The organism is Pseudoroseomonas ludipueritiae, assembly GCF_014490445.1.
Classification (GTDB): Bacteria; Pseudomonadota; Alphaproteobacteria; order Acetobacterales; family Acetobacteraceae; genus Pseudoroseomonas; species Pseudoroseomonas ludipueritiae.
The window spans coordinates 1-55940 of the sequence record NZ_JACTUZ010000016.1 but is presented as its reverse complement, the minus strand read 5'-3'; the positions used below and the strand labels follow the sequence as shown (position 1 = coordinate 55940).

The following is a 55940-nucleotide window of genomic DNA, read 5'->3' as shown; positions in this document are numbered from 1 at the left end:
TCCGCGCCGCCCTCGCCCCCTCCGACCCCGTTTCCGCAGGCCGAGACGCGCAAGAGGCCATGTGCCGGAAGGTGCAGGCAGAGTGGAAGGAGGGAAACCGGTGAGCAAGATCCCCGAGGCCCGGCGCCGCCTGGCTGAACTCAAGCAGCGTACCCGCAGCCCCGACATGGCCGCCGAGATCGAAGACATCATCGGCCTGATGATCCGCCGGCCCTATGCCCGTGGCCGCGCCCCTGACCGAAGCCGGGCAGTCGATGAGACCCTGGCCGAGCGCATCCGGCGCTACGCCCACGCCCACCCGAAGATGAGCCAGCAGGAGATCGCCGTTCACTTCGGCACCAACGCCGGGCGCGTTTCGGAGGCCCTGCACCATGACCGATGAGCCGAAGCCAGTGAGCAAGTGGATGACGCTGCCCAAGCGGCGGAAGAAAGAGGAGACCGAGTTGGAGCGCATCGCGCGCACTGGCGATCCTCTGGCCGAGTTCTACCGGGAGATGACCGGTAAGTCGGCCCGCATCCACATCCCCCTGCGAGACCCCATCGACCTACGCCGGATCGCCACCATCCTGCGGGTTTTGGCCGGTGCGCTGGAGACGCTGTCCCGCAGCAAAGAGCGGACGTTCACAGTTCTGTTTGAGGCGCGCCAAAAGATAAAGCTTGCGGACGCGCAGATAAGATCGCAACGTGCCTTGGGAACTTATACAGAAAAGCAATAGGATAGAATGCAGGAGCGCTCACTAGGTATAGTGGGCGTTTTGTCTGTTACTATAATCCTTGTTATGCGTTATTCACTCCGCCCTACCTCCAGGGCGTGTGCAGTGACTTCCATTCGGCCTGCGGGCGTGGGGCACGTCCAGCCGGTCCCTTTATCCGGGCACCGGGTTCGGCGCGCTGCTGGACAAGGCGCTGAAAACGGTCGACCCTGTGGCGCGTGAGGAATACCACCGGCAGGCGATGCGCGTTGCGATGTGAGTCCACGCCATCATTCCGCTGCATCACCAGGTGAATATCCGGGCGTCGCGGCGCGACCTGCGGGTGATCGCGCGCAATGGCGAGGAAACCTTCGCGATGTCGATGCCGCCCGCCAGCAACTGAGCCCGAGGACCCTTCGCGTGACACAGCCCCTCCTGCTGCGCAACATCCGCCCCATGGGCGGCGAAGCGACTGACCTGCTGATCAGGGGCGGCGTCATCGCCGAAGCCGGCCGGGGCCTTGATGCCCCCGATGCCGTGGTCGAGGAAGGCGGCGGGGCCCTGGCGCTGCCCGGGCTGGTGGAAGCGCATACGCATCTGGACAAGACGCTCTGGGGCATGGGCTGGCGTCCGCACCAGGCCGGGCCGGCGTTGATGGACAAGATCGAGACGGAGCGGCGGCTCAAGAAGGAATGGAACATCGACCCGGCCCGCCAGTCCGCCCGGCAGGTCGTGCAGTCCCTGCGGCATGGCACCACGCATATCCGCAGCCATGTGGATGTCGACGACGCGGTAGGCCTGGCCGGGATGGAAGGCGTGCTGGCGACACGGCAGGCCTATGCGGGCAGCATGGACATCCAGACCATCGCCTTTCCGCAGTCCGGGTTGCTGATCCGCCCTGGCGTCGCAGCCCTTCTGGAGGATGCCATGCGCATGGGGGCCGACGGCGTCGGCGGTCTGGACCCCTGCCTGATCGATCGTGACCCCAAGGGACACCTCGATGTGGTGTTCGGGCTGGCGGAGAAGTTCGGCAAGCCGGTGGACATCCACTTGCACGAGCCGGGACAGGTTGGCGCCTTCAGCATGGAGTTGATCGCCGAGCGTACCCGCGTGCTGGGCATGCAGGGGAAGGTCACGATCAGCCACGCCTTCTGCCTGGGCGATCCCGATCTGGCCATGGTGGATGGATTGCTGGACCTGCTGGCAGCCAACAACATCGCGGTCATGACCACTGGCCCGGCCAGCCGCCCGGCGCCGCCAGTGGCCAAGCTCCGGGCACGTGGCATCACGGTCTGCGCGGGGTCCGATGGCATCCGCGACACCTGGAATCCCTATGGCAACGGCGACATGTTGCAGCGGGCCATGCTGATCGGCTTGCGCAACAACTTCCGCCGGGATGACGAGGTCGAGATGGCGCTGGATGCCTGCACCTGGGGCGGCGCCGCCGTGATGGGAGCGCGGGGCTACGGTCTTGCCCCCGGCTGCATCGCCGACATCGTTCTCGTTTCCGCGGAATCGCTGGCGGAAGCCGTGGTCAGCCAGCCCCCTCGCGCGCTGGTGGTGAAGCGCGGCAAGGTGGTTGTCCGGGATGGAGAGGTTTCGGTTCGGGCGCCTTGATGATCAGGCCGAGGCCTGCTTGACCGCGCGCGGCATTCGCCTGGGCGACGGGCATCCATGCCGGCCCACAGATGTCTCCACGCCTGCGAGCCGGATACCCCTGCCCTTCACGATCCATGGTGAAGACAGCAGCTCTGTGGTCACGCCCGAACCGAGGATGGGCGTGATCCCGCTCCCTGCCCTTCGGGCGCGCCACTCCGTGCATGCCTGAATATGCGGCGAAGCACCTTGCGTCCGTCGCGGCGGCTTCAATCCGGCGGCACGAACTGCGGAAGAAGCGGGCAGCCGCAACGCCGACCGGCCCGGATCAGGCCTGTGTTCTCGCGACCTGGATCAGCTTGCCGAGCGCGCTCTCCAGGCAGGCGGCCTCGGCGTCTGTCAGCGCCGCGCGGAACGCCGCGTCGCGTTCGCTGGCCGAGCGCATGAGGCCCTGGAAGACGGTTTTGCCCGCGGGGGTCAGACTCAGCGCTAGCTCCCGCGCATCGGAGGCCGTGCCGCGCTTCACCAGGCCACGCTGCACCAGCCCGCTCACCACGCGGCTGGCCAGGCCTTTGTCCAGCCCGCTCTGACGCGCCAGGTCCTTCAGTGTCATGGGAGCGAAGTCGCCCAGCAACGCGATCGTGCGCCACTCCATGAGGCTGACATCGAACTCCCGTCGGTAGCGTGCGGCTGCGCCACGGCTCAGCGCGTTGGCAAGCTGATGGATGCGATAGGACAGCAGGTCCTTGATGGTCAGCGCAGCTTTGGCCTGGGCTGCGGTGCGGGATGCAGGCATGCGCGCATTCTAGGCGGGAAGCCCCGCTTGTCCTAGGCCGCCGCCGGCGCACGCGCAGATAGTTGACACTATCAACAAAATGACGCTAGCTGCCCCGCAACAACGGGAGGAGCCTCGGGCCATGCGGCTGACCGAGATGGACGGGAAGGCGCTGCTACGCCGGCACGGCATCGCGGTGCCGCGGGGCGTTGCGCTGGGTGCCTCGGACCCGGTGCCCATGCATCTCGGCGCGGAGGTCGTGCTGAAGGCGCAGATCCTGGAGGGCGGGCGCGGCAAGCGCGGCCTGGTGCGCCGCGCAGCCGCCGCGGATATCGCAGCCCTGCGCCAGGACATGATGGCCATCGCCGGCGAGGTGTCCTTCCTGCTGGAGGAACCTGTCCGGATCGAGCGCGAGCTTTACCTGGCGTTGCGCGTGAACGGCACCACGCAACGGATTGAATGCCTGTTCTCCGCCCATGGCGGAGTGGAGATCGAGCAGGCGGCCCCGCCATCGCGCTGGGACCTAGACCCGGAAGACCCTTTCGCCGCCGAGAAGGGCTTCGCCGCCATCGGCGCCGCCCTGCCCCCGGACCTCGCCGCGCGTGTCGCCAGGCTGGCCCTGCGCCTGGCCCGCATCCTGCGGGAGGAAGACCTGGCGTTGTTGGAGTTGAACCCGCTGGCCGTGACGCCAGCCGGGCTGGTCGCCTGCGATGCGAAGCTGGTGCGCGACGGCGCGGCCGTGGCGCGCCATGATATTCCCCTTGCCAGTGCCGGGCTGGAGGAAGCCGCCCTGACGCCGCTGGAACGGCGGGCACGCCAGCGCGGCTTCGCGCTGGTGGAGATGCCGGGCGACGTCGCCCTGGTTTCCGCCGGCGCGGGCCTCGGCATGCAGTTGCTGGACCTGCTGGCCGACCATGGCCTGCGGGCCGCCAGCTTCATGGACAACCTGCAGGACGGCCCGGCCGATACCACGGAGGCGCGGCTGGAAGCAGCCTTCGCCATCGCCGCCCGGCCGGAGGTGCGCGCCATCCTGTTCTATACGACCCTCGCGTCGCGCCCGTTGGCGGAACGGGTGGAAACCCTGCTGGCCTTCCTGGCGCGCAACCCGCCGCCCAGGCCCCTCTACCTCGGCTTCGCCGCCGCGCACGCCGCCGCGCGGGGCTTCGACGCCGAGGCGGCGCGCAGCCGGCTGAACGCCGCCGGCATCGCCGCCCTGCGCGACGACCCGCTGGAACTGGTGCGCGCCCTGGCCACGGATCTCGCCGCATGATGCCGCCTTTCCTGCACGCCTTCCCCCGCCGGGTCGTGGTGTTCAACCCCACAGGCCGCTACGCCGCCCGGCAGGTGGCCGGCATGCGGGAGGCGGGTACACCGGTGGTGGCCGGCATCGCTCTGGGCAAGGGCGGCGGCAAGTTGGACGGATTGCCGCTGTTGAACGGCCTGTCGGCCCTGGATGCCCCGGCGGATGCCGCCATCCTCTACACCCCGCCGGAAGGAACGGGCGACGCCATCCGCCAATGCGCCGCCATGGGTATCCGCACGATTGTCGCCGCCGCCGAATATGTGCCGCTGCATGACACGCTGCGCGCGGCGCAGGCGGCCCGCGCCGCCGGGTGCTGGCTGGTGGGGCCGAATACGCTGGGGCTTTGCGTGCCGGGGCAAGGGTTGCTGGGCTCCGTCGCGCCTTCCTTCTGCATGCCCGGGCGGGTGGCGCTGCTGGGCCGCAGCGGCACGCTGACCCTGACCGTGGCGCGGCTGCTGACGGCGGCGGGCATCGGCCAGCGCATCGCCATCCACCTGGGCGGCGACAGCGTCATCGGCCGCAACCCGCATGAATACCTGGCCGGGCTGGCCGAGGACCCGGGCACCGCCGCCGTGCTGTATTGCGGCGAGATCGGCGGCGACAAGGAATATGCCTTGGCCGAGGCGCTGGCGGGCTTCCCGAAGCCGCTGGTCGCGACGGTTGCCGGCCGGCATGCCCCGGCGGAGCGGCAGATGGGCCATGCCGGCGCCCTGATCGGCCATGCGCGGGAAGGCGCCGCCGCCAAGCTGGCCGCCCTGCGCGATGCCGGCGCCCATGTCGCGCTGACGCCCTATGACGCCATCGATCTGCTGAAGGATCTCCTCCCCGCATGACCGAGATGCCCGACGTCATCCTGAACGAATGCTTCGCCCGCGACGGGCTGCAGCACGAGCCCACCGTGCTGCCCGCCGCCGACAAGGCCGCCATGCTGGAGCGCATCGCGGATTGCGGCTTCCGCCGCATCGAGATCACCTCCTTCTCCCACCCGAAATACGTGCCGCAATTCGCCGATGCGGTGGAGGTGCTGGAGGCCGTGCCGCCGCGCCCGGGCGTGCTGTTCAAGGCCACCTGTCCGAACCCCGCCGCCGTGCAGCGCGCCCTGGCCACCCGCGATGCGCGGCCGCCGGAGGAGATCAGCTTTCTGGTCTCGGCCTCCGAGGGCCATACGCAGCGCAACCTCCGCCGCTCCCGCGCCGAGCAGTGGCGCAATGTGGAGGAGATGGCGGCGCTGGCCGGGGATGCCTTCACCACCGTCGGCACCATTTCCGTCGCCTTCGACTGCCCCTTCGATGGGCCGACACCGCCCGCGCGCGTGGTGGAGGATGCGCGGCGCTACCTGGCACTGGGCGTGAAGCGCATCGCGGTGGGCGACACCATCGGCAGCGCCACGCCGCCACGCGTGCGGGAACTGATGCGGCTGCTACAGGCCGAATTGCCGCGGGACGCCGTGGTCATCGCGCATTTCCATGATTCGCGTGGCACCGGCCTGGCCAACTACGTCGCGGCGCTGGAAGCGGGCATCACCTATTTCGACACGGCGCTGGGCGGCACTGGCGGGCATCCGGCCGAGATCGCCTATGGCGAGGGCTTCACCGGCAATGTCTGCACGGAGGATCTGGCGACGCTCTTCGAAGCCATGGGCCTGCGCACCGGCCTGGACATCGCGCGCCTGCGCGACACCGGCCGTGCCGCCGAAGCCCTGCTGGGCCGCCGCCTGCATGCCCGCACCACGCGCCTGGGAGAACACGCATGAGCACCGACGAACAAGCCCCGCTGCTGGTGCGGCGCGACGGCGCCGTGGTCCGCGCCATCCTGAACCGCCCGGCGCGGCGCAATGCCATGAACGCCGAACTGGTCGGGCAACTGGATGCGCTGCTGGCGGAGCTGGCCGAGGATCGCGGGGCGCGCGTGCTGGTCATCTCCGGCGCGGGCGGGCATTTCTGCGCGGGCCTCGACCTCGCGGAAGCCGGCACGCCATTGCCGCCCGAAGAGAAGCTCGCCCGGCAGTTGAGCCGGAACCGCCGCACCGCCACACGGCTGGCGACGATCGCCGCGCTGCCGCAGGTGGTGATCGCCGACGTCGAGGGCTCCGCCTTCGCCGGTGGGCTCGGCCTGGTCTGCGCGGCGGATATCGCGCTGGCCTCGGCGGAGGCGCGCTTCGCGGCACCGGAGGTCCGGCGTGGGCTGGTGCCGGCGCAGATCCTGCCCTGGCTGGCACACCGCATGGGCCGCAGCCAGGCTGGCCGGCTGGTGCTGCAGGGCGCCACCATCGGTGCGCCGCAGGCCCTGGCCACCGGGCTGGTGCATGAGGTGCTGCCGGATGCGGCGGCGCTGGCCGCCCGCACGGCCGCCGTGGTGGCGGATGTGCTGCAAGGCGCCCCTGGCGCGCTGGCGGAAACCAAGGCGCTGCTGGCCGCATTGGGCGATCCGGTCCCTGGCGATTACGCCGAGGCCGGCGCCCAGGCCTTCGCCCGCTGCGCGGCCGGCGGCGAGGCCGAGGAAGGCATCGCCGCCTTCAAGGCTAAGCGCCAGCCGGCCTGGGCATCTATTCCAGCTTGATGCCGGCGGAGGCGACCACCTCCTTCCACAAGGGCACCTCGGCCCGCATGCGGGCTTCCAGCGGCCCGGGCCCATCCAGCAGCAGCCTCGCGCCGGATGCGGCCATGCGCTCGGCCAGCGGCGTGTTCTCGCGCAGCGGCGCCATCTCGCTCGCCAGCCGCTGCACCACGCCTGGCGGCGTGCCATGCGGGCCGAACAGCCCGTACCAGATGTTGAGGCTGTAATCCGGGACTTCCTCCGCAACTGCCGGTATGTCCGGCAGCGCGGGGCTGCGCTGGGGAGAAGTGACGGCCAGCGCGCGCAGCCGCCCATCCCGCACATGCGTCATGGTTTCGATCAGCCCCGTGATCAGCATGTCGGTATCGCCGGCGTAAAGCGCGTTCACCGCCTGCGCCCCACCGCGATAGGGCACGTGCAGGATGTCGATGCCGGCGCGTACCTTCAGCAACTCCCCTGCCAGATGCGTGGTGGAACCGGCGCCGGAGGAGCCGAAGGAAAAGCGCTGCGGGTTCTTTCGCGCCTGTCGCAGGAAATCCTCCAGGCTGCGCGCCGGCCAGTCCGGCCGCACCAGGATGGCCATGGGCACATCCACGATCATGCTGACCGGCACCAGGTCACGAAACGGATCGTAGCCCGGCTCGGCCAGCAACGATGGCAGCACTGCCACGGAGGAGGTGGTGAACAGCAGCACATGCGGGTCCGCCGTCTGCACCACGTACTGGATGCCCAGCGCGCCGCCCGCGCCGGGCCGCGTCTCGACAATGACGCTCTGCCCCAAAGCGGCCGTCAATCGCTCCGCGATGAAGCGCGCCGGAACTTCCACCGGGCCGCCAGGTGCGAAGGGTATGACGAAACGCACGGTGCGGTCCGGCCAGGGCCGCGCCTGTGCCATGGTCTCCAGCGGCAGCGCCAGGGTGCCTGCCGCCGCCAGCAGCCCGCGTCGCGTGGCCACCATATCGATTTCTCCCTTCATTGTTCTGCCTTGTTTCCGGCCGGCAGAAGGCTATGCCTGATGGTTGATATTATCAACAAACAAGCCTAGGTTCTCCGGCGAAGGGGCAGCAAGCCCACGCAAGGAGGACGATGATGCTGAAGCGACGCACCCTGCTGGCGACCACGCTGGCCCTTCCGGCGGTCCGGGCCCGCGCCGCCAGTGGCTGGCTGCCGGAGCGGCCGGTGCGCATGTTCGTTCCCTTCGCGGCAGGCGGCCCAGCCGATATCTTCGGCCGCGTCTTCGCCGATGCGCTCGGCAAGGAGTTGCGCCAGCCCGTGGTGGTGGAGAACCGTGGCGGTGCCGGCGGCCTGCTGGGAACCGACGCCGTGGCCAAGTCCGCGCCGGATGGCTCGACCCTCGGCTTCACCGGCCCCGGCGCGCTATCCATCGCGCCGGCCATGCCGCAGCAGCAGATGCCTTTCGATGTCTACAAGGACCTGGCGCATCTGACGCTGGTGGTGCGCGTGCCGGAAGTGCTGGTGGTGAACGCGAAGTCCGACATCAAGGAGCTCGCCGCGCTGGTGGCGCTGGCGAAGCAGAAGCCGGGCTCGGTGAACTACGGCTCGGCCGGCGTCGGCTCCATCACGCATCTGGCCAGCGCGCTTCTGGCCTCGGAAGCGAAGATGGAGGCGCTGCACATTCCTTACCGCGGCGTCGCCCCGGCGGCCACCGACCTGCTGAGTGGCCGCTTTACCTACCTGATTGCCGACGTGCCGGCGCTGCGGCCGCATATCGAGGCGGGGGCCTTCCGCCCGCTGGCCGTCACCACCGCGCAGCGCGTGCCGAGCCTGCCGGATGTGCCGACCACGGCGGAGCTTGGCCTGCCGCGCGTCATCTCGGACAACTGGTACGGCCTGGCCCTGCCCGCCGCCACGCCGGCCCATATCCGCGAAGGCATGCGCGACGCTGCCACGCGCGCGCTGAACAGCCCGGAGCTGGCGCAGGGCTTCGCGGCGCAGGGTGGCGAGGCATCGCCACTGGCGCCGGAAGCCTATCTTGATTTCCTGCAGGCGGAGGCCGCGAAATGGGGACCGCTGGTGAAGCAGAGCGGTGCGGAATCGCTGTGATGGAATTCGGCTTTGCTTCGCGCCTGCCGGGTCTTCTCGGCATCCGCTATCCTATTGTGCAGGGCGGGATGAGCTGGGCCTCTTCCTCCGCCGCGCTGGCGCTGGCCGTGGCGCGGGCGGGCGGATTGGGAACGATCGCCGCCGGGCCGATGCGGCCTGATGCGTTGCTGGAGTCCATCCGCGCCGTGCGCGCCGGCACCGACGCGCCCTTCGCCGTCAATATCCCGCTCTATAACAAGCGCTCCGGCGAATTCCTCGATATCGCCGAGGCCGAGCGCGTGCCGGTGGTGATCGGCTCCCAGGGCGGGCCAAAGGCGCATCTGCCGCGCTTCCGGGCCTATGGCGCGAAGTGGCTGCATGTTGTCGCCTCGCCCTTGCATGCCATGAAGGCGGAGGCGGCGGGTGTGGATGGTTTGATCGTCGTGGGCGGCGAGGCTGGCGGCCACCCGGCACCGGACGAGGTTTCGGCGATGGTGATGGTGCGGGCGGTGGTGAAGGCGGTGTCGCTGCCGGTGATCGGCGCCGGCGGCGTGGCGGATGGCGAGGGCATCGCCGCCATGTTCGCCCTGGGCGCGGAAGGCGCGCAGCTCGGCACCCGCTTCCTGATGACGGAGGAAGCCACGGTGCACCCGGCCTACAAGGAAATGGTGCGCAAGGCCGCCCTGGCCGATACCACGCTGGTGGGGCGCGGCGGGCTGCCGGTGCGGCAGTTGCGCAACCGCTTCACGGATGAGGTCGATGCCGCCGAGCGTGCCGGGCATGAGAAGGAGGCGCTGGCGCTGCTCTATAACAGCCGCAGCCTGAAGCTCGCCGCGCTGGATGGCGATGTGGAATGGGGCAAGGTCGAGGCCGGGCAGACCGCCGGGCTGATCGACGACATTCCCCCCGCCGCCGTGGTGATGCGGCGGCTGGTCGAGGGTGCCGAGGCCGCCCGCCGCCGCCTCGCCGGTCTGCCCGCGCTGGCGCCGGCATGATCCGGCAGGACACGCGGGACGGCGTGCGGCTGCTGTTCCTGTCCCGGCCGCAGAAGCGCAACGCGCTGGACACGGCCACCGCACAGGGCCTGGTGGAGGCGCTGGCGGAGGCGGCGGCGGAAGAGGTGGTGCGCGCCGTGGTCCTGGCGGCGGATGGACCCGGCTTCTGCGCCGGGGCGGACCTGGGCGAGATCCGCGCCATCGCCGCCGACCCTGATGCGCGCGCCGCAAGGTCGGCGTTGAGCGAGACGGTGCTGCTGGCGCCGGGCCGCATCGGCAAGCCCGTGGTGGCGGCGGTGCATGGCGCCGCGCTGGGGGCCGGCGCCGCCCTGGCGCTGGGCTGCGACGCCATGCTGATGGCGCCGGGCGCGAAGCTGGGTTTCCCTGAGGCGCGGCATGGCATGCTGCCGGCCCTGATGGCCCCGGTGCTGCTGCGGCACCTGCCGCCGCGCGAGGTGTTCCGCCTGCTGGCCACTGGCGATGACCTGCCGGCAGACGAAGCGCAGCGGCTGGGCCTCTGCGCCAACCCGGTGCCGGAGGATGAGCTGCTGGCGGCCGCGGTCAGCCTGGCGGCCTCGCTGGCCACCTTGCCGCCGCCGCGCATGCTGGCGCTGAAGCGGCTCTGCGCCGCCGGCGCGCGCCCCTTGGAAGAAGGCTTCGCGCAGGCACGCGCGCTGCGGGAGGAATTCGCATGAAGCCCCTGGACGGCCTGGTGATCCTGGACCTGTCGCGGGTCCTGGCCTGCCCCTTCGCCACCATGCTGCTGGCCGAGATGGGCGCCGAGGTCATCAAGGTGGAGCAACCCGGCAGCGGCGACGAGACCCGCGGCTTCGAGCCTTTCGCCGAGGCGCAGGGCGGCAGCGTCAGTGGCTATTACATGGCCTGCAACCGCTCCAAATCCTCCATCACCGTCAACCTGCGGCATGAGGAAGGGCGGCGCGTGATCCGCGACCTCGCCGCGCAGGCGGATGTGCTGGTGGAGAATTTCCCTGTCGGCACATTGGGGAGGCGCGGGCTGGACTACGCCGCGCTGTCGGAGGTCAATCCGCGCCTGGTGTACCTGTCCTGCACCGGCTTCGGCCAGACCGGGCCCTATGCGAAGCGGAAGGGCTACGACACCGTCTTCCAGGCCATGGGCGGGCTGATGGGCCTGACCGGGGAGCGCGGCGGCGGGCCAGTGAAGCCGGGGCTGCCGGTGGCCGACCTGTCCTCCGGCCTCTGGGCCGCCATCGCCATCCTGGCGGCCCTGCGCGGGCGCGACCGCACCGGCAAGGGCGGCCATGTGGACCTCTCCATGTTTGACGCGCAGGTGGCGCTGCTGACCATCGCGGCGGCCCGCAACTTCGCCCTGGGCGAGGTGCCGCCGCGCCTGGGCACCGAGCATCCGGGCCGGGTACCCAGCGCCAGCTTCCGCTGCGCCGACGACCGCTACCTGCATATCACGGCCAGCGACCAGCACTGGGCGCCGCTCTGCGCCGCGCTGGGGCTGACGGAGCTGGCGGCCGATGCCGGCCTGTCCACCAATGCCGGGCGCGTGGCGCGGCGGGAGGAGGTGATGCAGGCCCTCAACGCCGCCATGGCCCGCCTGCCACGCGGGGAAGCCTTCGCGAGGCTGGACGGCGCTGGCGTGCCCGCCGGCCCCGTGCTGGCGCTGGACGAGGTATTGGCCGACGAGCACGTGCAGGCGCGCGGCATGGTGTCGCGCTTCGAGCATCCGGTGCTGGGCGAGTTCCCGGCCCTGCCCGTGCCGCTGCGCTTCGAGGGCTGGGCCAACCCGGAGGTGGGCCGCCCGCCGCTGCTGGGCGAGCATACGGAGGAGGTGCTGGCCCGGCGCCTCGGCATGGATGCGGCGCGCGTCGCCGAATTGCGGGAGATGGGAGCGCTATGACCGAAGCTGTGCTGTGGGCGAAGACGGAAGACGGCGTCGTCACCCTGACCCTGAACCGGCCGGAGGCGCGCAACGCCCTGAACACCGCCATGGCCGAGGCGCTGCTGGCCGGTGCCCGCCGCGCCGTGGCGGAGGAGGCGAAGCTGGTCCTGGTGCGCGCCCATGGCCCCGTCTTCTGCGCCGGCGCGGACCTGAAGGAGCGCAAGGGCATGGACGAGGACCAGGTCCGCGCCCGCCGCCTGAAGGGCTTCGTGGCCTATGAGGCGCTGGAGCGGCTGCCCATGCCCTCCATCGCCGTGGTGGAGGGCGCCGCCGTGGGCTCGGGCGGCGAGATCGCGGCGGCCTGCGACTTCGTCATCGCGACCCCTGCCGCCTCCTTCCGCACGCCGGAGGCGCTGTGGGGCACGGTGGGCGCGACGCAGCGCCTGCCGCGCATCATCGGCAAGCGGCTGGCCAAGGACATGATGTTCACCGGCCGCAGCCTCTCCGCCGCCGAGGCGGTGCAGGCCGGGCTGGTGTCCCGCCTGGTTGAGGTGGATGCGCTGGAGGAGACGCTGGCGGAGATCGCGCGCGTCATCGCCGCGGCACCCGCCAGCGCGCTGCGGCAGGCCAAGCGCTGCATCGACGAGGGCGTGGAGCGCGACCCGCGCGGCGCCCTGGCCACGGAACTGATGGCGATCGAGGAGAATCTGGCCGAAGGGGCCTGGCGCCGCACCATGGCCGGCTTCGGGAAGGCGGCGGAATGAGCATGGAACTGGAGGGCATCTGCCCGCTGACCACGGAAGCCGCGCTGCACCGTGCCGTGGTCATCGCGCCGGATGTGGAGGCCATTGTCGCGCCCGCCGGCCGCATCACCTATGCCGCGCTGGCGGAGGACGTGGCGGCCGTCCGCGCCGCCCTGGCCGCTGCCGGCCTGCGGCGGGGCGACCATGTCGGCCTCTGCATGGGCAACGGGCCGCGCTGGGTGGCGATCTTCCTCGCCATTGGCTCCTTGGGCGCTGTGACGGTGCCGGTGAACACGCGCTTCCAGGCGGCCGAGATGGCCTATGCCCTGAGGCAGTCCCGCGTCAGCCTGCTGATCCTGTCCGACAGGTTCCTGCGCGTGGATTTCGTTGGCATGCTGCGCGGCATCTGCCCGGGCCTGGATGCCGCCCTGCCGGATGCGGCGCTGCCGGAGCTGCGCCAGGTGGTGGTGCTGGGCCAGGAGGTCCCCGCCGCCGCGACCGCCTGGGCCGATTTCCTGGCGGCGGGGCAAGGGCGGACGGTGGCGCCGTGCTGCAGGCCGGACGACGTGCTGCTGATCCAGTACACCTCCGGCACCACCTCCTTCCCCAAGGGCGTGCTGCTGACGCATCGGAGCATGTGCGCCGATGCCTTCTTCTCCGGCGGGCGGATGGGGCTGCGCATCGCCGACCGCTTCCACAGCGCGCGCCCCTTCTTCCACGTCGCCGGCACCACCCTGTCCATCCTGTCCTGCCTGCAGCATGTGGCGACGCTGGTGACCATGGACCGCTTCGAGGCCGGCGAGGCCCTGCGGATCATGGAGGAAGAGCGTTGCACGCATTTCTCCGGCAACGACACCATGGCGCTGATGCTGCTGAACCACCCGGACCGGCCACGGCGCCGGCTGGTGCTGCGCGGCGCCTGGGCGGCGGCCTCCCCCACCATCGTGCGCCGGATCATCGACGAGCTGGGCGCGCGGGAATGCGTGGTGGGCTACGGGCTCTCCGAGGCCTCTCCCAACGTGTCGCAATCCTGCTGGTGGGAGCCGGAGGAGATCCGCGTCGAGGGACGCATGCTGCCGGAGCCGGGGGTTGAGCTGCGCATCCGCGCGCTGGATGGTGGCAGGGATTGCCCGCCGGATGCCGAGGGGGAGATCCTCGTGCGCGGCTGGAACGTCATGCAGGGCTATTTCGACAAGCCCGAGGAAACCGCGAGGACCCTGGACCCCGAGGGCTGGCTCGCCACCGGCGACCTGGGCCGCCTGGACCGGGATGGCCGCCTGCGCTTCACCGGCCGTGCCAAGGACATCGTGCGGGTGGGGGGCGAGAATGTCTCGCCCGCCGAGGTCGAGGATATTCTCAACCGTCATCCCGCCGTCCGGCAGGCCGTGGTGGTGGGGGTTCCGGACCAGCGGCTGATGGAAGTGCCCTGCGCCTTCATCATCCTGAACGAGGGCCAGCGATTGGAGGAAGAGGAGCTGATCGGCTGGAGCCGCCAGAACATGGCCGGCTTCAAGGTGCCGCGCTACGTGCGGGTGGTGGATGGGTTCGAGGAGATCGGCATGACCGCCAGTTCCAAGATCCAGAAGCGGCTGCTGGTCGAGCACGCGGTGAAGCTGCTGGGCCTCAGCCCCGCGTGACCGGCGCGACGGACGGCTGGCCGGGGAGCCGAATCGTTGCTGTGCCGCAAAATAACCGCTTGCCGCTCCAAGGAACTCACCAGTAGGTGTTGGCTTGTCGCGCCACCAGGTCAGGCGGCCGATGGGAGAAAACGAACCATGATGCACCGCCGTGTCCTCGGCGCCGCCACGCTCGGCCTGCTGTCCACTCCCCTTGCGCTGCGGGCGCAGGGCTCCGCCCCGAGCTACCCCACCAGCAATGTCACCATCGTTGTCCCCTGGGCCGCAGGCGGTTCCACGGACGCGGTTGCCCGTATCCTGGCGGAGCGTCTGAGCCGGGACACGGGCCGCGGCTTTGTTGTCGACAACCGCGCCGGCGCCAATGGCACAATCGGCTTCTCCTCGGTCGCCCGGGCGCGGCCAGACGGCTACACCGTCCTGGTCGGCACCGTCTCGACCTACGCCATGGCGCCACACCTGCTTCCCCTGCCCTACGACAACGACCGCGCTTTCGCCGGTATCGGTCTGATCGCGTCCCAGCCGATGATTCTCTGCGTGCCGAAGAACTCGCCGCACAAGACCCTGGCCGAATGGGTCGCGGCGGCGAAACGGCCCGACAACCGCATGGTCTATGCCAATTCAGGCACCGGCTCCTCCACCCATCTGGCGACAGAGCTTTTCCTCAGCGCCGCAGGTGTCACCATGACGGATGTCGGCTACCGCGCCGGCGCGCCCGCCGTGCAGGGGACGATGGCCAACGAGGCGCAGATGATCATCCAGGCCGCATCCGGCGTGCTGCCGCTGATCCAGTCCGGTGACCTCCGCGCCCTCGCGATCAGCAGCGCCGACCGCTCTTCCGTCGCGCCTGACATCCCGACCTTCAAGGAGCAGGGCTTCGATGTGGTGGTGGCGGAGCACATCGCCGTGCTCGCCCCTGCCGGCACGCCGGAGCCGATCCTGCGCCGCCTCAACGAACTCTTCGTGGCCGCCGCGACGGCGCCGGACACACGCGAGCGCCTGGCCGCTCTCGCGACCGTGCCCGAGACGATGCGGCCCGAGGAATGGAATGCCTACAACACCGCGGAGAACGCGAAGTGGCGGGAGGTGATCCGCGCCCGCAACATCCGGGTCCAGTAGTGTGAGCGGGGGAAGCGGCATCCGGTATTGAGCGGTCGCGGTGGACCGGCCCTCCGCGTCCCCTGAGTTCCGCAAGGCGCGTCTGCGATACTACCGGGCGGCCTTCGGCTCCGTCGCTTATGCGAAGCCGCCCTGCGCCCAACTGCCTCATCATCCGCCTCGTGACGAGCTTCCGGCGTTGTCACACTAGGCTTGGGCTGGCGCTCCAATACGGTCGGCCACGCGGCGCGCCACCTCTGCCGTGCCGGCGGTGCCGCCGATATCCGGCGTCCGCAGGCCTTCCGCGAAGGCGGCATCCACCGCGGCTTCCAGCTCGGCGGAGGCATCCGCCCAGCTCTGGCCCGCGCCACGCTCCCCAAGCCAGTCCAGCATCATGGCCGCGGAGAGCAGCATGGCCGTCGGATTGGCCAATCCCTTTCCGGCGATGTCGGGCGCCGTGCCGTGGCTGGGCTGGAACACCGCATGGGTGTCCCCGATATCGGCCGAGGGGGCGAAACCCATCCCGCCGATCAGCCCTGCCCCGAGGTCGGAGAGGATGTCGCCGAACATGTTCTCGGTTGGCAGCACGTCGAAATCCCAGGGGCGCCGGACCAGGTCCAGCGCCATGGCATCGATGTAGTGGTGCGCCGCCTCGACATCGGCGTGTTTCGCGGCGGTTTCGTGGAACACCTTGCGCATGAAGGCGAAGCCGGTGAACACATTGGCCTTGTCCACCAGCGTGACCCGCCCCTTGCGCCCGCGCCGCGCGGCCCGCCGGCGCGCGAGGTTGAAGGCGAAGTCCGAGAGGCGCTCCGTGGTGGCGCGGGTGATCACCATCGTGTCGCGCGCCTCGCGGTCGTCGATGATCTCGCCCCGCCCGCGCGCGGCGAAGAGCCCTTCCGTGCTCTCACGCAGGATGACCAGGTCGATCTCCGCGGCACGTGGGTCCGCCAGCGCCGTGGGCACGCCGGGCAGGGCGCGGATCGGCCTTACCCCGGCATAAAGGCCGAGGCGGAAACGGAGGTCGAGCTGCGGCGCGATCTCCGTGCCATCCGGATAGCGGATGCCCGGCCAGCCCATGGCGCCGAGCAGGATGGCATCGGCATCCCTCGCGCGCTCGAAGGTCGCCTCATCCATGGCACTGCCGGTGTCGCGATAGGCCATGGCCCCGGCGCGCAGCCTGTCGAAGCCGAGGCCCAGCCCATGCCGCCGCGCCAGCGGTTCCAGCACGGCGATGCAAGCCTCCGTCACCTCGGTGCCGATGCCGTCGCCGGGCATCAGCGCCACCCGGACCGTGTTGCTGCTCAAAGCCATGTCACGCCACTCCGTTCGATGAGGGAGACGAGTTCCACGCCGCTGCGGTGGCGGTGCCGGCGGTAGAGTTCACGGGCCCGCTCGGCCTCGCCCGCCGCGATGGCCTCCAGCACGCGGCGGTGCTCGGTGGTGCTGCGCACCGGCAGCGGGCGCTGGTTCAGGGTGAAGAGCCGCGCGCGGTGCGACTGATCCCAGACCTGCATCACCATGCCCGCGAGGCGCCGGTTGCCGCAGAGTTCGGCGAGGCCGAGATGGAACGCCTCATCCGCCGCCGCCCAGGCCGTACGGTCCTGCGCCGCCAGCGCCTGCTCCATGGCGGTGCAGGCGGTTTCCAGGCGGTCCAGCCCGCATGCTGGTTCCGGGCGGCGGGCCAGCAGCTCCGCGGCCATGGGTTCCAGGCTGGTCAGAACCTCGTAGATCTCGCGCATATCGCCGGCAGCGATGGGGAGCACCCGCATGCCGTGGCGCGGCGTGATGGCGATCAGCCCTTCCTGCTCCAGCCGCACCAGTGCCTCGCGCACCGGGGTTCGTGACAGGCCGAGCTGCACGGCCAGCTCGCTCTCCAGCCGCTGCGCGCCAGGGGGCAGGTGATTGTCCAGGATAAGGGTCTTGAGCCGGGCATGGGCGAGATCGGCGGCAGTGGGCGTGCGGTGGTCGGGCGGGGTGGCGATGTCACGAAGCAAGTTGATGCCCCCTTGGGCCGAATGGTGGATGCGCTCGAGAATCCATTTGCGTATGCATTGTTGGCGGTGACAGGATGCCGCCGTCAAGCCGGATCAGCCTGCCGGCAAGCAAGCGGCGCCAAGCCGCGGAAGCAGGGAGACGACAGCATGCTCACCAGCACACGGCGGGCGTTCCTGGCCATGGCCTCCGCCACCGTGGCCGCACCCGCGGCCCTCCATGCCCAGGATGCCGCCGCCTTCCCCGAGCGCCCGGTGCGCCTCATCGTGCCCTTCCCGCCCGGACAGGCGGCAGACATCTTCGGGCGGTTGATGGCCGATGAACTCTCAAAACGCTGGCCGCAGCGCGTGGTGGTGGAGAACCGCTCGGGCGGCGCCGGCGCTCTCGGCATGGAGGCAGGCGCCCGTGCCGCGCCGGATGGCTATACGCTCACCGTCGGCACCTCGGGCACGCTTGGCGTCAACCCTTCGCTGATGCCGAACCTGCCCTATGACGCGGAGCGGGATTTCGCCGCGATCACCAATATCTTCACCCTGCCATTGGTGCTGGTCGCTCACCCCGGAGCCGGGCTCGACAGCCTGCGCACCGTGCTGGACCGCGCGCGGGAGAAGCCGGGCGCGGTGAACTACGCCTCCGCCGGGCCCGGCACGGCGCAGCACATGGCGATGGAAATGCTGGCCTACCGGGCAGGCGTGAGGATGACGCACGTGCCTTATCGCGGCAGCGGCCCGGCCATGGCCGACCTGATAGCCGGCAATGTGCCGCTGATGATGGACAGCTTGGCCAGCGCCCTGCCCCAGATCCAGGCCGGCCGCGCCCTCGCGGTCGCCACCACCGGCCGCTCCCGCCCGCCGCAATTGCCAGAGACCCAGACGGTCATTGAAGCCGGCATCGAGAATTACGAGGCGCTGGGCTGGTCCGGCCTGGTGGCCCCGGCGGCGACGCCCCCGGCGATCCTGCGCCGCATCAATGCTGATGCCGTCGCCGTTCTGCGCGACCCCGCCGTGGTGGCACGCATGGTGCAGCTCGGCGGCTTTGCCGATCCAGGCACGCCCGAACAGTTCAGCGCCTTCATCAGCAGCGAGATTTCCAAATGGCGCGGGGTGGCGCGGGAGGCGAATGTGAAGCTGGACGGCTAGCCTGACGGTTCAGCCGGCTAAGCCAGCTTCAGGCGCCAGCCAGCAGCAGCAGCAGGCCAGCCGGGACAGAGCCGACCGCCAGCACCAAGGCCGCGCGCGGGGCGTAAGTGAGCAGCATGGCAAGCGGCATCGCCGTGGCAGTCAGGATGCCGGCCCAGAATGCCAGCCCTGTGCCCCAGCCAAAGGCCTGCACCACCGGCGGTAGGGATGACATCAGGAGCACCCAGCCGAGATAGGCCAGGACGCGCCGCCGCCAGGGCGGGAGGCGGCGGCGACGGAAGACCTGTTCGTGGTGCCGCTCCATGGACAGGCAGAGGGCGCTGAAGCCGGCATAGGCCAGCGCAAAGCCAAGCACGATCATGGCGCGGCTTCCGCCAGGGAACGTGGGGCCGAGGCGGCGCGGTGCGGCTGGGCAGGCGGCCCGTGGCGCGCCACCTTCCAGGCCGCCAGGCCCAGCAGCGCGCCACAGCCCAGCAGCCCCAGGTCGAACCAGACGCGCACCCAGTCCCCGCGCTCCAGCGTGGCGGCAAGGTGCTGCTCGGTAACCAGCGCGTTCAGCACCGGCAGCAGCAGGAAGCCCAGGGCGCCGGCGGCGAGTTGCTCCACCCAGGCGCCACGCCCGCGGCGCAGCAGCGGATGCAGCAGGCAGAGGCCCCAGGCGATGAAGAAGACATGCACCTCCCAGGCGCCACGCTGCGGCATCTGCTGCGGCAGCAGCCGGTTCGCCCAGAAGAAGGCCGCCATGGCCAAGGGGAGGCCGGCGATGGCGGCGACGTTCAGGTGTTCCACCAGCCGCGTGCCGAAGCCCGCCCCCCCCTTACGCGCCGCCTGCTGCCGCTGCTTCACGGCCCAGAGGATGCAGCCGGTGGCAACCATGGCGGTGCCGGCCAGGCCGGAGAGCAGAAAGAGCCCGCGCAGCAAGGGGCCGGCGAAGCGGCCGATATGCAGGCCATACATCACGCCGCGCACCTCGGCCGCCGTGCTGCCCGTGCCGCTGTCATGGATGAGGGCGCCGGTGGTGCCGTCGAAGGTCAGGCTCTGCTGGTTGTAGGACAAGCGCTCGGACTCGGCACGGACGAGCTGGATGGAGGCATTGGCATCCCCCGGGTTCAGCACGACCACACGGCCGACGCGGCCGCCCTGCCAATGCCGCTGCGCCTCCTGCACCAGGGGCGTCATCGCCACCAGCGGCGCGGGGATGCCGGCCCGCGGGCGCGGCGGCGCATTGCCGAAGGCTTCCGTGTTGAAGGCGGCGCGCCCGCCCGGATAAGCGCGGTCGATACCCCAGGGCATGACCATCAGCATGAAGAGCACCAGCCCGGTATAGGTGATCATCAGGTGATAGGGCAGCGCCAGCACGGCGCAGACGTTGTGAGCATCCAGCCAGGAGCGTTGGCCCTTGCCAGGGCGGAAGGTGAAGAAATCCGCGAAGATCCGCCGGTGGGTGATGACGCCACTGACGATGGCCACCAGCATGAACATGGTGCAGATGCTGACGATCCAGCGCCCCCAGAGCACGCCGACATAATGCAGCTGGAAGTGGAAGACATAGAAGAAGTCGCCGCCCAGCGTGTCGCGCGCCGCCAAAGGCTTGCCGGTATCGGCATCCAGCACGGCATCGCGGAAGCGGCGCCCGGGAGCCTTGGGGTCGCGCCAGAAGACCCGGGTGGTTGTTTCCCGCTCATGAGGCAGGGTGATGAACCAACTGGGTGAATCCGGCGCCATCGCCTGCATGGCGGCCACGGCCACCGCCGCATTCCCTGGCCCGGGACGTGAAAGGGCGAGTTCCGGCCGCATCCAGTAGGAAATCTCGGGTCGCAGATAAGCCGCCGTGCCGGTCAGGAAGACCGCGAAGAGCACCCAACCGACCAGCAGGCCAGCCCAGGTGTGCAGCCATGCCATGGATTGGCGGAAGCCCTCCTTCACGGCAGGTGCCCTTCCAGGAGCAACAGAACCAGCGCCAGTACCGCCGCCGTGGCGGCCATGCCGGCCCAGGCGCGCAGCGCGCCACGGACGGCAAAGGCCCAGACGATGGCCGCGGCATAAACCGCGAAGCTGGCCATGGTGGCAGTCAGTACCGCCTCCGCGCGCGGCATGGGCAGGCCGATGGACAGCGCCATGGTGAAGAGCGCCGCCACCGCATAGCCGCCGCCGACGCCCGCCAACAGCCGCAGGACGATGCCGGCCCGGCGCCGCGCCTCAGCGCCAAGCTGGAGCCGGGCGCGAGGCGCGGGGGCGGAAAGGGAACGGGGCCAAGCCATCGTCCGCTCAGAGGGGATAGTTCAGGAAGCGATTGATAATGCGGCCGTTCAGGTCTGCCGAGGCGGAGGCCCAAACCATTTTGCCCACATGCATCGAGAACAAGCCTCCGACCAATCCATAAGAATGATATTCATTCGCATATGGCAAGCCGCTCATGTTGAGAAGAGCAGCCGGCCATATTTATGCTCAGCGGAGGGAATAGGCGGGAAAGCGTGTCTTCGGCAGCACAGGGGCGGTCCCTATCCGTGGGCACGGATCGACGCCGCGACGGAGCATGGCCTCACTGCCACCTTTCAAGGGCATGCGGACCTGGTGCGATGGTTCCTGCCGGTACGCTGCCCCGCCCCGCGAAGGTCTTCGCGAAACCGCAAAGGTGCCGTCAGGCTAGCGCGGTGTGGCACCCTCCGCCTCCGCCAGGCGACGTAGCCAATCGCCGGCCCAGGGCATCACCTGGCCTTTCGCGGAAGAAAGGCGAATGACGCCTGGGTCGGCCACCGGCTCCTCCTCCGGATGCGTCAGGTGCCAGATACCTGTGCGTCCATCGACCAGCAGATCCAGCACCGCATGCGCAAGATCCGGCAGATGCGTCAGCGCCGCCGGGGCGAGACAGGGTGGCGGCGCGGCCTCCGCTTCCACGAGATGGCCCAGGCGGACGATCAGTGCCTCCGGGTGTATGCTGGTGACCCGCTGCTCGACTTCCGCCTTGTACTCCCCGAACAGCGAGGCTGGCGAAACCGCGTCACCCTCAAGGTAGGGGCGCTGCAACTGGCCATCGAAGACCTCGGCCGTCGAGAAGCTCACCAGTGGCACGCCCAACTCAGCGCAGCAACGGGCAAGCGCGACGTGGCCATCCAGATCATCATACCCATCCTGAAAGACATCGTCGCCGGGCCCCTGCCCCGTGCCGTCAATGACAGCCCAGGGCCGATGCCGTGTCAGCGCTTCCTGGACCGCCGCGAAGTCCGCCATGTCGAGCCCCGCGTCAGGCGCCGCGACAGCCCGCAAACCTCGCGCCGCGCAGAACCGTGCCAGCACACGGCAAAGCTTTCCCGCACCGCCGGTGATCAGCAACGGCTGTTGCCGGCCTGGCTCGCTCGGGGCAGCGTCCGGCGCCGGTGCCACATAGTGCCGCCCGGAACGGCGCCACCAGCCAGGAGCCTGAAGGGCGGGATGCTGATAGGCCTCGCCACGCACCATGGCCGCGGTCGCCGCAGCCAGCACCGTGGGCTGCGGTGGTTCACTGCGCGCGTCAAAAGCCCCGGGTTCGTAGAACTTGTCGCGCCGCAGCATCAGAGACCGCCAGTCGTACAGGCCGAAAAGCGCCCAAACGGTGAAGCCGCGGACGTCCACCCCTTCCTCGCGCAGGTCGCGGACGGACCGCCAGGATTCCATCAGCCAACGCAACTGCTCGTCGCGCGTGGAGCCGTGATGCACTTCCGTCACCGCGACAGGAATGTGGTAGCGCTCCCACATCTCCCGCAACCGTGCGGCCGGCCCGAGTGTGCCGGGCGGCATCTCCACCCGCACAGCTTCCACATCCGCGTAGCGGTGCCGGCCGTTGCCGCCGTGGTGAAAGGAAGGATAGAGATCCAGGCGCTCATCCAGATGGCGATCGCTGGTCAGGTAATGGTTCATGCCCAGGATGTCAGGTGGCCTGGCATGATCCTGGAAGAAGCGCACATCCTCCTCATTCATGCCGTTCTGCAGCAAGAAGCCATAGAGCGGGTGAGCATGGTTGATCTTGCCGCACAGGAAGTCATTCGTCAGCCACCGCTGCTCATTGGCGAAATCCGCCTGATAACGCAGCAGCGGGGTGCTGAAGGTGCGCCCGAGATCTTCTGTCTGCACCAGCTTGGCGGAAGGCGTGATTCTCTGGATAGCCCGCATAGACAACACGATTCCGCGGCACTGAATAATCAGCGCGCGTAGGCAGGATGCGTAGTCTGCACGGTGGGGAAACCAGTGCCCGTAAAGGGCGCTGAACCGAGCGGTGGTCAGCGGCTCATTGACCGGAGTGAACTTCTCCAGCCACGGGTAGCGCTCCGCCACGCTGGCAGCATAACGTGCCAGCTTCTGGGGAAAGGCTGGGTCGAGCAGGTTGGTGTAGTGCGGCCCGCTGCCGTGATGCACGAGGCCGGCAACCACATCCATGCCCAGCGCACGCAGCCGCCGTAATCTCGCATCATGCCAGGACCAGCTCATTTCCTCAGGTTCCCTGGGTGCGATGCTTTCCCAAAGAACAGGGTACCGCAGGGTCCGAATCCCGAGGGCGGCGATACGATCGAGATCCTCGGGGCGCCTGTCATGCCCAGTCTCCTGGATCTGGTTCCGCCACGTATCGCCTACGCGAACGATGGTAGGCTCGATCCCGCCCCATATCTCCAGATGCCCAGATTGCGGATTGCTGGCCATGCGGCATATTCCCTACTCGGCGGCGGCACCAAGAATGCCACGTGTGCCGCCCTTGGCGGGAAAGGCCGCCTCGATCCGGCGGAAGGTCGCCAGTGCCTGCCCAACCACCTGATCCATGTTATAGTAGCGGTAGGTGGCGAGACGCCCCACAAACCAGACATTCTCCTCAGCGTCTGCCAGCGCCTCGTACTTCTGGTACAGGATGGCATTCTCGGGGCGGGGCACGGGATAGTAAGGCTCACCGTCAGATGCTGAGTACTCGTAAGTCAGAGTAGTCTTCTGGTGTTCCTGCCCGGTCAGGTGCTTGTACTCCGTGACGCGCGTGTAGTCCTCGGTCTGCGGGTAGTTCACCACCCCGACCGGTTGATGCCAAGGCTTATCGAGTGTGACATGCTTGAAGCGCAGCGAGCGATAAGGCAGGTGGCCGTGCCGGAAGCCAAAGAACTCATCCACTGGCCCGGTGAAGATCAGGCGCCGGAAGGGGATGAAGTTCCTCACCTCCTCGAAACGCGTGTTCAGCATGATCTTGATATTCGCATGGTTCAACATGCGCTCGAACATACGCGTGTAGCCCTGAGCCGGCATGTACTGAAACCGGTCTGTGAAGTAGCGGTCGTCCTCGCTGGTGCGTGTGGGCACGCGGGCCGTCACGGACTTATCCAGCTCTGATGGGTCGACGCCCCACTGCTTGCGCGTATAGCCACGGAAGAATTTTTCATAGAGTTCGCGCCCAACGCGGCTGACGACCACGTCCTCCGATGTGCGGATCTCCTGCACCGGCTCCGCCTGCGTGGCCAGGAAGGCTTCTACCTGCTCGTCTGACGACAGGTGCAGGCCATAGAGCTTGTTGATGGTGGTCCGGTTGATCGGCACCGGCAGAAGCTGCCCATCCACCTGCGCCAGGACCCGGTGCTCGTAGGGTCTCCACTCGGTGAAGGTGGAGAGGTACTCGAAGACTGCCTCCGAGTTGGTGTGGAAGATATGCGGCCCATACTGGTGCATCAGAACGCCCGCGGCATCGTGCCGGTCATAGGCATTGCCGGCGATGTGGTTGCGCTTGTCGATGACCAGCACCTTATCGCCACGCTGTGTTGCCAGGCGCTCCGCCAGGACGCTGCCGGCGAAGCCTGCGCCAACGATCAGCCAGTCAAACATGCGCTGTGGCTCCCCTGGCCGACTGCTCTGAAGCAGGGACGTTGAGCCGGGCGTGCCGCCGCATGAGGTGCTCCATGGCGGCCCAGGTGGATTGCCAGGACATGTCAGCGAGATGCCGGTCCACTGCCTTCCGCCACTCGTCGCGTGGTCCTGACATCACTGTCTCAAGCTGCGCCGCCATCTCTTCTGCGGTGGCGGCGATACCAACCAACCCCAGCTTGCCATAGGGGCGTTGAACGTCTTGGATGGGTGTGGATACCACGGGCAGGCCTGCGGCCAGGAACTCCGGCGTTTTGGTCGGGCTGATGAAGCGCGTTGCCTCGTTGATCGCAAAAGGCATGAAGCCTGCGTCCCAGCCTGCCAGATATGCCGGCAATTCAGCATAAGACTTCATGCCCAACCAATGGATGTTCGGCCGTCGCGGCAGGGAGGCGGGATCGATCTTCACCACAGGCCCGATCATCACCAACTGCCACTCGGGCCGTAGGCCCGCGAGCGCCGCCACCAGATCAATGTCCATCCTTTCGTCCACCACACCGAAGAAGCCGATGCGTGGGCGCGGGATGTGCTTCTGATCCTCAGGATCGGCCGCTTTCCCCTGACGGGCGCGGGAAAAATGCGCCTTATCGATGCTGCTGGGGAAAGCGTGGACGCTGGCGTGTCGAGACTTCTTGGATTCATAGAGGCTCTGCCCGCCAGTGAAGACGAGATCCGCGAGGTCGAACAGACGGCTTTCCAGCAACGTTAGCTCTGGCGGCGCGCCGCGGAAGGCCGATAACTCATCCATGCAATCATACACGCACAGATGCGGCACCTGGTGATCCGAGAAGCGGAGCGCCATCGGGGTATAGTACCAGAAGGTGATGTGGTGATCTGCATATGGCTCCAGCATCTGGTCAAGGAGGCTGCGCTGAGCCTCCACGACATTCTCCTCGCTGATGCTGGAAGGAACGTGAGGAATCGCGACTCGGACACCTGAGGCATCGTTGTGCATCCTCAACTCCGCACCAACGATGTCTTCGCTAAAGATCGGCTCTTCTAAGAAAATTACCCTGCATTTGCGTGCCGCGTAACTCATCAGGTGCTGCGGACGTTGGTGGACAAACTGCCAGCGTAAATGGGATAGACAGACAAGAAGATGTTGCTGTGATGAAGGCAAATTCTGGAGCTGAGGCGGCATGTGGCTGTTCTCCATATCGAAGCGTGCTTCGCAAGCACGCGGCAGAGTCATCGCCTGGATAGATATCGATGCAAACCAGTAACGTCGCTCCGCGGAACAAGTTCCCTGATATGGGCCAGAACATTAGGGTGCCTGTGGATACGATCATGCCTGGGCATGAAGGACGGAGCATGTTCCGTCGACAACCGAGGCTTCTTGTTCGGCCGTGAGGCCAGCGTCGCCTTCGCCGTTCACATGTGCAGCGCCATTGTATCGCACGCCGGATCAGCACGCTGGGTGCACGGCCTTCTGTACTCTGCGCACAGGAACTGCTGCGCCCGGCGCTCCCCAGATAGCCACTCTATTGGTGGATCCATGCAGTGGAGAGTGTGTGCGTCTGCTTAGAGACTGGTGCGCCTTGTGGTCAGCCATGGACACTGAGGGCATTCAGCCATGTTCAGGATGTTCCTTCCGGCCTCAATCTTGTTCTGAATCAGGTAGGCACCGCTGATATAGCTCCTTCGGCTTTCATAATCCCAACAGTCCGAATGACCGATAAGATGAAGATGGATCATCGGCAGCGACGGCCTTTGCTGGCAGGTAGCAATCCTAAGGATTTTCGCTCTGACCTTCTGCCTCATCCTTGAAAGGCAAGTTGGCTTAAGCAGTCCACCGCTTCCGTGAATGAGTTCATGCCAAGTGGTTGGCATTCCTTTGCGAGACGTCGTGCAGTCTGGGCATCTACGTGTAATGCTGCAACCTTCAGGATGAAGGTGAATGCAAAGGATTTTTTTAGATTAAGGCACAAGACACTGATCGTGGAGAATGGCGTACTCGGCGCAGGTCACACGGGAGCGGCAGCGCACGGCGGCAGGCTCCCTCCCGCATGCGACAACCAGATCTTGCGACACAGATAAACCCATTGCGGCTATCCGCGCTCTTGATGCGGCGGCTGTTCCTGTGAGCAGGGCGCTGCGGTCTGGTGACACTGTTCCCGGCAGCGGGATGTAGGAAGAGCATCAGGACTGCAACAGGCTCGCTACTCCATGGCGATGTATGCTGCACGTGGACGTCTACCAAAGACCGGTAAGGGTGTTTGCGCATGTCAGGCTCACCTCCCTGGGTGCAGCAAGCCCTGCAGGTTGTTCGACATCACCGCCCATGGCGCTGGGGGTCGATAGGCGCGCCTTCGCTAGTTGAGGAGAAGGTTCGGGCAGCTCCGCGGTGTCCCGGGGTGATGCGGAGGATACTCCCCGCACAATGGCCTTGCGAGTGTCGCCCTCACGTAGGTGTCACCTCCAGCTCATTGACACCGGCAGCCTGCCCTGAGAACGTTCTCACCAGAAGAAGAACGACGAGATCGGGAACGGATGCGCACCCGCGTAAGCCGCGGGAATCATGCACCCTAAGCGCCCAGCAGCAGTCACCTTGAAGGATCTTGCGCGCGACCTCGGCATGTCAGTGGCGACGGTCGCGCGTGCCTTTCATCCGGAAGCGACTGTGGCCGCAGCCACTCGCGCAGCCGTGCTGAGCCGCGCGGAAGTGCTGGGCTATCGTTCCAACCCGCTGGCACGCGCCATCATCACCCGCCGCACCCGCATCGTCGGCATCCTGCTGGCGGAGATGGACAACCCCTTCTACCCCGAGGCGCTGGCGCGGCTGACGGCGGCGCTGCAGGAGGCGGGTTTCAATGCCATGCTGGTTGTGGCCTCCCCTGGGCAGCCAGTGGAGGCCGCACTGCGGCTGCTGCTTTCTTATCAACCGGAGATCGCTGTTTCTCTCGCCACCAGCCTGGGCAGCGAGGCCGCAGCGGCCTGCCGCGCAGCCGGCACGCCCGTGCTGTTTCTCAACCGTCATCCGGAAGACCTGGCACCTGATGCCATGGCCATCGTCTGTGATAACCATCGCGGCGGGGCCCGCGTGGCCGACCATCTGATCGAGGCAGGGGCGCGGCGCCCGGCCTTCATGGCCGGGCAAGCCGACACTTCCACCAACGCCGAGCGCTTCGCAGGTTTCCGAGACCGTTGCATCAAGCGCGGCCTGCCGCCGCCGCGGCATATCCACGCCGGAACCTTCACGTACAAGGCAGGACACGCCGCCGCGTTGAGCTGCCTGCGCGGCGCAGAGAGGCCAGACGCGCTGTTCTGCTGCAACGACATCCTGGCCGCTGGCGTGCTGGATGCCGCGCGCCGCGACCTGGGTCTCCGCGTACCGGAGGACCTGCTCATCGCCGGCTTCGACGACATCGCGTTGGCCGCCTGGCCATCCTACGACCTGTCTACGCTGCGCCAGCCGCTCGGCCGCATCGTCGCGCTGGCGGTGGAGCAGATCGAGCACTCCGCCCGCGGCGGAACCCTTGCCGGGGGCATCATTCGCATCCCCGGTGAATTCATCCCACGCGGTAGCACTGCACGCCCGCGCGGGGACCCTGCCCCAGAACAGGAGCAAACGTCTTGATTGGTATCCTCGCCATCATCCTCTCGCTCGCGGGGCTGATGTACTTCGCTTATCGCGGCTATAACGTCCTGGTCCTGGCGCCGATCATGGCGGCCTTCGCGGTGATCCTGGCACAGGGCGGGCCAGTGCTCGCGACCTATACGCAGGTCTTCATGACCAGCCTGGGCCGCTACGTCGTGCTGTTCTTCCCAGTCTTCATGCTGGGCGCCATCTTCGGCAAGATGATGGCCGATAGCGGTGCCTCCACCACCATTGCGCATACCATCATCAAGCGGCTCGGTGCACGGCATGCCATCACGGCGGTGACCCTGGCCTGCGGATTGCTGACCTATGGCGGCGTGTCCCTCTTTGTGGTTGCCTTCGCCATCTACCCGATTGCGGCCGCTCTGTTCCGCGAAGCGCAGATCCCGAAGCGGCTGATCGCAGGTTCCATCGCGCTGGGAAGCTTCACCTTCACCATGACGGCGCTGCCGGGCACGCCGGCCATCCAGAACGCCATTCCCACACGCTTCTTCGGCACCACCACCTTCGCCGCACCGGGGCTCGGCTTGATCGCCGCCGCCATCATGTTATTCGGCGGCTTGGCTTGGCTGACCTGGCGGCAGCGCGTGGCGCAGAACGCGGGTGAAGGCTATGGCGAACACAAGGAGGATTTGCAGACCTTCGAGGACGGCGAGCGTCCTGGCTTCCTGCTGTCCGTGCTGCCGATCATCGTGGTGATCGGGCTGAACGCGCTGTTCTCGCTGATCGTGTTCCCGCGCATGGACCTGGCCTACCTGGCACAGCAGGCCTACGGCAATGTGCAGCCCGCAGCGGTGATCGGCACCTGGGCGCTGATCGTGGCGCTGGTGGGGGCGGTGTTGACTGTGCTGGTATGCCACCGCCGTTACCTGCGCGACCCACAGGGCACGTTGAACCAGGGCACGATGGGCTCGCTGCTGCCGATCTTCAACACGGCCAGCGAAGTCGGATACGGTGCTGTCATCGCCTCCCTCTCCGCCTTCCTGCTGGTGCGGGACGCCGTGCTCTCGATCGCGCCGGATACACCCACCATCTCCATGGCCATCGCCGTGAATGCGCTGGCGGGCATCACCGGCTCCTCCTCCGGTGGGTTGTCGATCGCGCTGGACACGCTGGGCAGCACCTATCTGGAACGCGCCGTGGCGCTGGGCATCAGCCCGGACCTGCTGCACCGCATTGCCACGGTTGCATCCGGCGGCTTCGACTCATTGCCGCATAATGGCGCGGTGATCTCGCTGCTGACGATCACCGGGTTGAACCACCGCCAGTCCTATTCGGATATCTTCGTGGTCAACCTGCTGGTGCCGGTGCTGGCGCTCATCACCATCATCGTGCTGGGCACCCTGTTCGGCAGCTTCTGAGACAAGGAGGGAGCAGGCCTCCACAGAATACGCCGGCGGCCTGCTTCGTCCTCCAGCCTACCGGAAGCGGCCATTCCGCTTCCGGCTTCAAGCCAGCCCCGCTTCCGTCACGATCAGGTCCATCGGGATATCGTGGGGCTGCGGATGGATGGTTGCGATCCGGGAGAGTTCGAACCCGATCCCGATCGCGCGTGGCTTGGCAGGTAGTGCCGCCAAGGTGCGGTCGTAGTAGCCGCCGCCGTAACCAAGGCGAAAGCGCCGCCTGTCGAAGCCAACCAAGGGTACGAGCAGAATATCGGGCGTGACCGGCTCCCCCGCGGCGGGAACAGGGATGTTCCAGATGCCATGCGCCATTGGCGAGCCTGGCCACCACGCCCGGAAAATCATGGGTGCAGCTTTTTGAACGACAACCGGCAGAGCAAGGCGCTTGCCCCTGGCATGCAGGGCCCTGACCAGCGCGCGCGGGTCATACTCCCCTTTGAACGGCCAATAGAACCCGATCAGGCTGCCTGGGCAGGACGACAGGGCTTGCTCCAAGGCCGCCGTCATCGCCTTGCTGTGCGCCGCGCGGCTGGCCGCCGGAAGGGCCAGACGCCGTTCGATCAGGGCCGTCCGTTTGGCCTTGCGCCAGAGCCCGACCTCATCCCAGTCCTGCGCAGCATCGGCCTCCGCCTGCTGCAGCGGTGCCTCTGATCGGGACGGCTCCAGGAAGGATGAGTCCAGCTCGTGCAGCAAACAAGCTGGTGAACTATACCCTGCGTGCTCTGGCCGCTCGTCTTGCGGTACGAGGCCATGCTCCGGCGGATCTCCCTTGTTGCTGTCACCCATCATGGCGCTGCCCCTGCTGAGAACCCTGAGAGTGCTCTCGACACCTGCGGGTCGGTGAGAGGAGGTTACCAGACTTTGGCCTGTTCGGCCCATTCACCACTTTGGAAACCTGCTTCGCGCGGAAGGTACCACGAAGTCTTTCGTCAAAGGCAGCCTTACAGCATGCCAAGGCCCTGAAGCCTGCTTGGCGAAGGCCAGTTGCATGGCGGTTGGCCCGGCCGGGCAACCGGATCACCACCATGGCTTTCACGGAACGTTGCCCCATCGGGCGATGGCCGTGAGCTGCCCGGATTTCACGGACGCTATGATCCCCATCGTCCCGCAAGCAAATGCGGCGCGGTACTGGCATTGGGATCAACATCCGGAACGCCTTCGGTTTCTCCGCCGGGGCCTTCGCCGAGATGTTCCGGAAGCGAGCCGCTGTTGCGCGCTTCCACGCCACGACGGCCGAACAACTCGGCAATACCACTGACGCGCGGCCGCCACAGGCTCCACCAAGGCACGGCTGCTGCTCATGCCAAACTGCTTCGGCCAGTTACTCACACGAGGTGAGAGCGGCGTGATGGAAGTTGCCCCATCTTCGCCCCGGTGAGGCCCGGTCAACGGCGGCCTACTCCGATAAGCGGTAGCCAACTCCCGGTTCGGTCTTCAGCAGGCCCGCCGCCTGGCCGAGCTTCTGGCGGAGGTGCCCGACGTAAACACGAAGGTACTGCGCTTCCTCGACATGGGCTGGCCCCCAGACCGCGGTCAGCAACTGCTGCTGGGTGAGCACACGCCCTCGGGCTTTGGCGAGATGCACCAGGAGGGACCATTCGCGCGGGGTAAGATGCAGCGGCTCGGCGCCATCGATCCTGGCGATCCGCTGGTCGATCTTGATCGAAAGTGGCCCGACCTGGAGCTCATTGGCCTCCGCCGATCTTTCGCTGGCGGCAGCCCAGCGAAGCGCGACGCGGATGCGCGCCAGCAGCTCCGCGAGCGCGAAAGGCTTCTCGACGTAATCGTCAGCTCCGGCATCGAGTGCCGCAACCTTCTCATCCTCCTGGCCCCTTGCCGATACCACCACGATCGGCGCCTTGATGAACTCCCGGAGGCGCTGGATGACGACCTGGCCATCGATGTCAGGCAATCCCAGGTCCAGGAGGATCAGCGATGGCTGGCGTGTGGCCGCGAGCCGCAGGGCGTCCTCCCCGGTTTCGGCCCTGATGGTCTCGTATCCCGCGGCACCCAGTGCGGGCTGAAGGAAGCGGTGGATCTGCGGCTCGTCATCGACGACGAGAAGCTTGGTGCGGCCGGCGTTCATGCGGGCAGGTGAACCGTCATGCGGGTTCCCGAACCATTGCTGACAGGACTTTCAGCCGTGATCCAGCCACCCATGGCATGGGTGAGGCCCCGGCAGATCGCCAGTCCCAGGCCACTCCCCGCTGGCGCGGCGTCGCCGCGCCTGACGCGGAAGAAGGGGTCGAAGATCTGCCCGATCTGGTCTGGCGGGACGCCGATCCCGTGATCTTCCACCGTGATGGCCACCTCGGCGCCGGCCCGCTTCGCATGGATGAGGATCTCCGTCCCTGCCTCAGAGAATTTCGCCGCATTGTCGAGGAGGTTGGCCAGGACCTGCTCCAGCAGGACAGGGTCGATCTGCGGCGCCGGCAGGCGCTTCTCGATGTCACAGGTGATGTGGCGGCCGGTCCGGCGGCTCGCGCGCTCCGCCGCGACAGCAACAGCATCACCGATGTCCACCGGCTCGCGCCTGGGCTTCACCTGCCCGCTCTCCAGGCGCACGATGTCGATCACGTTCCCGAGGTAACGGGTGAGCCGGACGGTTTCTTCCTCGGCGGTCGCCAGGAGGTCTTCGCGCACCGGTCCGGAAAGCTGCCGCCCCGAGATCCGCAGGGTCTCCAATGCTCCGCGGATCGAGGTAAGAGGGGTGCGCAAGTCATGGCCGATGGAGGCCAGCAGGGCTGAGCGCAAGGCTTCGGTCTCCGCTCGGGCCGCGCTGCGGGCATGTTCTTCCATGAGGTGCGACCGTTCCAGCGCGACCGCCGCCTGGTCGATCAGCGCGTCGAGGGCGCGGTCCCGCTCGGCATCCAGGTCTCGCGTTGGGACGCCGGCCATCTGCAACCCGAGCAGCCCCACGATGCCGTTCGCCGTGCGCATCGGCCGGAACTGCCAGTCGGCCGAAGGCAGCGCGTCGGTGCCAAATCCCGCCCGGGTTCCCCGCGACAGCGCCCAACGCGCGGCGGCCATGGAGGCGGCATCCGGCTCGGCCTCCACGGGCCGGGCGGCGCGCACCACCGGCTCTTCATCCAGGGGCAGCAGCACGCAGGTTGGGCGGTCGGCCAGCATCGTGGCTTCCTGTGCGACGGTGGTCAGGAGATCGCCTGTCGAGGTCGCCGCACTGAGCTTGCGCGAGAGTTCGACCAGGCGCCGCATGCCGAAGAGCCTGGCGCGCGCCATGCTGACCGAGCGCCCCAGGCTGCCGGTGGTGCCGGCCAGCAGCAGCGCGACGCTGAAGAAGATGGCGCCGCCCATCACCTCCTGAATACCGGAGAGCGCAAAGGTGAAGCGCGGCATCAGGAACAGGAAGTCCCAGATCAGGAAGGACAACAGCGCCCCCGCTGCGGCGGCGGCCGGGCCGAACAAGGCCGCCAGCGCCACCACGGCGGCGAGATAGATCATCCCGATGCCACCTTCCGGCACGATCCCGTCCGCCCAGAGGCTCAGGCCCGTGGTGACGGCCACAAGAAGCGGTACGGCAGCCCAGCCCGCCCAATGCGGCAGGCCCGCCGCTTCCTGACGGATGCAGGGCGTGACGCTGGATGGCGCGGGCACCAGGTGCAGGGTGAAGCCCCTCGCCTGCCCGATCAACACGGCGGTCAAGGTCCTGCCCGTGAGGCGCCGCCAGAAGCTGGGCTGGCCACGGCCGATGACCAGATGCGTCGCGTTATGGGCCCGCGCGTGGTTCAGCACGGCCGTGGGAAGATCCCGGGCGACGGTGGTCTCCACCTCGGCGCCCAGTTGCTCCGCCAGGCGCAAGGCGGGCGATGGGCTCATGCCATCCGCCGCGCCCATGGCCTCGACATGCAGGGCCATCAATGGCGCATGCAAGGCATCCGAGATGCGGCGGGCCTGGCGCACGACCTCTTCCGCCGTGGCATCCCGGCCCACCAGCGCCAGAACCCGGTCAGCCGAGGGCCAGGGCCCCGTGATGGCCTTGGCGCGCATATAGCCGGTGACATCGGCATCCACCCGCTCCGCCGTGCGGCGCAACGCGATCTGCCGCAACGCCGCCAGATTGCCTTCCCGGAAGAAGCCTCTCAGCGCGCGTGCCGCCTGTTCCGGCTGGTATACCTTGCCCTGGCGCATCCGCTCCAGCAGCTCGGTCGGCGGGATGTCGATCAGCTCGACGCTGTCCGCCCCGGCCAGCACATGGTCCGGCACGGTCTCCTGCACACGGATGCCGGTGATGCGCGCCACGTCCTCGGACAGGCTCTCCAGGTGCTGGACGTTCATGGCGGTCCATACCTCGACCCCGGCGTCGCGCAGTTCCTCGACATCCTGCCAGCGCTTGGGGTGGCGGCTCCCCGGAACGTTTGTATGCGCCAGCTCGTCCAGCACCAGCACCTGCGGGCGGCGCTCCAGGGCGGCGTCGAGGTCGAACTCGTCCAGCACCCGCCCGCGATAGGTGATCTGGCGCCGCGGCAGCACCTCCAGCGCGCCGATCTGGGCAGCCGTATCCTGGCGCCCATGGGTTTCCACCAGCCCGACCACGACATCGGTGCCGCCATCCCGAAGCCGGCGCGCCTCGTTCAGCATCTCGTAGGTCTTGCCGACCCCGGGCGCCGCGCCGAGGAAGACCTTCAGGCGCCCACGGCCCTCCCGCTGCGCCATGGCCAGCAGGGCATCCGGGTTCGGGCGTGGGGGTGGTTCAATCATCTCGGGCGGTCAGGTGGCTCACACAGCCGCCATCATAGGGCGGGCGAGGCAGCATGCCAGGCAAGCCAGATGCCCTTGGCCAAAGGGAGCGCCGCGGAGATCGAAGCCTCGTTGAGCCGGACGGTGGAGTTCCATGCAGGCTCGCCATGATCGTCTCCGCCCAGGCATCGCTCCCCCGAAAGACCTGCCCGGCTCATAATCCAGAACCGCATAAAGAAGATATGCGTGACACCGGGTCAAACCATAAAAAGGGTATAAAAACCGGCTCCGCCACACGGGCCCGTTTATGGCTTCTTTATAAGCCCCGGCAAGAACTCACATCGAATTTTTGCACGCCGCCAGCGTAGCAACAGTGGTCCTTGATGAGGGCTTCCTGTTCTCCATCGTGCGAGTTCACCTCGATGATCGACATCTTGCTGCTGGCGGCCGGCCTCGGCTTCTTCGGCCTCATGACCCTCTACGCGGCTGCCTGCGAAAAGGTCTGACACCCATGCTGGACCTGATCCTGGGCGCCGCCGTCTCCGCCGGCCTGCTCGGCTACCTGCTGTGGGCGCTGCTGCGCCCCGAGGACCTCTAACCCATGACCCTGATCGGATGGGTGCAGATCGCGCTCGTGCTTGCCGCCATTGTCGCGGCAGCCATCCCGCTCGGCCGCTACATCGCCGCCGTGGCCGAGGGGCGCGCCCGCTGGCTGCGGCCGGTCGAGACGCTGTTCTACCGCGCCGGCGGCATCGACCCGGCGCGCGAGCAGGGCTGGCGGGCCTATGCCGTCGCCATGCTGGCGGTGAACGCGGCGGGCTTCCTGCTGCTCTACCTCATCCTGCGCCTGCAGGGCATGTTGCCGCTGAACCCGCGCGGCTTCGGTGGCCTTTCGCCCTGGCTGGCCTTCAACACCGCCGTCAGCTTCGTCTCCAACACCAACTGGCAGGCCTATTCGGGTGAGGTGGCGATATCCTACCTCTCCCAGATGGCGGGCCTCGCCGTGCAGAACTTCCTTTCCGCATCCACCGGCATCTCGCTGGCGCTGGCGGTGTCCCGCGCCTTCGCGCGCGGCAGCATCGGCAGCCTCGGCAACTTCTGGGCGGACTTCACCCGCGTCACGCTTTACGTGCTGCTGCCGCTCTCCGCGGTGGTGGGCCTGGCATATGTCGCGCTCGGCATCCCGCAGACCTTTGCCGACTATGTGACCGCCACCACGCTTGAGGGCGGGCAGCAGGTGATCCCGCTGGGGCCCGCGGCCTTCCAGGTCGCCATCAAGCACCTGGGCACCAACGGCGGCGGCTTCTTCGGCGTCAACTCGCTGCATCCGTTCGAGGGGCCGGGCGCGCTGGTCACCGCGATCCAGACCTGGTCCCAGGCGGTCATCCCCTTCTCGCTCTGCCTCGCCTTCGGCCACATCGTGCGTGACGCGCGCCAGGGCCGCACCCTGCTGCTGGTGATGCTGGGCTTCGTGGTGGTGGCAACGCTCGCCATCTATGCCGCCGAGGCTGCCGGCACGCCCGTCATGGCATCGCTGGGCGTCGACCTCGCCCAGGGCAACATGGAAGGCAAGGACCTCCGCTTCGGGCTGGCCCTGGCCGCGCTGTTCACCGCCACCACCACGGGTGCGTCCTGCGGCGCGGTGAATGCCATGCTGTCCTCCTTCACGCCGCTGGGCGGCATGGTGCCGCTGTTCCTGATCCAGCTGGGCGAGGTCCTGCCGGGTGGCGTCGGCTCCGGCCTCTACGGCATCCTGGTCTTCGCGCTGCTGGCGGTCTTCATCGCCGGGCTGATGGTCGGCCGCACGCCGGAATTCCTGGGCAAGAAGGTGCAGGCGCGCGAGATCAAGCTGGCCATGCTGGCCGTGCTGGTGCTGCCGGCCACCATCCTGGGCTTCACCGCCGTCTCCATGGTGCTGCCACAGGCCCTGGCCTCGCTCGCCCATGCCGGGCCCCATGGCCTGACCGAGATGCTCTATGCCTATACCTCCGCCGCCGGCAACAACGGCTCCGCCTTCGGCGGCCTGACGGCCGACACGCCCTGGCTGAACACCACCCTAGGCATCGCCATGCTGCTGGGCCGCTTCGCCTATGTGGTGCCCGTCCTCGCCATCGCCGGCAGCCTGGCCGGCAAGGTCAAGACGCCGGAAGGCAGCGGCACCCTGCCGACGCACGGGCCGCTCTTCGCCGGGCTGCTGGCCGGCGTCATCCTCATCCTGGGCGGGCTGCAGTTCCTGCCCTCGCTCGCCCTCGGTCCCCTGGCGGAGCATTTCGTGATGCTCGCCGGCAAGACCTTCTGAGGTCCCGAACCCATGGACATGCCAGTACCCGCAGTCTCCACCACCCGGCGCGGGCCGGGTGGCATGGGGCTCGACCGCTCCCTGCTGGGCCACGCCGCGCTGGACGCGCTGCTGAAGCTCAACCCGGCGAAGCTGATCCGCAATCCCGTCATCTTCGTCACCGAGGTCATCTCGATCCTGGTGACACTGCTGGCCGGCGCCGCCGCCTTTCGGGGCGAGGCCTGGGGCTTCCAGGCAGCCATCGCCGCCTGGCTGTGGTTCACCGTGCTCTTCGCCACCTTCGCGGAGGCCCTGGCGGAAGGGCGCGGCCGGGCGCGAGCCGAAAGCCTGCGCCGCGCGCGCACCGAAGCCCGTGCCAAGCTGCTGATCCGCACCGACGACCGCAGCCTGTGGCAGCCGCGTGCCGCCACCGAGTTGCGCGTCGGCGACCACGTGCTGGTGGAAGCCGGCGATCTCATTCCCTCCGACGGCGAGGTGGTGGAAGGCATCGCCTCCGTCAACGAGGCGGCGGTGACGGGCGAAAGCGCGCCGGTGATCCGTGAGAGCGGCGGCGACCGCTCCGCCGTGACGGGCGGCACCACCGTGGTCTCCGACTGGATCGTCGTGCGCATCACCGCGGCTCCAGGCTCGACCTTTCTCGACCGCATGATCTCGCTGGTGGAAGGCGCATCGCGCCAGAAGACGCCGAACGAGATCGCGCTCGACATCCTGCTCGCCGGCATGACGATCGTTTTCCTGATCGCGGTGGTCACGCTGGTGGGCCTGGCGTCCTGGAACGGGCAGCCGCCATCGGTGCCGGTGCTGGCGGCGCTGCTGATCACCTTGATCCCCACCACCATCGGCGGGCTGCTTTCCGCCATCGGCATCGCCGGCATGGACCGGCTGGTGCGCTTCAATGTCATGGCCACCTCCGGCCGTGCGGTGGAGGCGGCGGGCGACGTGGATGTGCTGCTGCTGGACAAGACCGGCACCATCACGCTCGGCAACCGGCAGGCCGCCGGCTTCTCTCCGGCGCCGGGTGTCGAGATCGGGACGCTGGCCCATGCGGCCCTGCTGGCCTCGCTCGGCGATGAGACGCCGGAAGGCCGTTCGGTGGTCGCCTTTGCCCGGGAACGGCACAACCTGCCACTGCCAAGCCTGCCGCCGGGCGCACAGGTAGTGCCGTTCACCGCGCAGACGCGTATCTCCGGCATCGACCTGCCGGAGGGGAACTACCGCAAGGGCGCGGTGGATTCGGTGCTGCGTGCGCTCGGCACCGAAGCGCCGCCCGCCATCCGGCAGGAGGCGGACCGCATCGGCCGCGGCGGCGGCACGCCGCTGGCTGTCGCGCAGAACGGCCGGCTGCTGGGGCTGATCGAGCTGAAGGATATCGTCAAGCCCGGCATCCGCGACCGCTTCGCGGCACTGCGCCGCATGGGTATCCGCACCGTCATGGTGACCGGCGACAACCGCCTCACGGCGGCCGCCATCGCCACCGAGGCGGGCGTGGACGACTTCATCGCGGAAGCCACGCCGCAGGACAAGCTGCGCTACATCCGTGAGGCGCAGGCGGAAGGCCGCCTCGTCGCCATGGCGGGCGACGGCACCAATGACGCCCCCGCGCTGGCCCAGGCCGATGTCGGCGTGGCCATGCAGACCGGCACGCAGGCGGCGCGCGAGGCCGGCAACATGGTGGACCTCGACAGCGATCCGACCAAGCTGATCGAGGTGGTGGAGATCGGCAAGCAGCTACTGATCACGCGCGGCGCGCTGACCACCTTCTCCATCGCCAATGACGTGGCCAAGTATTTCGCCATTCTGCCCGCCATCTTCGTGGCCTCCTATCCGGAACTCGGGGCGCTGAACGTGATGCGCCTGGCGAGCCCGGAAAGCGCCATCCTTTCCGCCGTGATCTTCAACGCGCTGATCATCGTCGCGCTGGTGCCGCTGGCCCTGCGCGGCGTGCGCTACACGCCCGCCGGGGCGGCCGCCCTGCTGCGGCGCAACCTGCTGGTCTATGGCCTGGGCGGCATCGTCGCGCCCTTCATCGGCATCAAGATCATCGACCTCATTCTTGCCCTTCTGGGGGTTGCCTGAACCATGACCGGCATTCTGCGCGCCGCCACCACCACCGTGCTGCTCTTCACCGGCCTGCTGGGGCTGGCCGCACCCGCCGCCATGACCGGCATCGCCGGTGCGGTCTTCCCCGGCCAGGCGGGCGGCAGCCTGATCGAGCGCGACGGCCAGGTGGTTGGCTCCGCGCTCATCGGCCAGGCCTTCGCGGAGCCCCGCTACTTCCATCCCCGGCCCTCGGCGGCCGGGAGCGGCTACGATGCCAGCGCCGCCGCCGCCTCCCAGCAAGGGCCGACCAGCGCCAAGCTGGCCGAGGCCGTGCGTGAGCGCGTGGCCGCCGCGGGGCCGAAGCCGGTGCCGGCCGATGCCGTCACCGCCTCGGGCTCCGGCCTCGACCCGCATATCAGCCCGGAGAACGCGGCACGCCAAGTGCCGCGCATCGCCGCCGCGCGCGGCCTGCCGGAGGCCCGCGTGCTGACCTTGCTGCGGCAGCACACCGAAGGCCGTGAACTGGGCCTGCTGGGCGAGCCGCGCGTCAACGTCCTGCAACTCAACCTGGCGCTCGACACGCTGCGCTGAGCGGGTGGGGCCGCCGTGGCGGCCCTTCCCCAGGTTTTCCTTTCTCACACCGGACTGACCCATGAACCGCATTGCTTCCGCGGCAGCCTTCGCTTTGGCCGCTGTCCTCCTCGCGCCCGCCGCCGCCTCGGCGCAGATGAGGGTTGAGGCGCTCGGCCTCACGCTCACCGCCATGCCGGCGGTGTCCAGCGACTACCTGTTCCGCGGCATCAGCCAGACGCGCAACCGCCCGGCCATCCAGGGCACCTTCGAGGCGCTGCACGACAGCGGCCTGTATCTCGGCGCCTTCGCCAGCAACGTCGCCTTCGCCGGCACCGACGCGCGGCAGGAACTGGACCTGCTGGCCGGCTACCGGTTCGAGGCGCTCGGCATCGCCTGGGACATCGGGGCCATCTACTACAGCTATCCGGGCTACAGCCGTCCCTCCGGCGGCTACAACATCGACTACATCGAGGGTGCGCTGAAGGCGAGCAAGGCCATCGGCACCGTCACCCTCGTCGGCGGCCTGTCTGTATCGCCCAACTTCTTCGGGCAGTCCGGCACAGGCGTGTACCTGGAGGGCGGGGCGGATGTCGCCTTGCCGCTGGGTTTCACCGCCTCTGGCCGGTTCGGCCACCAGTGGATCGAGCATGAGCCGCGCTTCGGCACGCCGGATTACGCCACATGGTCCGCGAGCCTGTCGCGCGAGGTCTTCGCGGGCGTCACGCTGGCGGTCGGCTACTATGGCACCGACATTTCCCAAAGCCGGTGTTCCGGCGGCCAGAAGGTCTGCGACGACCGGGTGATGGTCACGCTGAGCCGCAAGTTCTGAAGCCTCGATCCTGCCGCGGCTCCTGGCCGCGGCAGCGCGGGAAACTGTCGCAATGCGCCGCCTGCCTCCTTCAGCCATCGCGTCACTGCGCGTGCTGGGGCGCTTCGCTCTCCGGCTCGGCTGCATCGCCATTCTGTCGGCTGTCTACCACGACCCGCGGGGCGGCCCCTGGCAGACCTTCTCATACCTGGCCTTCCTCACCGCCGCCTGCTGCGTGCTGACGGCGGCGGTCCTGCGCGAGCCGAAGTTCGGTGGCAGGCTGACGAACTGGGATGAAGCCGCCGCCTACGCGATCATCGGTTTGGCCGCACGCGCGGCGTCGCTGAGCTGATCCGTCCTTGATTGGTTTTTTATGATCCTCGCGCGGAATCGCTACTGCTTCTTTATGCGGAGGGCGAGCAGAACATAAGCGTGGAGGTTCCCATGCTTCTTTCTGCTGACGTGACCAAGGCCGGCAAGGCCGACATCCTTGACGAACACAGTTCGCTGGATGCAACGATGGTTCTGCTGAGCCGGCCCGCACGTATCCATCACATCATGCGCCAGTCTTCCGAGGATGACGGCGGCCTGCTCGATGAAGTCGAGGCATCGGCCGAAGACCGCGTTCTGGTCGTCGGCGGCACGACGGCCGACCTTCTCTGCGCCTCCGTGCGCCGCGGCTGCCGGTCCGCCATGGGCGTCGCGAAGGCGCCGGCGCATCCCGAGGCGGCCGAGGTGGTCGTCGCCCCGCAGGTCTGCTCGCTGGAGCAGGCGGAGGAGATTGCCTTCTGTGCCCGCAAGGCTCTGCTGCGCGGCGCCCATGATGGGCGGCTCGCCATGCGGCTCCTGGGCACCGGCACGGCCCGGCTGGCCCGCAGCTTGGTCACGCGGCTGAACGCGCTGGGTTACACCCGCCTGCGCCTGCGCCGCACCAAGGGCGATGCCCTTGTGGTCACTGGCCGCTTCGCCGCCGCCATTCCTTCGTCCTGAGGCCGCTGCCATGCTGATGCGTCATCAATCCATGATCCTGCGCGGCTCGATTTCGGCGCTTGTCACACCGTTCCGCGCAGGGGATGGCGAGCTTGACGAGGACACCCTCGGCCGCCTGGCGGAGCGTGCCGTCAGCCGAGGCGCCTCGGGCGTCGTGGTCTGCGGCAGCACGGGCGAGGCCGCGGCCATGACACCCGATGAACAGCTCCGGGCGATCCACGCGGTGGACGAGGCCGTCGGCGGCAGGGTGCCGGTGATCGCCGGCATTGGCGCGCCATGCACCCAGGCGGCTGTCGCCATGGCGGCCGCCGCCGGGAAATGCGGCGCCTCGGCGCTGCTCTGCGCCGCGCCTCCCTATGTTAGGCCGTCGCAGGAGGGTTTGCAGGCGCATCTGCGGGCGATCGGCAGCGCCTCCGGCCTGCCGATCATCCTCTACGACGTCCCCTCGCGCGTCGGGGTGCGGTTCGAGGACCAGACCATCGCGAGGCTGTTCGAGAAGGGCATCATCAGCGCCGTCAAGGACGCCACGGCCGACCTCGCCCGCCCGGCGAACCTCCGCCGCCTTTGCGGGGCGGACCTGCGGCAACTGTCGGGCGACGATGCGACGGCGCTGGCGCATCTGGCCATGGGAGGCAGCGGGTGCATCTCGGTCACGGCGAACCTCGTGCCGGCGCTCTGCGCCGGCATGCAGGAGGCCTGGCTTGAGCGGGACTTCGAGCGGGCGGCGCAGTTGCGGGACTGGCTGTCCCCCTTGCACCAGGCCCTGTTCACGGAAACCAACCCGGTGCCCGTGAAGGGTGCCATGGGCCTGCTCGGATTGTGCGACTGGAAGCCGCGGCTGCCGTTGGTGCGGGCGAGCGACGCGGTGCTGGCGGAGCTTGAGGCGGCCTTCCGGGAACTGATGCTGATGGAGGATTCCCTTGCCCGCTCCCTGGGGCGCCACGGGCATGGCGCCGCCCGGGTGGATCGGGCCCACCCTGGTGTCAGCGCCGCCAGCGCAAGGTAGCGGCCGGTCTCACGCATGGCGCCAACGGGGCGGGGAATCTGGCAGGTTCACGTGTCCGGCTTCATCCGCGCTTTCCTGGCCCTCGCCCTTGCCGCCTTTGGTGGCCTCGCGCCCAGCCGCTCCTGGGGAGCGCGCCCGTGGGATGGCGAGGCGCGAGGCGGTTCGCGCAACAATGCGGCATGGCACGAATTCTACCTTGCATGATGCTGTTCAAAGCGCCCGGAGGTCCGCCACGCCACGCCAGTTCCCGCTTTCGCCGGCTCTGCGCGCACTGCCTCAACGCGACCCGCTGGGACCCCTTCCGCCTGACACTCCAGACAATCCTGGCTGTCCTGATCTCCTATAATGCCGCGCGCTGGCTTCGCCTTCCTGATCCATCCTGGGCCGTGTTCTCGGCGCTTTATGTTATCCAGGGCAGCGTCGGCGGCACCCTGACGGCCGCGAAAGACCGGGTTCTGGGTGCCATGCTGGGCTCCCTCATCGCCCTGGCCTGCATCTATCTGATCGGCCTCGGCGGCTGGCAGACAATCCTGTCCTTGCTGGTGGGAATCGGAAGCATGAGCCTTCTCGCGGGGCTCAAGCCGCGGTTCAGCTATGGCTTGGTTCCGGTCGCCATCCTGATCGTTGCTCCGGGCATGGAGTTGATCGAGGATGCATTGCTCAAGATCGCCGCCATCGCCTTGGGAGCCACGGCCGGCGCGGCGGCGAGTGTGCTCATTCTGCCGCGCCAGGCCCACCGCAGCGCGGAACAGCACCTGGCGCAGGCACTGGCGGGCTGCAGCGAGCTTCTTTCCACATCCATGGCAAAGATCCTCGCGCAGGATGCGGCGGATCTTCAGGTGGCGCATGAGCGGATTGCCCGCGAACTGGCGGCGGCCGATGCCATGATCCAGCAGACGCGCCTCAGCCGGAGGCGGGCGCGCCGCATGTCCCTCATCGCCCTTCTGAAGCAGACTGAGCGGCTATGGTATACCCTTGCCATGGCGGACCGCCTCAGTGCCCAGCCTCTGTCGGAGGAGGCAAAAGGCCGCCTGGCCGAGCCTGTACGGAACGCCACGCGGGCGGTGGATCGTTTTCTTTGCGAGCTAGGGAAAGCATTGGCTGGCAGAGAAGCGCCGGGCCGTGCCGCCAACGTTCAAGGCCCTGTCAACGAAGTTGCAACGGTGATCGAGGACATGCGCCTGGAAGGGCTGCTGCATTCACTGCCACGGGAGGAGGCCGAGCAGGTTCTCGGCTTGTCGTTGGCATGGCGGCAGTTGACGCGGAACATAGATGACATCCTGCAAGCCGCGGGCGTCCACAGCCGCGACGATGCCGCCGCCTAGCACGGAGCTGGAGTGCGGCTATTGGCCGCCATCCGCACAGTTGGAGGAGAGGCCGGCGATGTGCCGGACGAACCAGATAAGCGTGCCGCAGCAGAGAAGGGCGAGAACAAGGAGGCCATGGAGACCGGGAGGGGCACGGAGGTCCCCTCCTCCACCAGCCGCGCCGTCCGCGGCACGATCAGGGCGGCTCCTGCGAAGCGGAAGAAGATGCCGGGGACCGGGCCAGGCCGAAAGAGCCGGCGTCACGGGCTATCGCGATGGCGTTCCCGGCCAATCCTGCGGAGCCAGGCGGAGCAGTCCATAGCCCAGCAAACCGGCAAGAAGCGAGCCGCCGAGGATGCCGATCTTGGCCTGTGCCTGCAGCAGCGGATCGCCGGGGAAGGCCAGCAGGGTGATAAAGAGGCTCATGGTGAAGCCGATGCCGCAGAGCAGTGCCGTCCCGGCCATCTGGAGCCGCCCCGCATAGGCCGGCATATCCGCGAGGCCCAGGCGGATGGCCAGCATGGAAAAGCCCAGCACCCCCACCAGCTTGCCCACGAGCAAACCGAGCCCGACGCCAAGCGTGACCGGCGCCGCCAGCGCTTCCGCGGGCAGGCCGAGGAAGGGCACCCCGGCATTGGCCAACCCGAAGATGGGCACGACAAGGAAGCCGACGGGCAGGTGCAGGCCATGCTCCAGCCGGTGGAGGGGGCTGCCGGAAGCCGCATCCGGCCTGCCGGGAGTGGCTTGCAAGGGGATCGTGAAGGCGAGAATCACGCCCGCCAGCGTGGCATGAACGCCCGAGCGCAGCACCAGAACCCAAAGCACGAGCCCGAGCAGGAGATAAGGCGGGAGGCGCCGGACACCCAGCCTGTTCATCCCCGCCAGGATGGCGACCACCACGGCGGCACCCGCCAAGTCCGGCAGCGAGAGCCCGGCGGTGTAGAACAGGGCGATGATGATGACGGCGCCCAGGTCGTCGATGATGGCCAGCGCCGTCAGGAAGACGCGCAACGAGGCGGGCACCCGTCTGCCCAGCAGGGAAATGACGCCAAGGGCGAAGGCGATATCCGTGGCGGCAGGAATGGCCCAGCCATGGGCCGTCGGGCCGGAGTTGAAGGCCAGGTACACCAACGCGGGCACCATCATGCCACCGGCGGCCGCGATGCTCGGCAGGGCGCGGCGCGGCCAGGTGGAGAGCTGGCCATCCAGAACCTCGCGCTTGATCTCGAGGCCGACGAGCAGAAAGAACACGGCCATCAGGCCGTCATTGATCCAGTGGCCAAGGGACAGCGGCCCCAGATAGGCATGCAGGAGGGCTTCATAGCCCGGCCCAAGAGGGGAGTTGGCGATCGCCAGGGCCAGGGCAGCCGCCCCCATCAGAACCAGCCCCGCGGAGGACTGGCCATCCAGGAAACGGCGCAGGGCACTCGGCTGAATGTGGCGGTGCTGGGCCATGGGGTGCCTCCGGGCGCAATTCATTCCGCTGGCGGCCCGACCAACGCTGAACCCTGCCCGCACCGCCTCCGGAGCGAACACCCGGAGGCCGCTATCGCATCTGATAATCCCGGGTGCAACCGCTCATGCAGCTTTGGACGTTCGAAATCCGCCGCCCAATGGTGGAATGAAGGCTCAGGCGGAACGGCCGTTCTGGCATTCAGGAAACCAGTTCGGCGGGCAACACCTGGAACTGCTCCGCATCAGCCACGCGAAGGAGACCGAGCACCTCCCCCGATCCCGGCCATGCCCGCCGAACCGGTAACGGCGGGTCTCAGGATGGCTGGGGCCGGTGCCATCCTAATCCTGAGGCGTGGGTAACCAGTCGACCACGGCAGCGGTCTGCGCCAGTTCCCGCCGCAGCGCCGGCACGGCATGGTCCACGAAGGCGCGCACCGGCGACCAGGGCCTCGGGTTCGGCCGGAAGATCATGTGCACCGGGACCGCTTCCGGCTCGAAGGAGGTGAGCACGCGCCGCAGCTGGCCCACCGCCAATGGCCCGGCCACCTGATAGGAGAGCGCGCGCACCAGCCCCTTGCCCCGCAGTGCCGCATCGAGCCCCGTTCCGACGCTGGTGATGGAGAGCTGCGTCCGCACCTGCACCGACCGTGTCCGCGCGCTGCCGGCCTTCTGCCGGAACGTCCAGAGCTCGCGGTTTCCATCCGGGTTCACCCCGATGCAGCGATGGCCGGCCAGCTCCGTGGGCTCCCGCGGCAGGCCATGGCGGGCGAGATAGGCGGGCGAGGCACAGATGACCTGCCGCACCTCGCCAAGCCTCACCGCGACCAGGCCGCTGTCTTGCAGATGCGCCAGCCGGACCGCGACATCGATACCTTCGCCCACCATGTCGACCATGCGGTTCAGGAGCAGCGCCCGCGCCCGCACCTCGGGATGCGCTTCGAGGAATGCTTCCAGTACCGGCGCCACCTTCAGGCGCCCGAACAGCTCCGGCGCGGTCAGCACCAGCGTGCCGTTGATGACATTCGGCGCCTGTTCCTTCCGGATCTCGGCCAGCCGGGCCAGCACCTCGCGCCAGACCGTGGCGTGGCGCTCGCCGGCCTCGGTCGGGCGCAGGCCGCGCGTGGAGCGCAGCAGCAGCGTCTCCCCCGCATCCTCTTCCAGGAGAGCGATAGCGCGCGTGGCCGCCGCCGCCGAGCGGCCGAACCGCCGCGCGGCAGCGGCGAGCGAGCCTTCGTCGATGGCGGCGATGGCTATCTCCATCGCGTCCAGCCGGTCCATCGTTTCAGATCCTGAAATCAAGCGCGTCATCCAACGCGCATTCAGCCGCTCCGTGCAAGCCACTAGCTTGGCTCCACCGCAGCGAGGTGACGCCATGAACCAGACGATTCCGGCGCTTCAGCGCCGCGCCCTTCTGCTTTCCCTGGCAGCGGCCCCGGCCACGGCGCCTTTCGCCCCGGCCGCCGCCCGCCTGGCACCCTTCACGGAGACGACCATGCCCGACATCCAGTACCGCACCCAACAGGTTGGCCCCGTGGAGGTCTTCTTCCGCGAGGCCGGGCCGGCCGACGCGCCGGTCCTGCTGCTGCTGCACGGCTTCCCCACCAGCAGCCACATGTTCCGCGATCTGATCCCGCTGCTCGCCGACCGTTACCGGGTGATCGCGCCGGACCTGCCTGGCTTCGGCCTGACCAGGGCACCGGCACGCGGCGCCTTCGACTACAGCTTCGACAACCTGGCACGTGTGATCGGCCAATTCGTCGATGCCATCGGCCTGCGGCGCTACGCGCTCTACATCTTCGATTACGGCGCGCCCACCGGCCTGCGGCTGGCCATGGCGCAGCCTGAGCGGGTGACCGCGATCATCTCGCAGAACGGCAATGCCTATCTGGAAGGGCTGAGCCCGGAATGGGAATCCTGGCAAGCCTACTGGCGCGAGCCGACGGAGGAGAACCGCGCCCGCTGCCGTGCCGCGCTGACCGACGAGTTTATCCGGTCCCAGTATGAGCAGGGTGCGCCGGCGGGGCGTGTCCCTCCCGATGGCTACCTGCTCGACCAGTTCTTCATGCACCGCGCGGAAGCAGCCGACATCCAGCTCGACCTCATCCTGAGCTACCGGACGAATGTGGCGCTCTATCCCGCCTTCCAGAGCTATCTCCGGCAGCACCAGCCGCCGCTGCTGGCGGTCTGGGGCAAGAACGACCCGTACTTCCTGCCAGCCGGCGCCGAGGCCTACAGGCGCGACCTGCCGAAGGCGGAGGTGCATCTGCTCGATGCCGGCCACTTCGCCCTGGAAACGCACCACCGGGAGATTGCCGGCACCATCCGCCGCTTCCTGCCAGCCGCGTGAGCCCCCCGCGGCGGGGCCGCTGCCATCCGCAGGCTTGCGCTCCACGGTGCCTCAGGAGTTCCGCCGCCGGGCACCGTGGCCAGGAGCGCAACATCCGCGTCGAGGCCGGAAGGGGCGGAGGACGGCCTTTCCGCGCAAGCCGCTGACGGAGAGGGCCGCGACGGCCCGCCGCCCCTTCAGCGGGATGCCGGTTCGGGTAAAGCGGCCAGAAAGCGCCCGAGCTCGGCCGCCCAGAAACGGGCAAAGCCGGTGGTGCCATGGCCGCGCGTCTCGGCGGAGGCGGGGATCAGGTAAAGGCGCGCCTTCGGCATCTTCGCCAATGCCTGCTCCATCAACCCGGTCTCCGGCGGGTTGCGCTCGTCGTCAGCAGAGTTGATGGCGAGCACCGGGACCTGGATGCGCTCCAGCCCCTGCGGATTGTAGTCGCGCGATGCGTTCCACTGGTACATCACGTCATTGGCGTCGCCGTTCAGCGGCGTGGCCAGGCGGGCATCCAGCAGCTTGTCCGCGGCTTCCCGCGTCGGTGCCTGCGCCTGGAAGGCCAGGGTGCCACCGCTGGTGGCGATGCCGAAGAAGGCGTTGGCGACCTGAACGGCACGTGGCTGGGCCGTATAGTCACCCCCCTTCCATTCGGGGTCATTGCGCACGGCATCGATGATCATCCGCCGCAGCATCCAGTTGCGGCTCGACATCTCGGTGGGCTGTGACGCCATCGGCACCAGGGCATCCGCCATCTGCGGATAGGTGGTGCCCCAGAGCCAGGCATGCATCCCGCCCATGGAATTGCCCAATACCAGCCGCAGGTGCGGGATCTTCAGCCCCTCGGTCACCAGCCGGTACTGCGCCAGCACCATGTCATCGTAGTTGTATTCCGGAAAACGGGCGCGCAGCCCGTCGGAGGGCTTGGCGGAACGGCCGGCGCCGATCGCATCCGGAATGATGATGAAGTATTTCCGCGCATCCAGCGGCCCGCCCGGCCCGAAGAGCGGTTCAGCGAAAGGACCGGTCAGCGCGCTGGCGGAGGAGCCGGCGGTGCCGTGCAGCACCAGCACCGGCTGCCCGCTCGGCTCCCCCACCGTGGTATAGGCGAGGCGGAGCTCCGGCAGCACCTGGCCGGTGTGGAAGCGGAAGTCGCGGGCGATCCATTCGCCCTGTCTGGGCTCGGGATAGCTGGCCGCCTGGGCCGATGGCGCGCAGAGCGCCAGCAGCCCGAACAACAGCCCTGCCCCGAGCCTGCGGCGGGTGGTGGTCATGCGGTTCCTCCCTGGACCTGACGCCGGCCCGGGCCGGCGTTTCGTTTCGGAAACCATCCTCTTGTGCAGGCGCCACGGCAAGCATTTCACAGAACCTTTCGCCGGGCCGCGCCTGTCATCGCCGCATCATGGATGCTCCGGACCTTTCCAGCGTCGGGCAGATGATGCGGGCGCCGCCCGGCTGCCCGGGCCCCGACGAAGCCGGCCGGTGCCGAGGCTGGACCGATCATCATCAATGATGAACACTGCCCCTGTCCCGCGCGCCGCCAATGCAGGTGCGGCACCGCCCCTGCGGGGGGATCGACAAGGAACCGACGCATGCCCGTGACCATGATCCGTGCCTCGCACATCATCGCCTTCCAGGATGGCGGGCACCGCCACCTGAAGGACGGCGTGGTGGTGTATGAGGGCGACACCATCCGCCATGTTGGCCAGAGCTACGACGGGCCGGTGGATGAGGTGATCGAGGCGCGGAACAAGGTTGTCACCCCCGGCTTCATCAACACCCACGCGCATCTTTCCGAATCGCCGCTGGACAAGAGCTTCGTGGAGGATCGTGGGCCGCGGCAGTTCTACCTTTCCGGCCTGTTCGAGTTCCTCTCGGCCAGGGACGGCGCCATCACGCAGGCGGCGCGGCACGCCAGCATTGCCTATTCCATGCCGGAACTGCTGCGCACCGGCACCACCACCATCATGGAAATCGGCGGCTATGGCGATGTGGTGGCCGAGCACGCCGCACGCTGCGGCATCCGTGCCTATATCGGCCAGGGCTACCGCTCCGGCCGCTGGTTCACGGCCAATGGACGCACGGTCGATTACGAATGGCTGGAGGATGACGGCGCCGGTGCCTTCGACGAGGCGGTGCGCTTCATCGAACGCGTGGACGGGCGGGAGAACGGGCGGCTGAAGGGCTTCCTCACGCCCATGCAGGTGGATACCTGCTCCGAGGCCCTGCTGCGCCGCTCCGCCGATGCGGCACGCGACATGAAGGTGCCGCTGGCGCTGCATGTCTCGCAATCCGTGCCCGAATTCATCGAGATGACGCGCCGCAACGGCTGCACGCCGATCGAGTGGCTGCAGAAGATCGACTTCCTGTCCGAGCGCTGCATCCTCGGCCACTGCATCATCCCCGGCGAGAGCAGCTGGGCCAATTACCAGGCCGACGATATCGGCATCCTGGCCGACACGGGCGCCAATGTGGCCCATGCGGTCTGGGTCTTCGCGCGGCGCGGCATCGCCATGGAAAGCTTCGCGCGCTACCAGAAGCGCGGCGTCAACATGACCATCGCGACCGATACCTGCCCGCAGAGCATGATCGAGGCGATGCGCTGGACCTCCGTGGTCTCCAAGATCGTGGACCGGCAGACGCAGGTGGCAACGGCGGCCGATGTGTTCAATGCCGCGACGCTCAATGGTGCCAAGGCGCTGGGCCGCGACGACCTCGGCCGCATCGCGCCCGGCGCCAAGGCGGACCTGCTGATCTGGCACAGCGACAGCCTCTTCATGACGCCGCTGCGCGACCCAATCCGCAACCTCGTCTTCTCGGCGACGGCGGAGGACCTGCAGACCTCCATCATCGATGGCCGCGTGGTGATGCAGGATGGCGTGGTTCCGGGCTATGACCCGGTGGCCCTGGGGCGCGCCGTGCAGGAAGGGGCGGAAGCGATGTGGGCAGGGATGCAGGCCCGTGACTGGGCCGGGCGCGATATCGAACAGCTTTCGCCGTCGAGCTATCCCCCCTTCCGCGGCTGAGTCCGCGCGCCGCTACGGGGTGCGGCGGTCAGCCTGCCATGGGCGCGCGGCGCAGCCGCCGCGCGCCCTCCGCGAGTCCCGCTTCGGGTCAGAAGCCCGCCGCCGCCCTGCCGCCCGAGCGCTGCCTGGCATGGTCGTAAAGGGCCAGGCGCCTTGTCGCCGCCGGTGTCAGGCCACCGGAATAGTCCAGGCCGGCATCGGGCAAGGTTTCGGAGAAGTGGCAGGCCGCTTGCTGCCCCGGTGACACCTCACGCAGCACAGGCACCTCCTCGCGGCACCGCGCCTGGGCGAAGGGGCAGCGGGTGTGGAAGCGGCAGCCCGGTGGCACCGCCATCGGGCTGGGCACGTCGCCGCCCAGCGGCGTGACCCGGCCACGGCGTGAGGGATCGGGATGCGGGATGGCGGCCAGCAGCGCGCGGGTATAGGGATGGCGCGGATTGGCGAAAAGCTCCGCCTTGCTGCCCATCTCCATGATGGCGCCGAGATACATGACGGCCACGCGGTCCGCCATGTGCTTCACCACCGCCAGGTCATGCGCGATGAACAGGTAGGAGAGGCCCAGCCGCGCCTGCAGGTCCTTCATCAGGTTCACCACCTGCGCCTGGATGGAGACATCCAGCGCGGAGACGGGCTCGTCGCAGACCACCAGGTCCGGCTCCACCGCCAGGGCGCGGGCGATGCCGATGCGCTGGCGCTGGCCGCCGGAGAATTCATGCGGGTAGCGTTCGGCGTGGAAGGGACGCAGGCCGACCAGCTCCAGCAGTTCCTGCACCCGCTGCTGGCGAGAGCGGTTGTCGCCGATGCCATGCACCACCATTGGCTCCGCGATGGCATCGCCTACCGTCAGGCGAGGGTTGAGGCTGGCATAGGGGTCCTGGAACACGATCTGCATGCGCCGGCGCAGCGCCCGCATCGCGCCGCCCGCCACCTTGGTCACGTCCTGGCCATCGAAGCGGATGCTGCCGGCGCTGGGCTCGATCAGCCGCAGGGCCAGCCGCGCGGTGGTGGACTTGCCGCAGCCGCTTTCCCCCACCAGCGCCAGGGTCTCGCCGCGCATCACGGAAAAGGACACGCCGTCCACGGCGCGCACCGTGCCCACCTGCCGCTGGCGGATCACGCCCTGCTTCACCGGGTAGTGCTTGGCCAGACCGGCCACTTCCAGCAAGGGCGTCATGCGGCGCTCTCCAGGGCCAGTGCTTCCTCGACCGGGGCGCGGATGCAGGCGGCCTCATGCCCCGGACCCAGCGCCCGCAGCGGCGGCAAGGCCTCCCGGCAGGCCTGGATGGCGAAGGGGCAGCGCGGGTGGAAGCGGCAGCCATCGGGAAAGGCGAAGGGCGGCGGCACGGCGCCGTCGATCGCCAGCAGCCTCTCCCGGCTCTCGTCCAGCCGCGGCACGGAGCCGAGCAGGCCCAGCGTATAGGGATGCTGCGGGTCCTCGAACAGGGCGCGGGCGCTGGTGCGCTCCACCACCTGGCCGCCATACATCACCGCCACCTCATCCGCCATTTCCGCGATGACGCCCAGGTCATGGGTGATGAGGATGATGGACATCCCCGTCTCGGCCTGCAATTCCCGCAACAGGTCCAGGATCTGCGCCTGCACGGTTACGTCCAGCGCCGTGGTCGGCTCATCCGCGATCAGCAAGCGCGGCTCGCAGGCCAGGGCCATGGCGATCATGACGCGCTGGCGCATGCCGCCGGAAAGCTGGTGCGGGTATTCGTCGAAGCGCCGCTCCGGCGAGGGGATGCGCACGCGCTTCAGCGCGGCCACCGCCTTCTCCTTCAGCGCGGCGGCGTTGAGGCCGGGGGAATGCACCTGCATCGCCTCGACGAGCTGCCGCCCGACCGTATGCACCGGGTTCAGGCTGGTCATCGGCTCCTGGAAGATCATGGCGATCTGGCCGCCGCGCACCAAGCGCATCTCGCGCGCGGAAAGCGGCAGCAGGTCACGCCCCGCCAGCAGCACGCGGCCATCCACCGTGCGCCCCGGCGACGGCACCAGCCGCATGATGGAGAGCGACAGCATGGACTTGCCGCAGCCGCTTTCCCCCACGATGCCCAAAGTCTTGCCGCGCGGCACGGAGAGGTCCACCCCATCCACCGCCCGCACCAGCCCGGCGGAGGTCTTGAAGACGGTGCGCAACCCTTCGACGCGCAGCAGCTCCTCCGTCATCGGGCCCACCGGAAGGTCGGCGGGGAGATCTTCTCCACCGGTCGGTGCGCCCAGTCGCGCTCGGGTGCATTCGCGACGATGCGCTTCTGGGCCTCATGCAGATGCGCGGCGGCGCCTTCGTAATCCATGGTCAGCACGCGGCCTTCCCGCACCACTTCCTGGCCATCGACATGAACGGAGCGGATGGCGCGGTCACCGGCGGCGTAGATCAGGCTGCGCATGGGGTCGCGCGCCGGGCGCATCATCGGGTGCGTCACGTCCACCATCACGAAATCGGCGCGGCAGCCCATCGCCAGCCGCCCGATATCATCGCGCCCCAGCGCCTGGGCGCCGCCGATCGTCGCCGCATCGAAGAGGTCGGTGGAGGAGAGGCTGCGTGGGTCCTCCGCCTGCGTGCGCGCGAGGTAGGAAACCAGCCGCAGCTCATCCAGCATGTTGTGCGGATAGGTATCGGTGCCGATGCCCATGTTGACGCCACGGCGGCGGTAGCGGCCGAAATGCTTCATGGTGATGCCGCGGCGTGCGAAGACGGTGGGGCAATGCGCCACGGTGGTGCCGGTCTCCGCCAGCCGGTCCAGGTCGTTGGCGGTATGCCAGCGGGTGCTGGGATGGTCGTCCAGGAAGATGCCGTGGCCGATGATGGCGCGGTCCGAGAGCAGCCCCATGCTGTCGAGCCAGCCGATGGGCGTGAAGCCGCTGCGGCGCGTGATCTCATGGAATTCCACCACGCTCTGCGCCGCATGGATCTGCCAGGAAAGGCCGCGCTTGCGGGCTTCCTCGGCACTCTCGCGCAGCAGGGTCTCGGAACAGGTGTCGATCTGCGCCGGCACCACCATGCCGAAGAGGCGGCCGGATTCATGCTGCTCCGCGCGCTCCACCAGCGACAGCGCCTCGGCCATCCCTTTCTCGCCGGCGGCCTCGTCCCATTCGTATTCCACCACATGGCCGTTCCTGGTGAACCAGCGCGCGGAGCGGAACATCGGCGCGACGCAGACGCGCATGCCGCTTTCCGCCAGCAGGTCCAGCCAGCCCGGATGTGCCATGGAAAGGTCGGCCACCGTGGTGACGCCGGAGAGAAGCAACTCCGACAGCGCCACGCGCACGCAGGAGGGCACGGCTTCCGCATCCGCGCGGAAGATCGGCATGTATTCGTAGAGCGAGGAATTATACAGGCCGGGGGAGCCGATCTCGTCGATCAGCCCCTTGTTCATCGGCTCGCTGGAAGGGTGGCAGTGGATATTCACCAGCCCGGGCATGACCATCATGCCGTGGGCGTCGATGACCTTGTCGGCCCGGCCGTCATAGCCACGGCCGACGAAGGTGATGCGGCCGTCCTCGAAGGCCACGGAGGCATCGGGCATGTAGACATGCTGCCCGGCTGCCTCATCCCAGGCGATGACGAGATCGGCGTCCTGAACGAGCGTGGTGGTCATGTCCCTGCCCTTCCCGCCTCAGCGCGTCAGCCGGATGTCGAGGCCCTTGTAGAGCGCGGCACCGTAGATGCCATGCGGCCGCACGCCTTCCACCCGCTGCCCCGACATCACCCAGAGCGGCTGGCGGATCAGCGGCAGCCAGGGGTTCTGTTCCGACAGGAGCATCTGCGCCTCGCCGATGGCCTTGGCGCGTTCCTCCGGCGCCGTGGCGGCACGGGCGGCGTTGATCAGCCGGTCGGTTTCCGCGTCATTCCAGTTCATGCGGTTGGGCGTCGGCCGATTGGTGCTGGGGAAGTACAGGCCCAGCGCATCGGTGGCCGAGGCATAGGGATAGGACATGATGAAGGCGTCGAATTCCTGCGTCGCCAGCTTGCCCCAGGCCACCGTGGCGTCCCAGAGCTGCACGCGCATCTCGATGCCCACGCGCCGCAGGTCCGCCTGGATGGCCTGCATCATGCCGTTGTTGTAGGCATGCTGGATGGCATAGGCCAGGAATGTGGCGCGCTGGCCGTCCTTCACCCGCACGCCGTCGCTGCCCAGGGCCCAGCCGGCCTCGTCCAGCACCTTGCGGGCGGCGGCGGGGTCGAAGCCCGGCACCTTGGCAGCGGCCTGGGCGCTGGCGTCCTGCGCGTTGGGGTTGACGTAGGAGCTGGCCACTTCACCGGCATTGAACCAGACAGCCTTGTTGATGGCATCCTTGTTCACCGCGAGATTGATGGCGCGGCGCACGGCCGGGTCGTTCATCACGGGCTTGTCCACCCTGAAGCCCATGAAGTTGTCGTAGAAGTAGTTCGGCTGCTGCTGCAGCTTCACCGTCGGGACGCGCTTCAGGCCTTCCAGCGCGAAATACGGAATCCACTGCGTCACGTCACCCTGGCCGGATTGCACGGCGGCCAGCCGGGTATTCGCTTCCGGGATCACGCGCAGGATGATGCGGCCCACCTGCGGCGACGGGTTCTGGTAGATCGGCGGGCCCCAGTTGTAGGCAGGGTTCTTGGTCAGCACCATCTCCTGGCGTGGCGACCAGCTGTTCCAGCAGTAGGGCCCGACGCCGTTGAAGCCCTGCACCCCGAAGCCATCGCCCAGCTTCTCCACCGTCGCCTGATCGACGATGCCCATGAAATACTGCGTCAGCTGCAGCAGCAACTCGCTGAAGGGCTGCTGCAGCTCGTATTCCACGGTGTAGTCATCGACAGCGCGGACCTCCTTCACCTGCCCGGCGCGCGCGCGCACCGGCCCGCGCAGCGCGGGGTCGATGAAGCGGTTGATGGTATAGACCACGTCCTTGGCGGTGAAGTCCTTGCCATCGCAGAACTTCACGCCACGCCGCAGCTTGAAGGTATAGAGCTTGCCGTCCTCGCTGACGGTCCAGCTTTCCGCCAGGCTGGGCCGGATGGTCTTCTGGTCCCAGTCCAGTGACACCAGCGTATCCGTCAGCAGGAACAGCGCCTCCCCCGCCGCGGTGGCCGAGGTGCGGGCGGGGTCGTAGCGGTCCGCGTCGATCTCGCGCAGCACCACCAGCGTATCCTTGGGCGCCATCTGGGCCTGCGCGGCGGGCGGCAGCGCACCCAGCGCCAGCAGGGAACCGCTCAGCAGGCCGGCCATCCGGCGGCGCTTCAGCAACTGGAACATCCTTGGGCCTTTCGGTTGCAGCAGGATCAGACGCGGAGCCGGGGGTCCAGCGCGTCACGCAGCGCATCGCCCAGCAGGTTGAAGCTCAAGACCAAGACAAAGATCAGTGCGCAGGGGAGCACCGCGATATGCGGCGCAAAGAACAGGAAGTTCCGCCCTTCCGCCGCCATGGCGCCCAGTTCCGCCATCGGCGGCTGCGCGCCGAGGCCGAGGAAGGACAGCGCCGAGCCCAGCAGGATGACCTGCCCGAAGCGCAGCGTGGCGAAGACGAACATCGGCGAGAGGCAGTTGGGCGCCACGTGGCGCAGCATCAGCCGGGCATCGCCCATGCCGGTGGCGCGCGCGGCCTCGATGTAATCCTGGCGCATCACCACCAGGGCGGCGCCGCGCACGATGCGCGCCATCAGCGGCACCGTGGCGACGGAGAGGGCCAGCACCACGGCCGGGATGCCGGGGCCGAAGATGGCCGCCAGCGCCAGGCCGAAGAGGATGGCGGGAAAGGAGAGCAGCACATCCATCAGCCGCATCAGCAGCCCGTCCACGCGGCGGTAGAAGGCGGCGGCGAAGCCCACCAGCGCGCCCACGAAGCCGCCCAGCAGCACAGAGGCGATGCCGATGACGAAGGTGATGCGCAGCCCGTAGAGCAGCCGGGTGATCATGTCCCGCCCCTGCGCATCGGCGCCGAGCAGCAGCCCTGGCGTGCCCGGCACCGCCATGGCGGAGCCGAGGTCGTTGTCGAAGGGGTCTGTGGGCGCCAGCACCGGCGCCAGCACGGCGGCCAGGATCAGCAGGATGGCGAGCAGCAGCGCCGCCGCCGCCACGGGCTCCCGCACCAAGCGGCGCAGGGTGCCCGGCGCGCGGCGCGGG

At 68.4% G+C, this 55940-nt stretch carries 49 protein-coding genes; 28 read left to right on the top strand and 21 right to left on the bottom strand.

The features are described from left to right. The first annotated feature begins 100 nt into the window (after positions 1-100). From IBL25_RS06800 to IBL25_RS06790, 3 genes are all read left to right on the top strand, one after another. Positions 101-382: a hypothetical protein gene (locus tag IBL25_RS06800; RefSeq protein ID WP_187777800.1), complete on the top strand. Its 282-nt coding sequence runs from the start codon at positions 101-103 to the stop codon at positions 380-382. After that, complete coding sequence (locus IBL25_RS06795; RefSeq protein ID WP_187777799.1) at positions 372-716, top strand: hypothetical protein; 345 nt, start codon at positions 372-374, stop codon at positions 714-716. The genes IBL25_RS06800 and IBL25_RS06795 overlap by 11 nt, the downstream gene beginning before the upstream one ends. A gap of 396 nt (positions 717-1112) precedes the next feature. After that, complete coding sequence (locus tag IBL25_RS06790) at positions 1113-2309, top strand: amidohydrolase family protein (RefSeq protein ID WP_187777798.1); 1197 nt, start codon at positions 1113-1115, stop codon at positions 2307-2309. A gap of 307 nt (positions 2310-2616) precedes the next feature. Here IBL25_RS06790 and IBL25_RS06785 read toward each other — a convergent pair whose 3' ends face one another. Beyond that, positions 2617-3084 (bottom strand): MarR family winged helix-turn-helix transcriptional regulator, encoded by a 468-nt coding sequence (locus IBL25_RS06785; RefSeq protein ID WP_187777797.1) that lies wholly within the window; start codon positions 3082-3084, stop codon positions 2617-2619. Positions 3085-3205: 121 nt separating this feature from the next. Here IBL25_RS06785 and IBL25_RS06780 point away from each other — a divergent pair, with 121 nt between their 5' ends. From IBL25_RS06780 to IBL25_RS06765, 4 genes are read left to right on the top strand one after another with little or no spacing between them, the layout of a single operon-like run. Continuing rightward, positions 3206-4333, top strand: coding sequence for an ATP-grasp domain-containing protein (locus IBL25_RS06780; protein WP_187777796.1), 1128 nt, complete (start codon positions 3206-3208; stop codon positions 4331-4333). Beyond that, positions 4330-5199, top strand: a complete 870-nt coding sequence (locus tag IBL25_RS06775) for a CoA-binding protein (protein WP_187777795.1) — start codon at positions 4330-4332, stop codon at positions 5197-5199. Before IBL25_RS06780 ends, IBL25_RS06775 begins: the two co-directional genes overlap by 4 nt. Beyond that, positions 5196-6119, top strand: a complete 924-nt coding sequence (locus tag IBL25_RS06770; protein ID WP_187777794.1) for a hydroxymethylglutaryl-CoA lyase — start codon at positions 5196-5198, stop codon at positions 6117-6119. The genes IBL25_RS06775 and IBL25_RS06770 overlap by 4 nt, the downstream gene beginning before the upstream one ends. Beyond that, positions 6116-6925: an enoyl-CoA hydratase/isomerase family protein gene (locus IBL25_RS06765; protein WP_187777793.1), complete on the top strand. Its 810-nt coding sequence runs from the start codon at positions 6116-6118 to the stop codon at positions 6923-6925. The genes IBL25_RS06770 and IBL25_RS06765 overlap by 4 nt, the downstream gene beginning before the upstream one ends. Here the strand turns inward: IBL25_RS06765 and IBL25_RS06760 are convergent. Further along, positions 6912-7880: a Bug family tripartite tricarboxylate transporter substrate binding protein gene (locus IBL25_RS06760; RefSeq protein WP_187777792.1), complete on the bottom strand. Its 969-nt coding sequence runs from the start codon at positions 7878-7880 to the stop codon at positions 6912-6914. The genes IBL25_RS06765 and IBL25_RS06760 overlap by 14 nt on opposite strands. A gap of 128 nt (positions 7881-8008) precedes the next feature. Here IBL25_RS06760 and IBL25_RS06755 point away from each other — a divergent pair, with 128 nt between their 5' ends. The 7 genes from IBL25_RS06755 to IBL25_RS06725 all read left to right on the top strand — a co-directional run bounded on the left by IBL25_RS06755 (position 8009) and on the right by IBL25_RS06725 (position 15326). Then, positions 8009-8986 carry a Bug family tripartite tricarboxylate transporter substrate binding protein gene (locus IBL25_RS06755; RefSeq protein ID WP_187777791.1) on the top strand — a complete coding sequence of 326 codons (978 nt, stop codon included), beginning with the start codon at positions 8009-8011 and terminating at the stop codon, positions 8984-8986. Further along, positions 8986-9960 carry an NAD(P)H-dependent flavin oxidoreductase gene (locus IBL25_RS06750; protein WP_187777790.1) on the top strand — a complete coding sequence of 325 codons (975 nt, stop codon included), beginning with the start codon at positions 8986-8988 and terminating at the stop codon, positions 9958-9960. Before IBL25_RS06755 ends, IBL25_RS06750 begins: the two co-directional genes overlap by 1 nt. Then, positions 9957-10655, top strand: a complete 699-nt coding sequence (locus tag IBL25_RS06745) for an enoyl-CoA hydratase/isomerase family protein (RefSeq protein WP_187777789.1) — start codon at positions 9957-9959, stop codon at positions 10653-10655. Before IBL25_RS06750 ends, IBL25_RS06745 begins: the two co-directional genes overlap by 4 nt. Continuing rightward, positions 10652-11848, top strand: coding sequence for a CaiB/BaiF CoA transferase family protein (locus tag IBL25_RS06740; protein ID WP_187777788.1), 1197 nt, complete (start codon positions 10652-10654; stop codon positions 11846-11848). The genes IBL25_RS06745 and IBL25_RS06740 overlap by 4 nt, the downstream gene beginning before the upstream one ends. Continuing rightward, positions 11845-12594, top strand: a complete 750-nt coding sequence (locus tag IBL25_RS06735; RefSeq protein WP_187777787.1) for an enoyl-CoA hydratase/isomerase family protein — start codon at positions 11845-11847, stop codon at positions 12592-12594. The genes IBL25_RS06740 and IBL25_RS06735 overlap by 4 nt, the downstream gene beginning before the upstream one ends. Beyond that, positions 12591-14210 (top strand): AMP-binding protein, encoded by a 1620-nt coding sequence (locus tag IBL25_RS06730; RefSeq protein ID WP_202986703.1) that lies wholly within the window; start codon positions 12591-12593, stop codon positions 14208-14210. Before IBL25_RS06735 ends, IBL25_RS06730 begins: the two co-directional genes overlap by 4 nt. 138 nt (positions 14211-14348) lie before the next feature. Further along, positions 14349-15326 (top strand): Bug family tripartite tricarboxylate transporter substrate binding protein, encoded by a 978-nt coding sequence (locus IBL25_RS06725; RefSeq protein WP_187777786.1) that lies wholly within the window; start codon positions 14349-14351, stop codon positions 15324-15326. A gap of 186 nt (positions 15327-15512) precedes the next feature. Here IBL25_RS06725 and IBL25_RS06720 read toward each other — a convergent pair whose 3' ends face one another. Both IBL25_RS06720 and IBL25_RS06715 read right to left on the bottom strand, forming a co-directional pair. Beyond that, complete coding sequence (locus tag IBL25_RS06720) at positions 15513-16619, bottom strand: isocitrate/isopropylmalate dehydrogenase family protein (protein WP_187777785.1); 1107 nt, start codon at positions 16617-16619, stop codon at positions 15513-15515. After that, entirely contained in the window at positions 16610-17302 is a 693-nt protein-coding gene (locus tag IBL25_RS06715; RefSeq protein ID WP_187777784.1) for a GntR family transcriptional regulator, read from the bottom strand. Before IBL25_RS06715 ends, IBL25_RS06720 begins: the two co-directional genes overlap by 10 nt. Positions 17303-17449: 147 nt before the next feature. On the opposite strand from IBL25_RS06715, the gene IBL25_RS06710 reads away from it, so the two are divergent. After that, positions 17450-18439 carry a tripartite tricarboxylate transporter substrate binding protein gene (locus tag IBL25_RS06710; RefSeq protein ID WP_187777783.1) on the top strand — a complete coding sequence of 330 codons (990 nt, stop codon included), beginning with the start codon at positions 17450-17452 and terminating at the stop codon, positions 18437-18439. Positions 18440-18467: 28 nt separating this feature from the next. Here IBL25_RS06710 and IBL25_RS06705 read toward each other — a convergent pair whose 3' ends face one another. The 6 genes from IBL25_RS06705 to IBL25_RS06680 all read right to left on the bottom strand — a co-directional run bounded on the left by IBL25_RS06705 (position 18468) and on the right by IBL25_RS06680 (position 25448). Then, positions 18468-18800, bottom strand: coding sequence for a DUF3325 domain-containing protein (locus IBL25_RS06705; protein WP_187777782.1), 333 nt, complete (start codon positions 18798-18800; stop codon positions 18468-18470). Then, entirely contained in the window at positions 18797-20341 is a 1545-nt protein-coding gene (locus IBL25_RS06700) for a PepSY-associated TM helix domain-containing protein (protein WP_187777781.1), read from the bottom strand. Before IBL25_RS06700 ends, IBL25_RS06705 begins: the two co-directional genes overlap by 4 nt. A gap of 20 nt (positions 20342-20361) precedes the next feature. Then, positions 20362-20700: a DUF3649 domain-containing protein gene (locus tag IBL25_RS06695; protein ID WP_187777780.1), complete on the bottom strand. Its 339-nt coding sequence runs from the start codon at positions 20698-20700 to the stop codon at positions 20362-20364. A 385-nt stretch (positions 20701-21085) separates the two neighbouring features. Further along, the gene (locus IBL25_RS06690) at positions 21086-23113 is read right to left on the bottom strand and encodes a family 1 glycosylhydrolase (protein WP_187777779.1); all 2028 of its coding nucleotides are present in this window, start codon (positions 23111-23113) and stop codon (positions 21086-21088) included. Between the two features lie 12 nt (positions 23114-23125). Beyond that, positions 23126-24268, bottom strand: a complete 1143-nt coding sequence (glf, locus tag IBL25_RS06685; RefSeq protein ID WP_187777778.1) for a UDP-galactopyranose mutase — start codon at positions 24266-24268, stop codon at positions 23126-23128. Beyond that, positions 24261-25448, bottom strand: a complete 1188-nt coding sequence (locus IBL25_RS06680; protein ID WP_202986702.1) for a glycosyltransferase family 1 protein — start codon at positions 25446-25448, stop codon at positions 24261-24263. Before IBL25_RS06680 ends, glf begins: the two co-directional genes overlap by 8 nt. A 1407-nt stretch (positions 25449-26855) precedes the next feature. Between IBL25_RS06680 and IBL25_RS06675 the strand changes: the two genes are divergently transcribed. Both IBL25_RS06675 and IBL25_RS06670 read left to right on the top strand, forming a co-directional pair. After that, positions 26856-27884 (top strand): LacI family DNA-binding transcriptional regulator, encoded by a 1029-nt coding sequence (locus IBL25_RS06675; protein WP_187777776.1) that lies wholly within the window; start codon positions 26856-26858, stop codon positions 27882-27884. After that, positions 27881-29266 (top strand): GntP family permease, encoded by a 1386-nt coding sequence (locus tag IBL25_RS06670; protein WP_187777775.1) that lies wholly within the window; start codon positions 27881-27883, stop codon positions 29264-29266. The genes IBL25_RS06675 and IBL25_RS06670 overlap by 4 nt, the downstream gene beginning before the upstream one ends. An 87-nt stretch (positions 29267-29353) precedes the next feature. Here IBL25_RS06670 and IBL25_RS06665 read toward each other — a convergent pair whose 3' ends face one another. The 3 genes from IBL25_RS06665 to IBL25_RS06655 form a co-directional block, all read right to left on the bottom strand. Next, positions 29354-30097: a 5-formyltetrahydrofolate cyclo-ligase gene (locus tag IBL25_RS06665; protein ID WP_238940257.1), complete on the bottom strand. Its 744-nt coding sequence runs from the start codon at positions 30095-30097 to the stop codon at positions 29354-29356. Positions 30098-30704: 607 nt separating this feature from the next. Continuing rightward, a complete protein-coding gene (locus tag IBL25_RS06660) occupies positions 30705-31394 on the bottom strand; it encodes a response regulator (RefSeq protein WP_187777774.1) in 690 nt (229 codons plus the stop codon). Further along, positions 31391-34027 carry a sensor histidine kinase gene (locus tag IBL25_RS06655; protein WP_187777773.1) on the bottom strand — a complete coding sequence of 879 codons (2637 nt, stop codon included), beginning with the start codon at positions 34025-34027 and terminating at the stop codon, positions 31391-31393. The genes IBL25_RS06660 and IBL25_RS06655 overlap by 4 nt, the downstream gene beginning before the upstream one ends. 352 nt (positions 34028-34379) lie before the next feature. On the opposite strand from IBL25_RS06655, the gene kdpF reads away from it, so the two are divergent. From kdpF to IBL25_RS06610, 9 genes are all read left to right on the top strand, one after another. Beyond that, positions 34380-34604: a K(+)-transporting ATPase subunit F gene (kdpF, locus tag IBL25_RS06650; RefSeq protein ID WP_187777772.1), complete on the top strand. Its 225-nt coding sequence runs from the start codon at positions 34380-34382 to the stop codon at positions 34602-34604. Between the two features lie 3 nt (positions 34605-34607). Then, on the top strand, positions 34608-36305 hold the full coding sequence (gene kdpA, locus IBL25_RS06645) for a potassium-transporting ATPase subunit KdpA (protein WP_187777771.1): 1698 nt from the start codon (positions 34608-34610) through the stop codon (positions 36303-36305). A gap of 18 nt (positions 36306-36323) precedes the next feature. Continuing rightward, the gene (kdpB, locus tag IBL25_RS06640) at positions 36324-38381 is read left to right on the top strand and encodes a potassium-transporting ATPase subunit KdpB (RefSeq protein ID WP_379656049.1); all 2058 of its coding nucleotides are present in this window, start codon (positions 36324-36326) and stop codon (positions 38379-38381) included. Between the two features lie 3 nt (positions 38382-38384). Then, positions 38385-38936, top strand: coding sequence for a potassium-transporting ATPase subunit KdpC (gene kdpC, locus IBL25_RS06635; protein ID WP_187777770.1), 552 nt, complete (start codon positions 38385-38387; stop codon positions 38934-38936). A 61-nt stretch (positions 38937-38997) separates the two neighbouring features. After that, positions 38998-39747, top strand: coding sequence for a TorF family putative porin (locus IBL25_RS06630; protein ID WP_187777769.1), 750 nt, complete (start codon positions 38998-39000; stop codon positions 39745-39747). Between the two features lie 52 nt (positions 39748-39799). Further along, positions 39800-40078, top strand: a complete 279-nt coding sequence (locus tag IBL25_RS06625) for a hypothetical protein (RefSeq protein WP_187777768.1) — start codon at positions 39800-39802, stop codon at positions 40076-40078. A gap of 11 nt (positions 40079-40089) precedes the next feature. Beyond that, positions 40090-40716 (top strand): hypothetical protein, encoded by a 627-nt coding sequence (locus tag IBL25_RS06620; protein ID WP_187777767.1) that lies wholly within the window; start codon positions 40090-40092, stop codon positions 40714-40716. A gap of 10 nt (positions 40717-40726) precedes the next feature. After that, complete coding sequence (gene dapA / locus IBL25_RS06615; protein ID WP_187777766.1) at positions 40727-41722, top strand: 4-hydroxy-tetrahydrodipicolinate synthase; 996 nt, start codon at positions 40727-40729, stop codon at positions 41720-41722. A 200-nt stretch (positions 41723-41922) separates the two neighbouring features. After that, on the top strand, positions 41923-43047 hold the full coding sequence (locus IBL25_RS06610; RefSeq protein WP_187777765.1) for an FUSC family protein: 1125 nt from the start codon (positions 41923-41925) through the stop codon (positions 43045-43047). A gap of 249 nt (positions 43048-43296) precedes the next feature. Here the strand turns inward: IBL25_RS06610 and nhaA are convergent, their stop codons facing one another. Beyond that, positions 43297-44484, bottom strand: a complete 1188-nt coding sequence (gene nhaA / locus IBL25_RS06605; protein ID WP_187777764.1) for a Na+/H+ antiporter NhaA — start codon at positions 44482-44484, stop codon at positions 43297-43299. 339 nt (positions 44485-44823) lie between these two features. Continuing rightward, positions 44824-45762, bottom strand: a complete 939-nt coding sequence (locus IBL25_RS06600; protein WP_187777763.1) for a LysR family transcriptional regulator — start codon at positions 45760-45762, stop codon at positions 44824-44826. A gap of 94 nt (positions 45763-45856) precedes the next feature. Between IBL25_RS06600 and IBL25_RS06595 the strand changes: the two genes are divergently transcribed. After that, the gene (locus IBL25_RS06595) at positions 45857-46831 is read left to right on the top strand and encodes an alpha/beta fold hydrolase (protein WP_238940256.1); all 975 of its coding nucleotides are present in this window, start codon (positions 45857-45859) and stop codon (positions 46829-46831) included. Between the two features lie 176 nt (positions 46832-47007). Here IBL25_RS06595 and IBL25_RS06590 read toward each other — a convergent pair whose 3' ends face one another. After that, positions 47008-48084: an alpha/beta fold hydrolase gene (locus IBL25_RS06590; protein ID WP_187777762.1), complete on the bottom strand. Its 1077-nt coding sequence runs from the start codon at positions 48082-48084 to the stop codon at positions 47008-47010. 318 nt (positions 48085-48402) lie between these two features. Between IBL25_RS06590 and IBL25_RS06585 the strand changes: the two genes are divergently transcribed. Further along, positions 48403-49836: a chlorohydrolase family protein gene (locus IBL25_RS06585; RefSeq protein ID WP_187777761.1), complete on the top strand. Its 1434-nt coding sequence runs from the start codon at positions 48403-48405 to the stop codon at positions 49834-49836. Positions 49837-49924: 88 nt separating this feature from the next. On the opposite strand, the gene IBL25_RS06580 is transcribed toward IBL25_RS06585, so the two are convergent. The 5 genes from IBL25_RS06580 to IBL25_RS06560 all read right to left on the bottom strand — a co-directional run. Continuing rightward, positions 49925-51010, bottom strand: a complete 1086-nt coding sequence (locus IBL25_RS06580; protein WP_187777760.1) for an ABC transporter ATP-binding protein — start codon at positions 51008-51010, stop codon at positions 49925-49927. Further along, positions 51007-52008, bottom strand: coding sequence for an ABC transporter ATP-binding protein (locus tag IBL25_RS06575; protein WP_187777759.1), 1002 nt, complete (start codon positions 52006-52008; stop codon positions 51007-51009). Before IBL25_RS06575 ends, IBL25_RS06580 begins: the two co-directional genes overlap by 4 nt. Next, positions 52005-53441, bottom strand: a complete 1437-nt coding sequence (locus IBL25_RS06570; protein ID WP_187777758.1) for an amidohydrolase family protein — start codon at positions 53439-53441, stop codon at positions 52005-52007. The genes IBL25_RS06575 and IBL25_RS06570 overlap by 4 nt, the downstream gene beginning before the upstream one ends. Positions 53442-53459: 18 nt before the next feature. Further along, a complete protein-coding gene (locus tag IBL25_RS06565) occupies positions 53460-55064 on the bottom strand; it encodes an ABC transporter substrate-binding protein (RefSeq protein WP_238940255.1) in 1605 nt (534 codons plus the stop codon). A 35-nt stretch (positions 55065-55099) separates the two neighbouring features. Next, the coding region (locus IBL25_RS06560) for an ABC transporter permease (protein ID WP_202986701.1) at positions 55100-55940 on the bottom strand (841 nt) is incomplete at its 5' end.

What these genes read in the sequence shown, in the direction of transcription:
- IBL25_RS06795 (WP_187777799.1), top strand. Translation starts at nt 372, where the DNA reads ATGACCGATGAGCCGAAGCCAGTGAGCAAGTGGATGACGCTGCCCAAG.
- IBL25_RS06755 (WP_187777791.1), top strand. Translation starts at nt 8,009, where the DNA reads ATGATGCTGAAGCGACGCACCCTGCTGGCGACCACGCTGGCCCTTCCG.
- kdpB (WP_379656049.1), top strand. Translation starts at nt 36,324, where the DNA reads ATGCCAGTACCCGCAGTCTCCACCACCCGGCGCGGGCCGGGTGGCATG.
- IBL25_RS06625 (WP_187777768.1), top strand. Translation starts at nt 39,800, where the DNA reads ATGCGCCGCCTGCCTCCTTCAGCCATCGCGTCACTGCGCGTGCTGGGG.
- IBL25_RS06760 (WP_187777792.1), bottom strand. Translation starts at nt 7,880, where the DNA reads ATGGTGGCCACGCGACGCGGGCTGCTGGCGGCGGCAGGCACCCTGGCG.
- IBL25_RS06630 (WP_187777769.1), top strand. Translation starts at nt 38,998, where the DNA reads ATGAACCGCATTGCTTCCGCGGCAGCCTTCGCTTTGGCCGCTGTCCTC.
- IBL25_RS06735 (WP_187777787.1), top strand. Translation starts at nt 11,845, where the DNA reads ATGACCGAAGCTGTGCTGTGGGCGAAGACGGAAGACGGCGTCGTCACC.
- IBL25_RS06655 (WP_187777773.1), bottom strand. Translation starts at nt 34,027, where the DNA reads ATGATTGAACCACCCCCACGCCCGAACCCGGATGCCCTGCTGGCCATG.
- dapA (WP_187777766.1), top strand. Translation starts at nt 40,727, where the DNA reads ATGCTGATGCGTCATCAATCCATGATCCTGCGCGGCTCGATTTCGGCG.
- IBL25_RS06700 (WP_187777781.1), bottom strand. Translation starts at nt 20,341, where the DNA reads ATGGCATGGCTGCACACCTGGGCTGGCCTGCTGGTCGGTTGGGTGCTC.
- IBL25_RS06580 (WP_187777760.1), bottom strand. Translation starts at nt 51,010, where the DNA reads ATGACGCCCTTGCTGGAAGTGGCCGGTCTGGCCAAGCACTACCCGGTG.
- IBL25_RS06665 (WP_238940257.1), bottom strand. Translation starts at nt 30,097, where the DNA reads ATGATGGGTGACAGCAACAAGGGAGATCCGCCGGAGCATGGCCTCGTA.
- IBL25_RS06775 (WP_187777795.1), top strand. Translation starts at nt 4,330, where the DNA reads ATGATGCCGCCTTTCCTGCACGCCTTCCCCCGCCGGGTCGTGGTGTTC.
- IBL25_RS06720 (WP_187777785.1), bottom strand. Translation starts at nt 16,619, where the DNA reads ATGGCTTTGAGCAGCAACACGGTCCGGGTGGCGCTGATGCCCGGCGAC.
- IBL25_RS06780 (WP_187777796.1), top strand. Translation starts at nt 3,206, where the DNA reads ATGCGGCTGACCGAGATGGACGGGAAGGCGCTGCTACGCCGGCACGGC.
- IBL25_RS06765 (WP_187777793.1), top strand. Translation starts at nt 6,116, where the DNA reads ATGAGCACCGACGAACAAGCCCCGCTGCTGGTGCGGCGCGACGGCGCC.
- IBL25_RS06770 (WP_187777794.1), top strand. Translation starts at nt 5,196, where the DNA reads ATGACCGAGATGCCCGACGTCATCCTGAACGAATGCTTCGCCCGCGAC.
- nhaA (WP_187777764.1), bottom strand. Translation starts at nt 44,484, where the DNA reads ATGGCCCAGCACCGCCACATTCAGCCGAGTGCCCTGCGCCGTTTCCTG.
- IBL25_RS06705 (WP_187777782.1), bottom strand. Translation starts at nt 18,800, where the DNA reads ATGATCGTGCTTGGCTTTGCGCTGGCCTATGCCGGCTTCAGCGCCCTC.
- IBL25_RS06690 (WP_187777779.1), bottom strand. Translation starts at nt 23,113, where the DNA reads ATGGCCAGCAATCCGCAATCTGGGCATCTGGAGATATGGGGCGGGATC.
- IBL25_RS06570 (WP_187777758.1), bottom strand. Translation starts at nt 53,441, where the DNA reads ATGACCACCACGCTCGTTCAGGACGCCGATCTCGTCATCGCCTGGGAT.
- IBL25_RS06660 (WP_187777774.1), bottom strand. Translation starts at nt 31,394, where the DNA reads ATGAACGCCGGCCGCACCAAGCTTCTCGTCGTCGATGACGAGCCGCAG.
- IBL25_RS06585 (WP_187777761.1), top strand. Translation starts at nt 48,403, where the DNA reads ATGCCCGTGACCATGATCCGTGCCTCGCACATCATCGCCTTCCAGGAT.
- IBL25_RS06575 (WP_187777759.1), bottom strand. Translation starts at nt 52,008, where the DNA reads ATGACGGAGGAGCTGCTGCGCGTCGAAGGGTTGCGCACCGTCTTCAAG.
- glf (WP_187777778.1), bottom strand. Translation starts at nt 24,268, where the DNA reads ATGTTTGACTGGCTGATCGTTGGCGCAGGCTTCGCCGGCAGCGTCCTG.
- IBL25_RS06600 (WP_187777763.1), bottom strand. Translation starts at nt 45,762, where the DNA reads ATGGACCGGCTGGACGCGATGGAGATAGCCATCGCCGCCATCGACGAA.
- IBL25_RS06730 (WP_202986703.1), top strand. Translation starts at nt 12,591, where the DNA reads ATGAGCATGGAACTGGAGGGCATCTGCCCGCTGACCACGGAAGCCGCG.
- IBL25_RS06695 (WP_187777780.1), bottom strand. Translation starts at nt 20,700, where the DNA reads ATGGCTTGGCCCCGTTCCCTTTCCGCCCCCGCGCCTCGCGCCCGGCTC.
- IBL25_RS06725 (WP_187777786.1), top strand. Translation starts at nt 14,349, where the DNA reads ATGATGCACCGCCGTGTCCTCGGCGCCGCCACGCTCGGCCTGCTGTCC.
- IBL25_RS06750 (WP_187777790.1), top strand. Translation starts at nt 8,986, where the DNA reads ATGGAATTCGGCTTTGCTTCGCGCCTGCCGGGTCTTCTCGGCATCCGC.
- IBL25_RS06680 (WP_202986702.1), bottom strand. Translation starts at nt 25,448, where the DNA reads ATGCCGCCTCAGCTCCAGAATTTGCCTTCATCACAGCAACATCTTCTT.
- IBL25_RS06740 (WP_187777788.1), top strand. Translation starts at nt 10,652, where the DNA reads ATGAAGCCCCTGGACGGCCTGGTGATCCTGGACCTGTCGCGGGTCCTG.
- IBL25_RS06590 (WP_187777762.1), bottom strand. Translation starts at nt 48,084, where the DNA reads ATGACCACCACCCGCCGCAGGCTCGGGGCAGGGCTGTTGTTCGGGCTG.
- IBL25_RS06745 (WP_187777789.1), top strand. Translation starts at nt 9,957, where the DNA reads ATGATCCGGCAGGACACGCGGGACGGCGTGCGGCTGCTGTTCCTGTCC.
- IBL25_RS06595 (WP_238940256.1), top strand. Translation starts at nt 45,857, where the DNA reads ATGAACCAGACGATTCCGGCGCTTCAGCGCCGCGCCCTTCTGCTTTCC.
- IBL25_RS06610 (WP_187777765.1), top strand. Translation starts at nt 41,923, where the DNA reads ATGATGCTGTTCAAAGCGCCCGGAGGTCCGCCACGCCACGCCAGTTCC.
- IBL25_RS06710 (WP_187777783.1), top strand. Translation starts at nt 17,450, where the DNA reads ATGCTCACCAGCACACGGCGGGCGTTCCTGGCCATGGCCTCCGCCACC.
- kdpA (WP_187777771.1), top strand. Translation starts at nt 34,608, where the DNA reads ATGACCCTGATCGGATGGGTGCAGATCGCGCTCGTGCTTGCCGCCATT.
- kdpC (WP_187777770.1), top strand. Translation starts at nt 38,385, where the DNA reads ATGACCGGCATTCTGCGCGCCGCCACCACCACCGTGCTGCTCTTCACC.
- IBL25_RS06785 (WP_187777797.1), bottom strand. Translation starts at nt 3,084, where the DNA reads ATGCCTGCATCCCGCACCGCAGCCCAGGCCAAAGCTGCGCTGACCATC.